This window comes from Geodermatophilus sp. SYSU D00708 (genome assembly GCF_054050115.1).
The window spans coordinates 1-53,855 of the sequence record NZ_JBJGYS010000031.1 but is presented as its reverse complement, the minus strand read 5'-3'; the positions used below and the strand labels follow the sequence as shown (position 1 = coordinate 53,855).

51 protein-coding genes are annotated in these 53,855 nt (G+C 75.8%); 24 read left to right on the top strand and 27 right to left on the bottom strand.

The genetic code is table 11. The features are described from left to right. Positions 1–469: 469 nt before the first annotated feature. The 10 genes from tyrS to ACI79D_RS20980 form a co-directional block, all read right to left on the bottom strand. On the bottom strand, positions 470–1,753 hold the full coding sequence (gene tyrS / locus ACI79D_RS21025; RefSeq protein WP_456920439.1) for a tyrosine--tRNA ligase: 1,284 nt from the start codon (positions 1,751–1,753) through the stop codon (positions 470–472). Continuing rightward, a complete protein-coding gene (locus ACI79D_RS21020) occupies positions 1,750–2,451 on the bottom strand; it encodes a DNA-3-methyladenine glycosylase (protein ID WP_456920438.1) in 702 nt (233 codons plus the stop codon). The genes tyrS and ACI79D_RS21020 overlap by 4 nt, the downstream gene beginning before the upstream one ends. Beyond that, a complete protein-coding gene (gene argH, locus ACI79D_RS21015; protein ID WP_456920437.1) occupies positions 2,415–3,851 on the bottom strand; it encodes an argininosuccinate lyase in 1,437 nt (478 codons plus the stop codon). The genes ACI79D_RS21020 and argH overlap by 37 nt, the downstream gene beginning before the upstream one ends. Next, complete coding sequence (locus tag ACI79D_RS21010; RefSeq protein WP_456920436.1) at positions 3,848–4,384, bottom strand: arginine repressor; 537 nt, start codon at positions 4,382–4,384, stop codon at positions 3,848–3,850. Before ACI79D_RS21010 ends, argH begins: the two co-directional genes overlap by 4 nt. Continuing rightward, positions 4,381–5,325 carry an ornithine carbamoyltransferase gene (argF, locus tag ACI79D_RS21005; RefSeq protein ID WP_456920434.1) on the bottom strand — a complete coding sequence of 315 codons (945 nt, stop codon included), beginning with the start codon at positions 5,323–5,325 and terminating at the stop codon, positions 4,381–4,383. The genes ACI79D_RS21010 and argF overlap by 4 nt, the downstream gene beginning before the upstream one ends. Then, positions 5,322–6,512 (bottom strand): acetylornithine transaminase, encoded by a 1,191-nt coding sequence (locus ACI79D_RS21000; protein WP_456920433.1) that lies wholly within the window; start codon positions 6,510–6,512, stop codon positions 5,322–5,324. Before ACI79D_RS21000 ends, argF begins: the two co-directional genes overlap by 4 nt. Further along, on the bottom strand, positions 6,509–7,555 hold the full coding sequence (gene argB, locus ACI79D_RS20995; RefSeq protein ID WP_456920432.1) for an acetylglutamate kinase: 1,047 nt from the start codon (positions 7,553–7,555) through the stop codon (positions 6,509–6,511). The genes ACI79D_RS21000 and argB overlap by 4 nt, the downstream gene beginning before the upstream one ends. Next, entirely contained in the window at positions 7,552–8,703 is a 1,152-nt protein-coding gene (argJ, locus tag ACI79D_RS20990; protein ID WP_456920431.1) for a bifunctional glutamate N-acetyltransferase/amino-acid acetyltransferase ArgJ, read from the bottom strand. The genes argB and argJ overlap by 4 nt, the downstream gene beginning before the upstream one ends. Further along, complete coding sequence (gene argC / locus ACI79D_RS20985) at positions 8,700–9,740, bottom strand: N-acetyl-gamma-glutamyl-phosphate reductase (protein ID WP_456920430.1); 1,041 nt, start codon at positions 9,738–9,740, stop codon at positions 8,700–8,702. Before argC ends, argJ begins: the two co-directional genes overlap by 4 nt. 116 nt (positions 9,741–9,856) lie before the next feature. Next, a complete protein-coding gene (locus ACI79D_RS20980) occupies positions 9,857–10,333 on the bottom strand; it encodes an Lrp/AsnC family transcriptional regulator (RefSeq protein WP_456920429.1) in 477 nt (158 codons plus the stop codon). Between the two features lie 116 nt (positions 10,334–10,449). Here ACI79D_RS20980 and ACI79D_RS20975 point away from each other — a divergent pair, with 116 nt between their 5' ends. Further along, the gene (locus tag ACI79D_RS20975; protein ID WP_456920428.1) at positions 10,450–11,334 is read left to right on the top strand and encodes an EamA family transporter; all 885 of its coding nucleotides are present in this window, start codon (positions 10,450–10,452) and stop codon (positions 11,332–11,334) included. On the opposite strand, the gene ACI79D_RS20970 is transcribed toward ACI79D_RS20975, so the two are convergent. From ACI79D_RS20970 to pheS, 3 genes are read right to left on the bottom strand one after another with little or no spacing between them, the layout of a single operon-like run. Next, positions 11,307–12,092 carry an SDR family NAD(P)-dependent oxidoreductase gene (locus tag ACI79D_RS20970; protein WP_456920427.1) on the bottom strand — a complete coding sequence of 262 codons (786 nt, stop codon included), beginning with the start codon at positions 12,090–12,092 and terminating at the stop codon, positions 11,307–11,309. The genes ACI79D_RS20975 and ACI79D_RS20970 overlap by 28 nt on opposite strands. A gap of 13 nt (positions 12,093–12,105) precedes the next feature. Then, positions 12,106–14,568, bottom strand: a complete 2,463-nt coding sequence (gene pheT, locus ACI79D_RS20965; protein ID WP_456920426.1) for a phenylalanine--tRNA ligase subunit beta — start codon at positions 14,566–14,568, stop codon at positions 12,106–12,108. A 31-nt stretch (positions 14,569–14,599) separates the two neighbouring features. Continuing rightward, on the bottom strand, positions 14,600–15,682 hold the full coding sequence (pheS, locus tag ACI79D_RS20960) for a phenylalanine--tRNA ligase subunit alpha (protein WP_456920425.1): 1,083 nt from the start codon (positions 15,680–15,682) through the stop codon (positions 14,600–14,602). Positions 15,683–15,930: 248 nt separating this feature from the next. Between pheS and ACI79D_RS20955 the strand changes: the two genes are divergently transcribed. After that, positions 15,931–16,770, top strand: coding sequence for an EamA family transporter (locus ACI79D_RS20955; RefSeq protein ID WP_456920424.1), 840 nt, complete (start codon positions 15,931–15,933; stop codon positions 16,768–16,770). A gap of 69 nt (positions 16,771–16,839) precedes the next feature. Then, the gene (locus ACI79D_RS20950) at positions 16,840–19,086 is read left to right on the top strand and encodes an EAL domain-containing protein (RefSeq protein WP_456920423.1); all 2,247 of its coding nucleotides are present in this window, start codon (positions 16,840–16,842) and stop codon (positions 19,084–19,086) included. A 4-nt stretch (positions 19,087–19,090) separates the two neighbouring features. On the opposite strand, the gene ACI79D_RS20945 is transcribed toward ACI79D_RS20950, so the two are convergent. The 5 genes from ACI79D_RS20945 to ACI79D_RS20925 form a co-directional block, all read right to left on the bottom strand. Next, positions 19,091–19,885, bottom strand: coding sequence for a TrmH family RNA methyltransferase (locus ACI79D_RS20945; RefSeq protein ID WP_456920422.1), 795 nt, complete (start codon positions 19,883–19,885; stop codon positions 19,091–19,093). A 136-nt stretch (positions 19,886–20,021) separates the two neighbouring features. Beyond that, on the bottom strand, positions 20,022–20,405 hold the full coding sequence (gene rplT, locus ACI79D_RS20940; RefSeq protein WP_091327155.1) for a 50S ribosomal protein L20: 384 nt from the start codon (positions 20,403–20,405) through the stop codon (positions 20,022–20,024). A gap of 34 nt (positions 20,406–20,439) precedes the next feature. Continuing rightward, positions 20,440–20,634, bottom strand: coding sequence for a 50S ribosomal protein L35 (gene rpmI / locus ACI79D_RS20935; protein WP_456912091.1), 195 nt, complete (start codon positions 20,632–20,634; stop codon positions 20,440–20,442). Between the two features lie 100 nt (positions 20,635–20,734). Then, positions 20,735–21,403, bottom strand: a complete 669-nt coding sequence (gene infC / locus ACI79D_RS20930) for a translation initiation factor IF-3 (protein WP_456920421.1) — start codon at positions 21,401–21,403, stop codon at positions 20,735–20,737. Between the two features lie 233 nt (positions 21,404–21,636). Further along, entirely contained in the window at positions 21,637–22,122 is a 486-nt protein-coding gene (locus tag ACI79D_RS20925) for a PH domain-containing protein (protein WP_456920420.1), read from the bottom strand. Positions 22,123–22,208: 86 nt separating this feature from the next. On the opposite strand from ACI79D_RS20925, the gene ACI79D_RS20920 reads away from it, so the two are divergent. The 4 genes from ACI79D_RS20920 (at position 22,209) to ACI79D_RS20905 (ending at position 26,218) form a co-directional block, all read left to right on the top strand. Further along, complete coding sequence (locus ACI79D_RS20920) at positions 22,209–22,772, top strand: uridine kinase family protein (protein ID WP_456920419.1); 564 nt, start codon at positions 22,209–22,211, stop codon at positions 22,770–22,772. Between the two features lie 64 nt (positions 22,773–22,836). Beyond that, positions 22,837–23,568, top strand: a complete 732-nt coding sequence (locus ACI79D_RS20915) for a GAF and ANTAR domain-containing protein (RefSeq protein WP_456920418.1) — start codon at positions 22,837–22,839, stop codon at positions 23,566–23,568. Then, positions 23,568–25,028 carry a PP2C family protein-serine/threonine phosphatase gene (locus ACI79D_RS20910; RefSeq protein ID WP_456920417.1) on the top strand — a complete coding sequence of 487 codons (1,461 nt, stop codon included), beginning with the start codon at positions 23,568–23,570 and terminating at the stop codon, positions 25,026–25,028. The genes ACI79D_RS20915 and ACI79D_RS20910 overlap by 1 nt, the downstream gene beginning before the upstream one ends. A 59-nt stretch (positions 25,029–25,087) precedes the next feature. Further along, positions 25,088–26,218, top strand: a complete 1,131-nt coding sequence (locus tag ACI79D_RS20905) for a uroporphyrinogen-III synthase (protein WP_456920416.1) — start codon at positions 25,088–25,090, stop codon at positions 26,216–26,218. Positions 26,219–26,354: 136 nt separating this feature from the next. Here ACI79D_RS20905 and ACI79D_RS20900 read toward each other — a convergent pair whose 3' ends face one another. Continuing rightward, the gene (locus ACI79D_RS20900; RefSeq protein ID WP_456920415.1) at positions 26,355–27,740 is read right to left on the bottom strand and encodes a nitrate/nitrite transporter; all 1,386 of its coding nucleotides are present in this window, start codon (positions 27,738–27,740) and stop codon (positions 26,355–26,357) included. A gap of 148 nt (positions 27,741–27,888) precedes the next feature. On the opposite strand from ACI79D_RS20900, the gene ACI79D_RS20895 reads away from it, so the two are divergent. Then, positions 27,889–28,686, top strand: coding sequence for a hypothetical protein (locus ACI79D_RS20895; RefSeq protein WP_456920414.1), 798 nt, complete (start codon positions 27,889–27,891; stop codon positions 28,684–28,686). Here the strand turns inward: ACI79D_RS20895 and ACI79D_RS20890 are convergent. Beyond that, entirely contained in the window at positions 28,670–30,148 is a 1,479-nt protein-coding gene (locus ACI79D_RS20890) for an aromatic amino acid ammonia-lyase (RefSeq protein WP_456920413.1), read from the bottom strand. The genes ACI79D_RS20895 and ACI79D_RS20890 overlap by 17 nt on opposite strands. A 137-nt stretch (positions 30,149–30,285) precedes the next feature. On the opposite strand from ACI79D_RS20890, the gene ACI79D_RS20885 reads away from it, so the two are divergent. Both ACI79D_RS20885 and ACI79D_RS20880 read left to right on the top strand, forming a co-directional pair. After that, complete coding sequence (locus ACI79D_RS20885; RefSeq protein WP_456920412.1) at positions 30,286–31,584, top strand: AMP-binding protein; 1,299 nt, start codon at positions 30,286–30,288, stop codon at positions 31,582–31,584. 41 nt (positions 31,585–31,625) lie between these two features. Further along, positions 31,626–32,600 carry a methyltransferase gene (locus ACI79D_RS20880; RefSeq protein ID WP_456920411.1) on the top strand — a complete coding sequence of 325 codons (975 nt, stop codon included), beginning with the start codon at positions 31,626–31,628 and terminating at the stop codon, positions 32,598–32,600. A gap of 50 nt (positions 32,601–32,650) precedes the next feature. Here ACI79D_RS20880 and ACI79D_RS20875 read toward each other — a convergent pair whose 3' ends face one another. The 3 genes from ACI79D_RS20875 to ACI79D_RS20865 are packed head-to-tail and all read right to left on the bottom strand — an operon-like array spanning position 32,651 to position 38,093. Beyond that, on the bottom strand, positions 32,651–32,977 hold the full coding sequence (locus ACI79D_RS20875) for a Rieske (2Fe-2S) protein (RefSeq protein ID WP_456920410.1): 327 nt from the start codon (positions 32,975–32,977) through the stop codon (positions 32,651–32,653). Beyond that, the gene (gene nirB, locus ACI79D_RS20870; protein ID WP_456920409.1) at positions 32,974–35,505 is read right to left on the bottom strand and encodes a nitrite reductase large subunit NirB; all 2,532 of its coding nucleotides are present in this window, start codon (positions 35,503–35,505) and stop codon (positions 32,974–32,976) included. The genes ACI79D_RS20875 and nirB overlap by 4 nt, the downstream gene beginning before the upstream one ends. After that, positions 35,505–38,093 carry a molybdopterin oxidoreductase family protein gene (locus ACI79D_RS20865; protein ID WP_456920408.1) on the bottom strand — a complete coding sequence of 863 codons (2,589 nt, stop codon included), beginning with the start codon at positions 38,091–38,093 and terminating at the stop codon, positions 35,505–35,507. Before ACI79D_RS20865 ends, nirB begins: the two co-directional genes overlap by 1 nt. A 191-nt stretch (positions 38,094–38,284) precedes the next feature. On the opposite strand from ACI79D_RS20865, the gene ACI79D_RS20860 reads away from it, so the two are divergent. From ACI79D_RS20860 to ACI79D_RS20835, 6 genes are all read left to right on the top strand, one after another. After that, positions 38,285–39,214 carry an alpha/beta hydrolase gene (locus tag ACI79D_RS20860; protein ID WP_456920407.1) on the top strand — a complete coding sequence of 310 codons (930 nt, stop codon included), beginning with the start codon at positions 38,285–38,287 and terminating at the stop codon, positions 39,212–39,214. Positions 39,215–39,276: 62 nt separating this feature from the next. Then, positions 39,277–39,918, top strand: coding sequence for a GNAT family N-acetyltransferase (locus tag ACI79D_RS20855; RefSeq protein WP_456920406.1), 642 nt, complete (start codon positions 39,277–39,279; stop codon positions 39,916–39,918). A gap of 83 nt (positions 39,919–40,001) precedes the next feature. Beyond that, positions 40,002–40,355, top strand: coding sequence for a YciI family protein (locus tag ACI79D_RS20850; protein WP_456920404.1), 354 nt, complete (start codon positions 40,002–40,004; stop codon positions 40,353–40,355). Continuing rightward, the gene (locus ACI79D_RS20845) at positions 40,280–41,572 is read left to right on the top strand and encodes an RNA polymerase sigma factor (protein ID WP_456920403.1); all 1,293 of its coding nucleotides are present in this window, start codon (positions 40,280–40,282) and stop codon (positions 41,570–41,572) included. The genes ACI79D_RS20850 and ACI79D_RS20845 overlap by 76 nt, the downstream gene beginning before the upstream one ends. Before the next feature lie 58 nt (positions 41,573–41,630). Next, positions 41,631–41,924, top strand: a complete 294-nt coding sequence (locus tag ACI79D_RS20840) for a DUF1905 domain-containing protein (protein WP_456920402.1) — start codon at positions 41,631–41,633, stop codon at positions 41,922–41,924. 136 nt (positions 41,925–42,060) lie between these two features. After that, the gene (locus ACI79D_RS20835; protein ID WP_456920401.1) at positions 42,061–42,702 is read left to right on the top strand and encodes a dihydrofolate reductase family protein; all 642 of its coding nucleotides are present in this window, start codon (positions 42,061–42,063) and stop codon (positions 42,700–42,702) included. Positions 42,703–42,741: 39 nt separating this feature from the next. On the opposite strand, the gene arfB is transcribed toward ACI79D_RS20835, so the two are convergent. Beyond that, positions 42,742–43,182, bottom strand: a complete 441-nt coding sequence (gene arfB, locus ACI79D_RS20830) for an alternative ribosome rescue aminoacyl-tRNA hydrolase ArfB (RefSeq protein WP_456920400.1) — start codon at positions 43,180–43,182, stop codon at positions 42,742–42,744. 68 nt (positions 43,183–43,250) lie between these two features. Here arfB and ACI79D_RS20825 point away from each other — a divergent pair, with 68 nt between their 5' ends. Next, positions 43,251–43,886, top strand: a complete 636-nt coding sequence (locus ACI79D_RS20825; RefSeq protein ID WP_456920399.1) for a hypothetical protein — start codon at positions 43,251–43,253, stop codon at positions 43,884–43,886. Positions 43,887–43,896: 10 nt separating this feature from the next. On the opposite strand, the gene yidD is transcribed toward ACI79D_RS20825, so the two are convergent. Beyond that, complete coding sequence (yidD, locus tag ACI79D_RS20820; RefSeq protein ID WP_456920398.1) at positions 43,897–44,376, bottom strand: membrane protein insertion efficiency factor YidD; 480 nt, start codon at positions 44,374–44,376, stop codon at positions 43,897–43,899. A gap of 32 nt (positions 44,377–44,408) precedes the next feature. On the opposite strand from yidD, the gene mmuM reads away from it, so the two are divergent. Next, positions 44,409–45,332, top strand: a complete 924-nt coding sequence (gene mmuM, locus ACI79D_RS20815; RefSeq protein WP_456920397.1) for a homocysteine S-methyltransferase — start codon at positions 44,409–44,411, stop codon at positions 45,330–45,332. A gap of 124 nt (positions 45,333–45,456) precedes the next feature. Continuing rightward, positions 45,457–45,912 (top strand): hypothetical protein, encoded by a 456-nt coding sequence (locus ACI79D_RS20810; RefSeq protein WP_456920396.1) that lies wholly within the window; start codon positions 45,457–45,459, stop codon positions 45,910–45,912. 63 nt (positions 45,913–45,975) lie between these two features. On the opposite strand, the gene ACI79D_RS20805 is transcribed toward ACI79D_RS20810, so the two are convergent. After that, positions 45,976–46,833, bottom strand: a complete 858-nt coding sequence (locus ACI79D_RS20805) for an SDR family oxidoreductase (protein ID WP_456920395.1) — start codon at positions 46,831–46,833, stop codon at positions 45,976–45,978. Positions 46,834–46,950: 117 nt separating this feature from the next. Between ACI79D_RS20805 and ACI79D_RS20800 the strand changes: the two genes are divergently transcribed. From ACI79D_RS20800 to ACI79D_RS20790, 3 genes are all read left to right on the top strand, one after another. After that, entirely contained in the window at positions 46,951–49,491 is a 2,541-nt protein-coding gene (locus ACI79D_RS20800; protein WP_456920394.1) for a DEAD/DEAH box helicase, read from the top strand. 161 nt (positions 49,492–49,652) lie between these two features. After that, a complete protein-coding gene (locus ACI79D_RS20795) occupies positions 49,653–50,432 on the top strand; it encodes a sulfite exporter TauE/SafE family protein (RefSeq protein ID WP_456920393.1) in 780 nt (259 codons plus the stop codon). 84 nt (positions 50,433–50,516) lie between these two features. After that, positions 50,517–51,284, top strand: coding sequence for a sulfite exporter TauE/SafE family protein (locus ACI79D_RS20790; RefSeq protein WP_456920392.1), 768 nt, complete (start codon positions 50,517–50,519; stop codon positions 51,282–51,284). Between the two features lie 60 nt (positions 51,285–51,344). Here ACI79D_RS20790 and ACI79D_RS20785 read toward each other — a convergent pair whose 3' ends face one another. Further along, positions 51,345–51,668, bottom strand: a complete 324-nt coding sequence (locus tag ACI79D_RS20785; protein WP_456920391.1) for a hypothetical protein — start codon at positions 51,666–51,668, stop codon at positions 51,345–51,347. Positions 51,669–52,293: 625 nt separating this feature from the next. On the opposite strand from ACI79D_RS20785, the gene sbnA reads away from it, so the two are divergent. Together sbnA and ACI79D_RS20775 are read left to right on the top strand one after the other, a co-directional pair. Beyond that, the gene (gene sbnA / locus ACI79D_RS20780; RefSeq protein ID WP_456920389.1) at positions 52,294–53,280 is read left to right on the top strand and encodes a 2,3-diaminopropionate biosynthesis protein SbnA; all 987 of its coding nucleotides are present in this window, start codon (positions 52,294–52,296) and stop codon (positions 53,278–53,280) included. A 74-nt stretch (positions 53,281–53,354) separates the two neighbouring features. Next, positions 53,355–53,855 (top strand): acyl carrier protein (locus ACI79D_RS20775; protein ID WP_456920388.1); only part of this gene is annotated, 501 nt, incomplete at its 3' end.

Genomic DNA, 53,855 nt, shown 5'->3' with positions numbered 1-53,855 from the left:
TTTGCATCCGGGCGAGAACCGAGAGTTGGCACTCTCGATATCCATCAACCCAAAGAAACCCACAAAGGGGTTGTTACTTGGCACTGACTTTCGGCACGCTGTTGAGTTCTCAAGGAGCGGACGCGCTGGACACCCGGCCTTCCGGCCCTCGTTCCAGGCGGCTTTTCCACGTTACGCCGCTCGCCGTGACTGTCAAGCCGCGGGTCTGTGACCCTGGCCGTCCCGCCGCGGGCGGCGAAGCCCTGTGCAGTCGGAGACCCTCGGGACCCAGTCCCGCGGACCGCCCGTCTGCTGAGCGATCAGCACCCGGTTCAACCGGCGGTCCGCGGGGTCTGTTCCCGCCTCCCGCTTCCGGTCTCGCCGGGCGCAGAAAGAAAGTTACGTGCGTGGGATGCGGGTGTCAAACCGATACGAGGTGACGCCTGACACCCGGCCGAGACCTGCGCGTCACACGCCGTTCACATGCAGGTCAGGCCCTGGTCCCGCGGTACACGCCGGCCACCGAGCGCTTGCCCCGGCGCAGCACGAGCCACCCCCCGGGCAGCCAGCTCTCCTCCCCCGGCACGGCGTCGGCGTCGGTCACCCGCTCGTTGTTCAGGTAGGCCCCGCCCTCCTTCACCGTGCGCCGGGCCTCGGAGAGGCTGCCGACCAGGCCGGTCTGCTGCAGGAGGTGGGCGATCGTCGGGGTCTCGCCGTCCACGGTGACCGAGCCCGCCTCGCGCAGGGCCGCGCCCAGCGTCTCGGGCCCGAGGGCGGCGAGGTCCTCGCGGCCGAACAGCGCCCGGCCGGCGGCCTCGGCCTGGCGCAGCTCGTCCGCCCCGTGCACGAGGAGGGTCAGCTCCTCGGCCAGTGCCCGCTGGGCGGTCCGGGCGGCCGGGCGCTCCACACTCTCGGCGATCAGTGCCTCGACCTCGTCGGCGGGCCGCTCGGAGTACAGCGGCAGCCAGGCGCGGGCGTCGGCGTCGTCGGCGTTGAGCCAGAACTGGAAGAAGGCGTACGGAGAGGTGAGCGTCGGGTCGAGCCAGACGGCGCCGCCCTCGGACTTGCCGAACTTCGTGCCGTCGGACTTCGTCACCAGCGGGGTCGACAGCGCGTGCACGCGCGCACCCTCGGTGCGGCGGACGAGGTCGATGCCGGCGGTGAGGTTCCCCCACTGGTCGGAGCCGCCGGTCTGCAGCGTCACCCCGTGCCGGCGGTGCAGCTCGCGGAAGTCGTTGGCCTGGAGGATCTGGTAGCTGAACTCGGTGTAGCTGATCCCCGCCTCGGAGTTGAGTCGCGCCGACACCGCCTCCTTGGCCAGCATCTGGCTGACCCGGAAGTGCTTGCCGAGGTCGCGCAGGAAGTCGATCGCCGAGACCGGCGCCGTCCACTCCAGGTTGTCGACGTAGACCGGCCCCTTGGACCCGTCGGTCTCCGCGGGGACCTCGAGGAAGGGCGCCACCTGCTCCCGGATGCGGCTCACCCACTCGGCGACCGTCTCCCGGTCGTTGAGCTGACGCTCGGCCGACGGGCGCGGGTCGCCGATCAGGCCGGTGGCCCCGCCCACCAGGACGACGGGCTGGTGCCCGGCGCGCTGCAGGGCCCGCAGCACCATGAACTGGAGCAGGTGCCCGACGTGCAGGCTGGGCGCGGTCGGGTCGAAGCCGGCGTAGTACGTGACCGGACCCTCGGCGAGGTGCGCGCGCAGCGCTTCCTCGTCGGTGCTCTGGGCGATCAGCCCACGCCGGTGCAGCTCGTCGATCACGTCGCTCACGACTGACCATCCTGCCTCGCGCCGCGCCGGCGGGGCCGACCCCCCGGACGGAACACGCTCACCGATCCGGCTCCGGACTCCCAGAACCGCCAGGGCAGCTCGGTCGCGACGCTGATGCCGACCCGCGGGCCCGCCGAGACCGCGGCGGGCGGCGCGGGCCGGGAGGGGGGCGGTCGGTGCAGCCGGACCGTGCTGTCCGGCGACAGCAGGTCGGCCGCCTTGTCCTCCGGCCCGATCGCGAGGGCCTGGGTGAGCCGGGCCGGGCCGCGGGCGAGGTCCCGGGCGGTCCGGGCGGCGGGACGGCGGGCGCGGGCGAGCTCCTCCCCCACGACGACGTCCCCCGCCCGGAGCAGCACCGCGGACCCGTGCCCCTCCGGGCCGACGACGACGTTGGCGCACCAGTGGACGCCGTAGCTGAAGTACACGTAGAGCCGGCCGGGCGGGCCGAACATGATCGCCGCCCGCGGCGTCGGCCCGCGGTGCGAGTGCGCCGCGGGGTCGGCGCCGTTGCCGGCGTAGGCCTCGACCTCGGTCAGCCGCAGGGCCACCCGTCCCTCGGGCCGGTCGGTGACCAGCCAGCAGCCCAGCAGCGTCGGGGCGACGACCTCCGGCGGCCCGAGGAGCTCCTCCGCGGTGAGCAGTGGCCCGGGGGACGGAGCGCTCAGAGCGCCGCCGCCACGGGTGAGGACGACGCCCACTCGGTGTGCTGCCGGGCGAGCTCGGCGAGCGAGGTCAGCTGCTCGGCGACCCGCTCGGGCGCCGTCCCGCCGCGGGCCTTCCGGGCGGCCAGCGCGCCGCGCACCGACAGCACCGACCGCACCTCGGGCGTCAGGCGCTCGTCGATGCCGGCCAGCTGGTCGTCGTCCAGCCCGTCGAGCTCCAGGCCGGCGCCCTCGCAGAACGCGACCATCTCGCCGCTGATCTCGTGCGCCGACCGGAACGGCACCCCCTGGCGGACCAGCCACTCGGCGACGTCGGTGGCCAGCGCGAAGCCCTGCGGCGCCGCCGCCTCGAGGACCTCGGGGCGCAGGGTCAGCGTGGCGACCATCCCGGTGACCGCCGGCAGGAGCAGGAGCAGCTGCTCCATGGAGTCGAAGACCGGCTCCTTGTCCTCCTGCAGGTCGCGGTCGTAGGCCAGCGGCAGCCCCTTGAGCGTGGTGAGCAGGCCGGTCAGGTTGCCGACGAACCGGCCGGACTTGCCGCGGGCCAGCTCGGCGATGTCGGGGTTCTTCTTCTGCGGCATGATCGACGACCCGGTCGCCCAGGCGTCGTCGAGCCGGGCCCAGCCGAACTCCGTCGACGTCCAGAGGACGACCTCCTCTCCCAGCCGGGAGAGGTGGACGCCGATCAGGGCCGCGGCGAAGCAGAACTCGGCGGCGAAGTCGCGGTCGCTGACACCGTCGATCGAGTTGTCCGAGGCGCGGTCGAAGCCGAGCTCGGCGGCGACGGCGTCCGGGTCCAGCGGCAGCGACGAGCCCGCCAGGGCGCCGGAGCCGTAGGGGCTGACCGCGGTGCGCCGGTCCCAGTCGCGCAGCCGGTCGACGTCGCGGGACAGCGCGTGGGCGTGGGCGAGCAGCTGGTGGGCGATGAGCACCGGCTGGGCGTGCTGGAGGTGCGTCATGCCCGGCGCCGCGACGTCGGCGTACCGCTCGGCGAGGCCGACCAGCGCGTACTCCAGCGAGGCCAGCTCGCCGACCAGCGCGCGGACGTGGTGGCGCAGGTACAGCCGCAGGTCGGTGGCGATCTGGTCGTTGCGGCTGCGGCCGGCGCGCAGCTTGCCGCCGAGCGGGCCGAGCTTGGCCGACAGCCCGCGCTCGAGCGCCTCGTGGACGTCCTCGTCGGACTCCAGGGCGACGAAGGTGCCCGCCTCGACCTCGTTGGACAGCTCGGTCAGGGCCCGCACCATCTGCGCGAGCTCGTCGTCGGTGAGCAGCCCCGCCCGGTGCAGCACCCGCGCGTGGGCCCGCGAGCCGGCCAGGTCGAACGGCGCCAGCTTCCAGTCGAAGTGGGTCGACCTGGACAGGGCCGCCATGGCCGGCGAGGGACCGCCGCCGAAGCGGCCGCCCCACAGCCGGGTGTCCGAGGGTGCCGAGCTCACGGGTGGTCTTCCTCCAGGTCCGACTGCAGTTCGGGGTAGACGGCGGGCGTGCGCTCGGCGAGCGCCTGCAGGCGTCCGGCGAGGGCCGCGCCGCCGTCGGGGTCGCGGGAGACGACGAGCAGAGTGTCGTCCCCCGCGATCGTGCCCAGGACGTCGGGGAGGCCGACCTTGTCCAGCGCGGAGGCCAGGAACTGCGCGGCGCCCGGCGGCGTGCGCAGCACGGCGAGGTTGGCGCTGCCCTCGGCGCTGGTGAGCAGGTCGGCCAGCAGCCGGGTCAGCCGCGCCGGTGCGGTCTGCGCCGGGCGCAGCGGGGCGTTCTCCGGCGGCAGCACGTAGGACGCCGGAGCGCCGTCGGAGCCGCGGAGCTTGACCGCGCCGAGCTCCTCCAGGTCGCGCGAGAGCGTGGCCTGGGTGACCTCGATGCCCGACTCGGCCAGCAGCCCGGCCAGCTGCGACTGCGACGTGACCGGCTGGGCCTCGATCAGGGCGCGGATGCGGGCCTGGCGGGCCGAGCGGGTCACGGCGCCGGTCATCGCGCCAGCAGCCAGGTGAGCAGCGCCTTCTGGGCGTGCAGCCGGTTCTCCGCCTCGTCCCACACGGCGCTGTGCGGCCCGTCGATCACCTCGGCGGCGATCTCCTTGCCGCGGTAGGCCGGCAGGCAGTGCAGCACGATCGCGTCGTCCGCGGCCCGGGCCAGCGCCGCCTCGTCCAGCGCGTAGGGCAGGAACGGCGCCACGCGGGCGTCGTACTCGTCCTCCTGCCCCATCGAGACCCAGGTGTCGGTGGTCAGGACGTCGGCGCCGTCGGCCGCGGCTGCGGCGTCGGGGGTCCAGAGCACCGAGCCGCCGGTCTGCGCCGCGACCTCCTCGGCGCGCTCGAGCACCTGCTTGGACGGCTGGAAGGACTCCGGCGATCCGATCCGCACGTGCATGCCGGCGGTGGCGCCGCCGAGCAGGTAGGAGTGCGCCATGTTGTTGGCGCCGTCGCCGAGGTAGGTCAGCGTCAGCCCGGCGAGGGAGTCCCGGCGCTCGGCGATGGTCTGCAGGTCGGCGAGGATCTGGCACGGGTGGTACTCGTCGGTGAGCGCGTTGACCACCGGGACCCGGCTGACCGAGGCCATCGCCTCGATGCGCTCCTGGCCGAAGGTGCGCCAGACGATGGCGGCGACCTGCCGGTCCAGCACGCGGGTGGTGTCCTCGACCGGCTCGCCCCGGCCCAGCTGGCTGGAGCCGGCGTCGATCACCAGCGGGTACCCGCCGAGCTCGGCGACGCCGACGGAGAACGACACCCGGGTGCGGGTGGAGGGCTTGTCGAACAGCACCGCCACGGCCCGCGGGACGCCGTTCGGCGCGGCCAGCGGGGTCGGTGCCTCGGCGGTGTGCCGGGTCCTCTTGAGCTCGGCGGCCAGCGCCAGGACCTCGGCCTGCTCGGCCGGCGTGAGGTCGTCGTCCTCGAGGAAGTGTCTGGGGCTCACTGGGGGGACTCCTGGAACGCGGTGTCGAGGGCTGCGGGAAGGGCCGCGACGAAGGCGTCGACCTCGGCGTCGGTGAGCACCAGGGACGGCGCCAGCCGGAGCACGTCGGGCGCGACGGCGTTGGCGAGGAACCCGGCGTCCCGCAGGGCGGCCTCCAGGGCCCCGGCGACCGGCGCGGTGAGGACGACGCCCAGCAGCGCGCCCCTGCCCCGCACGCCGGTGACCCCCGCGTGCCCCAGGCCCTCGATGCCGGCGGTGAACCGGTGCTCGATCTCCTTGGCCCGCTCCAGCAGCCCCTCGTCGCGGATGGTGTCCAGCACCGCGAGCGCGGCCGCGGCGGCGATCGGGTTGCCGCCGAAGGTGGAGCCGTGCGAGCCGGCGGTCATGAGGTCGGCCGCCGGCCCGAAGGCGAGCGTGGCCCCGAGCGGCAGCCCGCCGCCGAGCGCCTTGGCCAGGGTGATGACGTCCGGCTGGAGCCCGTCGGCCTGGGAGGCGAACCAGTGCCCGGTGCGGCCGGTGCCGGTCTGCACCTCGTCGACGGCGAACAGCGCACCGGCGTCCTGCGCGGTCTGCGCCGCCGCGGCCAGGTAGCCGGCGGGCGCGGGCAGCACGCCGCCCTCCCCGAGCATCGGCTCGAGCAGCACCATCGCCGTCCGCTCGGAGACGGTCGAGGCGAGGGCGTCGGCGTCCCCGTAGGGCACGTACCGGACCCCGCCGGGCAGCGGGGCGAACGCCGCGGCCTTCGACGGCTGCCCGGTCAGCGCCAGCGCGCCCATGGTCCGGCCGTGGAACGCGCCCTCGGCGGTGACCACCTCGGGCCGCCCGGTGAGCCGGCTGATCTTGAACGCGGCCTCGTTGGCCTCGGCGCCGGAGTTGCAGAAGAACACCCGGCCGGGCCGGCCGGCCAGCTCGAGCAGCCGCTCGGCGAGGGTCACGCCGGGCTCGTGCATGGCCAGGTTGGACACGTGCCCGAGGGTCTGCGCCTGCTTGGTGATCGCCTCGACCACCCTCGGGTGGGCGTGCCCGAGGATCGTCGTCGCGATGCCGCCGAGCAGGTCGGTGTACTCGCGGCCGTCGACGTCCCAGACGGTGGCCCCGGCGCCGCGCGCGAGCGCGACCGGCGGGGTCTTGTAGTTGCTCATCATCACGGCCGACCAGCGGGTGGCCAGCTCCTCCGTGCGGGTCATGCCGGCTCCTCCCGGTGCGCCGTGTCCAGAGCGGCAGCCGGGACGACCATGGTCCCGGTGCCCTCCGTCGTGAACATCTCCAGCAGCAGGGCGTGCGGCGAGCGGCCGTCGACGACGGTCGCCCGCTTCACCCCGCCGTTGACCGCCCGCAGGCAGGCGGTCATCTTCGGGACCATCCCGGCGTCCAGGCCGGGCAGGATCTCGGCCAGCTCGGCGGCGTCGATCTGCTGGACCAGCGAGTCCCGGTCGGGCCAGTCGGCGTAGAGCCCCTCGACGTCGGTGAGGACGACGAGCTTGACCGCGCCGAGCGCGACGGCCAGCGCGGCCGCGGCGGTGTCGGCGTTGACGTTGTGCACCACGCCGTCGGCGTCGGGGGCGACGGTGGCGACCACCGGGATGTGCCCGGACTCCAGCAGCGCCGTCACCGGCGTCGGGTCGACCGCGACGACGTCGCCGACCAGGCCGACGTCCACCGGCCGGCCGTCGACCAGCGCGTGCGTGCGGGCGGCGGTGAACAGCCCGCCGTCCTCCCCCGACAGGCCCACGGCCAGCGGGCCGTGCTGGTTGATCAGGCCGACGACCTCGGGGGTGACCTGGCCGGTCAGCACCATCCGGACCACGTCGATCGTCTCGGGCGTGGTCACCCGCAGGCCGCCGCGGAACTCGCTCTCGATCCCGAGCCGGCCGAGCATCTCGGTGATCTGCGGGCCGCCGCCGTGGACGACGACCGGGTGGATGCCGCAGGTCCGCAGGAAGACCATGTCCTCGGCGAAGGCCCGCCGGCACTCCTCGTCGACCATGGCGTGCCCGCCGTACTTCACGACGACGACGTTGCCGTGGAACTCCTTGAGCCACGGCAGGGCTCCGGTGAGGACGGCGATCTTCCGCCGGTCGCCCTCGGGGTCGTAGGTGCGCATGACCCGGCGGGTGCCGACCTTCCTCGGGGGCGTGAGCTCGTCCACGCGCACGTCGGGCGGGGTGGGGTCCTGGGCCTGCGGGTCGTGCACCGTCGTCACGTGCGGCTCCGGTTCGGGGGTGCTCATGTGGAGTAGGCCGAGTTCTCGTGGACGTAGGCGATGGACAGGTCGTTGGTCCAGATCGTCGCCTGCTCGGTACCCGCCCTCAGGTCGACGTCGATGGTGATCGCCCGGCCGGTGAGGTCGACCAGCTCCCGCGGGTCGCCGATCGCGCCGCCCCGGCAGACGGTGACGCCGTTGATGGTGACGTCGACCCGGTCGGGCTCGAACGCCGCGTCCGTGGTGCCGATCGCGGCGAGCACCCGGCCCCAGTTGGGGTCGTTGCCGAACAGCGCCGTCTTGAGCAGGTTGTTGCGCGCGCACGCCCGGCCCGCGGTCAGCGCGTCCTCGACGCTGGCGGCGTTGCGGACGGTGATCGCGATGTCCTTGGTCGAGCCCTCGGCGTCGGCCAGCAGCTGCATCGCCAGGTCGGTGGCCGCGGCGGTGAGCGCCTCGGCGACCTCCTCGGCGGACGGCGTGACCCCGCTGGCCCCCGACGCCATGACGATCACCGTGTCGTTGGTCGACAGGCAGCCGTCGGAGTCGACCCGCTCGAAGCTCACGCTGGTCGCCTGCTTGAGCGCCGTCTGCAGGGTGCTGGCGTCGACCACCGCGTCGGTGGTGAGGACGACGAGCATCGTGGCCAGGCTGGGCGCGAGCATGCCGGCGCCCTTGGCCATGCCGCCGACGGTCCAGCCGTCGCGGGCCTGCACCGTCGTCTTCGGGACGCTGTCGGTGGTCATGATCGCCAGCGCGGCGTCCTGGCCGCCGTCGGTGCTCAGCGCCTTCGCCGCGGCGGTGACCCCGGCGGTCAGTTCGTCCATCGGCAGCCGGACGCCGATCAGCCCGGTGGAGGCGACCGCGACGTCGATCGCGCCGATGCCGAGCTCCGCGGCGACGTGCTCGGCGGTGGCGTGGGTGTCGCCGAAGCCCTCGGCCCCGGTGCAGGCGTTGGCGCCGCCGGAGTTGAGGACGACCGCCTTCACCCGGTCGGTCGCGAGGACCTGCCGGCTCCACTGCACCGGCGCGGCCGGGAAGCGGTTGGTGGTGAACACCGCGGCGGCGGCGTCGTCCGGGCCGTCGTTGACGACCAGGGCGACGTCGTTCGCGCCGGTGCTCTTGAGACCGGCGGCGACCCCGGCGGCCCGGAACCCCTTCGGGGCAGTCGTCGTCACGGCGCGACCCCCACGATCGGCAGGCCGGTGGTCTCGGGCAGGCCGAGGGCGAGGTTGGCGCACTGGATCGCCGCTCCCCCGGTGCCCTTGGTCAGGTTGTCGACGGCGGCGACGACGACCAGCCGGCCGGCGTCGGCGTCGACCGCGATCTGCAGCGCGACGGTGTTCGCCCCGAGCACCTGCGCCGTCGTCGGCCACTGCCCCTCCGGGAGCAGGTGCACGAACGGCTCGTCGGCGTAGGCCTTCTCGTAGGCGGCCCGCGCGGCGGCGGCGTCCGTGCCCGGGGTCAGCGGCGCCGAGCAGGTGGCGAGGATGCCGCGGCTCATCGGCACCAGCGTCGGGGTGAAGCTGACGCTCACCGGGCCCCCGGCCGCCTGGGAGAGGTTCTGCACCATCTCCGGGGTGTGCCGGTGCACGCCGCCGACGCCGTAGGCGCTCACCGAACCCATGACCTCGCTGCCCAGCAGGTGCGGCTTGGCCGACTTGCCCGCGCCGGAGGTGCCGCTGGCGGCGACCACGACGACGTCGGGCTCGACGAGACCGGCGGCCAGCGCGGGCGCCACCGCGAGGGTGACCGAGGTCGGGTAGCAGCCGGGGACGGCGATCCGCCGGGCGCCCGCGAGCCGCTCCCGCTGGCCGGGCAGCTCGGGCAGGCCGTAGGGCCAGGACCCGGCGTGTTCGCCGCCGTACCACCGCGCCCACGCGGCCGGGTCGTTGAGCCGGTGGTCGGCGCCGCAGTCGATGACCAGGGTGTCCTCGGGCAATTGCGCGGCGATCGCCGCCGACTCCCCGTGCGGGAGGGCCAGGACGACGACGTCGTAGCCGGCCAGGTCGGCCGCGGCGCTGGGCTGCACCTCGAGGTCGGCGTAGGGCAGCAGGTGGGGCTGCAGCTCACCCAGGCGTCGGCCGGCGCTCGAATTGGCGTGCACCCCGGCCAACCGCAGGTCGGGGTGCCCGGCCAGCAGCCGGCACACCTCACCCCCCGCGTACCCGGTGGCGCCGGTGACCCCGACCGTCCACGTCTGCCCTGTGCTCACGATGCATGACCATACACGGCCATGCATGAACGTTCACCGGAGTTGTCGGCCGCCGTGGGCATGGGAGGCAGTGCCCACGTCTCGCTGCCTCCGGACGTAGGTGTTGCCTCCTGTGCCTACGGCCCGTCAGGCGAGCGGGCGGCGTCCATGGTGGCGGACCCCGGGGCGGGGGCCCGGGGCGGGACCGGGGTCGCGACGACGATGGACGTGGTGGTCTGCCCGTGCAGCAGGAACTGGTCCAGCACGCCCTCGAGGGCGGCGACCGACGGCACGTGCACGCGCAGGAGGAAGCAGTCCTCCCCGGACACCCGGTGGCACTCGGCGACCTCCGGGACCCGTGCGGCGAGCTCGGCGACCCGCGGCAACTGCCCCGGGCCGGGCCGGACCCTCACCCACGCCGCGACGGGGAGGCCCAGGGCGCCCGGGTCGACGTCCAGCCGGTAGCCCCGGATCACGCCGGTCTGCTCCAGGCGGGCGATCCGCTCGCGGACGGCGGGTGGCGACATCCCGACCTTGCGGGCGAGCTCGGCCGCGCTGCACCGGGGGTCCTTGTCGAGCAGCCGCAGGAGCTCCCGGTTGACGTCGTCGAGCACCGACCTCCCGTCCGGGAGGTCGAGGCGGATCCTGGGCGTGCGACCAGACGGCACACCGCCATCCTGGCCTTCGATCGCGCCTGGTGCCCGCCCGTCGTGCCTCCGAGGCTCGGTGCATGGTCCGACCGACGACCCTGCCCACCTCGACCCGCGTCCCGCCGCACGTGTGGTTCCTCGTCAGTGCGGTCTTCCACTACCTCGGTCCCGCCTGCGCCGTCCTGCTGTTCGCGCGGGTGGACGTGCTCGGCGTGGCCTGGCTGCGCATCGCGACCGCGGCCGTGGTCCTCGCCCTGTGGCGGCGACCGTGGCGCCGCCTGCGGCAGCTGGACCGCGCGACGCGCCGGCTGCTGGCCGCCTGGGGCGCGGTGCTGGCGGCCATGAACTGCTGCTTCTACCTGGCCGTCGATCGCCTGCCGCTGGGCACGGTGGCGGCCATCGAGTTCCTCCCCGTGGTGGCGCTCGCCGCACTGGGAGCCCGCACCGGGCGCAACCTCGCCGCCCTGGCCGGCGCAGTGGCCGGGGTCGCCCTGCTCACGGACGTGCGGCTCGGCGGCGCGGCCCTCGGCTTCGCGTTCGCCGCCGCCAACGCGGTGCTGTTCGCCGCGTACGTGGTCCTGGGGCACCGGGTGGCCCGCAGCGACCAGCTGGCCGGGGCGGACGGCCTGGCGCTGGCCATGCTCGTGGCGACGGCGGTCGCGGCGCCGGTGGGGATCGCAGACGCCGCGCCGGCGTTCGCCGACCCGGCAGCCCTGCTGGCCGCGCTCGGCGTCGGCGTCGCCTCCTCCGTGGTCCCCTACGTCTGCGACCAGCTGGCCATGGCCCGCCTGCCACGGGCGACCTACGCGCTGCTCGTCTCCCTGCTGCCGGCGACCGCGACCGTCATCGGCGTCGTCGTCCTGGCGCAGGTGCCCGACGCGCGGGAGGTGCTCGGGGTCGTGCTCGTCGTCGCCGGGGTGGCGCTGCACCGGCCCGGTCAGGCCAGCGGGTCGCCGTCCCCGTAGGGCTGGAGGCGCAGCTGGCGGGCGGCGTCGGCCGGGGTGGTCCCGCGGAGGACGGCGGGGTCGTCGACGCCCGCCCGCAGGAAGCGGCCCGACCACGCATCGAGCTCCCCGCCGGCGATCGCCGTCACCAGGTCGACCACCTGCTCCGGCGGCGTCCAGGCGGTGAACCCCCGCCACATCGGCATGGCGCGGGTCATCGGGGTGTCGACGACGCCCGGCGCGACGTCGAAGACGCGGACGTCGGACCCCTCCAGCGCGCCGGCCAGCGCCTCGGTCATCCGCATCAGTCCGGTCTTGGCCACCGAGTAGGCCGAGTACTCGGGGCGGGCGCGCACGCTCATGCCGCTGGCCAGGTCCACCACCCGGCCGCGGTTGCGCAGCACCATCCACGGCACCACGGCGCGGGAGAGCAGGAACGCGCCGCGGACGTGGCTCTCCACCACCGACCACCACTGGTCCGGGTCGGCCTCCCACAGCGGCTCCTCGGCGGCGTCGATGACCCCGGCGTTGTTGACCAGGAGGTCGACCGGGCCGAGCTCCTCCCGGACCCGCGCGACCGCCTCGTCCACCGCCGCCCGGTCGGTGACGTCGGCGGCCACGGCCAGCGTGCGCGCCCCGGTGGCCGCGGCGACCTCGTCCATGGCCGCGGCCAGCCGCTCGCCGCCCCGGGCCAGGCCGGCCACCGCGGCACCCCGCTCGGCCAGCCCCTGCACCAGGTGCCGCCCGATGCCGGAGGACGCCCCGGTGACCAGGGCCACCTGGCCGGCGAGGCTAGCCACGGAGCTGTGCGCCGGTCCGCTCGGCGGCGGCCGCGACCGCGGCGTCGCGCACCGCGGTCGCCTCCTCGCTGGTGAGCGTGCGGTCGGGCGCCCGCAGGGTCAGCGCGTAGGCCAGCGAGCGGGACCCGGCCGGCACCGGCGGGCCGGTGTAGACGTCGAACAGCCGCAGCGACTCCAGCAGCGCGCCGGCGCCCTCCCGCAGCGCGGCGTCCACCGCGGCGGCGGGCACCTCGTCGCGCACCACGAGGGCGACGTCGACCAGCACCGGCGGGAACGTGGAGATCCGCGGCCCGACGGGGACCTGCGCGGCAGGCAGCGCGTCGACGTCGAGCTCCATCGCCGAGGTGCGCGCCGGCAGGTCCAGCGCCGCGCACACCCGCGGGTGCAGCTCGCCGGCGTGCCCCACGACCCGGTCGCCGACCAGCAGCTCGGCGCAGCGCCCGGGGTGCCACGGCGCCCGCTCTCCCGCGCGCACGGTCAGCTCGACGCCGGCAGCGGCGGCCACCCGGCGCGCGGCCTCCACCGCGTCGGCCCAGACCGCCGGGCGGCCGGGCCCCCACCAGCCGCGCGGCTCGCGGTTGCCGGCCAGCGCCACGCCGACGTGCCACGGCTGCTCCGGCACCGCGCCCAGCAGCGCGGCGAGGGTCTCGTCGTCCGGACGCCGGTCGACGCCGGGCAGCGGCGCGGGCGTGCGGACCCCGCCGGGGAACACCGCGCCGTGCTCGAACAGCGCGACGTCGCGCTGCCCGCGGGAGAGGTTGCGGGCCAGCGCGGCCAGCAGCCCGGGCAGCAGCGTGGTGCGCAGCGCCGGCTCCTCCTCCGACAGGGGGTTGCGGACCAGCACGACCTCGCGGCGCGGGTCGTCCTCGGGCAGGCCGAGGGCGTCGAGCACGGCGGTCCCGACGAACGGGTAGGACGGCGCCTCGACGTAGCCGGCCTCGGCGAGGGTGCGGCCGATCGCGCGGCGCCGGCGCTGGGTCTCGGTGAGCCCGCGGCCGGGCGGCGCGGTGGGCAGCACCGACGGGACGTCGTCGTAGCCGGCCAGCCGCACGACCTCCTCGACCAGGTCGGCCGGGTCGGTGAGGTCGGGGCGCCAGGACGGCGGGGTGACCGCGAGCGGCCCGGCGTCCCCGTCGACGGAGCAGCCGACCTTGGCCAGCAGCTCCACGACCTGGGCCGGCGGGTAGGGCACGCCGGCGACCCGGCCGGGCAGCCCGGGGTCCAGGGTGATGGTCGGGCGCGGGCCGCGGGTGTCGACGTCGACCGGCGTGCCGACGACCTTCGCGCCGCCGTACTCGCCGAGCAGCGCCGCGGCGCGGGCCAGGGCGACCATGGTCATCTCCGGGTCGACGCCGCGCTCGAAGCGCTTGGCCGCCTCGCTGGGCAGCCGGTGCCGGCGGGCGGTGCGGGCCACGCCGGTCGGCTCCCAGTGGGCCGCCTCCAGCAGCACGTCGGTCGTGGTGTCGCCGATCTCGGTGGACGCCCCGCCCATGACCGCGGCCAGGCCGATCGGCCCGGAGTCGTCGGTGATCAGCAGGTCGTCGGGGTCCAGCGCGCGGTCGGCGCCGTCGAGGGTGGTCAGCCGCTCCCCCGCCCGCGCGCGGCGCACCACGATCGGGCCGCGCACCCGCTCCCGGTCGAACGCGTGCATCGGCTGGCCCAGCTCGAGCATCACGTAGTTGGTGACGTCGACGGCCAGCGAGATGCTGCGGACGCCGGACTGCGCCAGCCGGCGGCGCATCCACCACGGGCTCGGCGCGGTCGGGTCCAGGCCCTCGAGGGCGATCATGGAGAACCGGTCGCAGCGGTCGGCGTCCTCGACGGCGACCTGCCACGCCGGCTCGCCCGACCAGGCCGGCGGGGTGACCGCCCCCGGGTCGCGCCAGTCGACGCCCAGGCCGGTACCCATCTCGCGGGCGATGCCGCGCATCGACAGGCAGTAGCCGCGGTCGGGGGTGACGGCCAGCTCGATGACGACGTCGTCCAGCCCGACGACCGGGCCGGCCGGGGTGCCGGGCGCGGGGGCGTCGTCCCCGAGCACCAGGATCCCGGCGTGGTCCTCGCCGATGCCCAGCTCGCGGACCGAGCAGATCATCCCGTCGGAGATGCGGTCGTAGGTCGTGCGTGCGGCGATCGCGAACCCGCCGGGCAGGACGGCGCCGGGCAGCGCGACGACGACGGCGTCCCCGGCGGCGAAGTTGGTGGCGCCGCAGACGATGCCCCGCGGCTCCCCCTCGCCGGTGTCGACCCGGCAGAAGCGGATCGGCTTCTTGAAGCCGGTCAGCTCCTCGACCTCCAGCACCCGCCCGACGACCAGCGGGCCGCTGACCTCCTCGGGCCGGTGGACGGCCTCCACCTCGAGGCCGAGCCGCACGAAGGCGGTGTCGAGGTCCTCGACCGGGATCCCCCCGGGGAGGTCGACGTGCTCGGCCAGCCAGCCGATGGGGACCCTCACTGCTGCTCCGTCCTGATCTGGTCGGTCGTGCTCACTGCTCGGCCCCGAACGCCGTGGTGAACCGGATGTCGCCCTCGACCATGTCGCGCATGTCGGTGATCCCCGACCGGAACATCAGGCCGCGCTCGATGCCCAGGCCGAAGGCGAAGCCGCTGTACTCGTCCGGGTCGACGCCGCAGGCCACCAGCACCCGGGGGTTGACCATGCCGCAGCCGCCCCACTCCACCCAGCGCGGGCCGTCGCGGTGCTCGGGGAACCACACGTCGAACTCCGCCGACGGCTCGGTGAACGGGAAGTACGACGGCCGCCAGCGGGTGACCGCGTCCGCGCCGAACAGCGTGCGCGCCAGCTGGTCGAGGGTGCCGCGCAGGTGGGCCATGGTCAGCCCGCGGTCGACGGCCAGGCCCTCGATCTGGTGGAACACCGGGGTGTGCGTCGCGTCGAGCTCGTCGGTGCGGTAGACGCGGCCGGGCGCGACCACGTAGATCGGCGGGGTGCGCGAGAGCATCGTGCGGGCCTGCACCGGGCTGGTGTGCGTCCGCAGCACCAGGCCGGAGTCCTCGTCCTGGTCCCGCCCGCCCGCGATGAAGAAGGTGTCCATCATCGTGCGCGCCGGGTGGTCGCGGCCGATGTTGAGCGCGTCGAAGTTCAGCCACTCGGCCTCGACCTCGGGGCCGTCGGCGACCTCGTAGCCCATCCCGACGAAGACGTCGGCGATCCGCTCGGTGAGCGTGGTCAGCGGGTGCCGGGCGCCGCGGGGGGTGCGGTCCCAGGGCAGGGTCACGTCGACCCGCTCCTCGGCCAGCACCCGGGCGTCGCGCTCGGCCTCGAGCTCGGCGAGGCGGTCGGCGTAGGCCTCGGTCACGGCGACGCGGGCGGCGTTCACCCGCTTGCCGGCGTCCGACCGCGCCGCCGGGGGCAGCGCGCCCAGCTCGCGGCGGGCCAGCAGCACCGGCGCCCGGTCGCCGAGGTGGGCCGGCCGGACGGCGGCGAGCGCCTCCAGGTCACCGGCCTCGGCGAACGCCTTCCGGGCCTCGGCGACGGCGGTCTCGAGGGCCTCGGCGGAGAGGGCGGCGACCTGCTTGGGGTCGTAGGGGTCGTTGGCGCCAGACACGGGAGGCCATTCTGCCCGCCGGTGCCGGGGCCCCGCGCACGGGTTTGCCCGGACCGTCCCGTCCGGCGAGATCGGCGATCTCGCGCGGGAGGGCGCGCACGCGCGGGCGACATCGGTGATCTCGCCGCAGAGGTGCCAGATCCCGCAGCGTGTCTGCCGACCTGCCGGGAGGGCCGGGGGAAACCCGGACCCGGGTGCTAGAACCGGGAGGCGGGTGCGCACCGGGCGTGCCGGGGCGGAGGTCTGCTGTGGCGGTGCTGCTGGCGCTGGCCAGCGCGGTGGTCTACGGGATGGCCGACTTCTGCGGGGGTCTGGCCTCCCGGCGGGCGACCGCGTTCGCCGTCGTCGCGCTGTCGCAGGCCGCCGGGCTGACCGCGCTGCTGGTCCTGCTGCCCTGGCTCGGTGGGGACCCGACGCTGCCCGACCTGGCGTGGGGGGCGGCCGCGGGCGTGGCCGGAGCGGCCGGGCTGGTCCTGTTCTACCGGGCGCTGGCCGGCGGCGTGATGAGCGTCGTCGCCCCGGTGACGGCGGTGTCGGCGGCCGCGCTGCCGGTGATCGGCGGGCTGCTGCTCGGCGAGCGGATGCCGTGGTGGGCCGGCGTCGGCATCGGGCTGGCGCTGGTCGCCGTCGTCCTCGTGGCCGCCGAGGAGGGCCTGGGGTCGCTGCGCCGCGCCCGTCCCGCCAGCCTGGTGCCGGCGCTGGCCGCCGGCGCGGGGTTCGGCGTGTTCTTCGTGCTGCTCGACCGCACGGACGAGGCGGCCGCGCTCAGCCCGCTGGTGGCCGCCCGGGTGGTCTCGGTGGCGCTGGTCGTCGTCGTGGCGTTGCCGGCCGGCCGGTCGCTGCGCACGCCCCGGACCGCGCTGCCGATCGTGCTGCTGGCCGGCGTCGCCGACATGGCGGCCAACGCGCTGTTCCTGCTCGCCACGCAGCAGGGGCAGCTGGCCATCACCGGCGTGCTGGCCTCGCTGTACCCGGTGAGCACCGTCGTCCTGGCCCAGGTGGTGCTCCGGGAACGGCTGGCCGGCACCCAGGTCGCCGGGCTCGCGGCGGCCGGCGCCGCGGTCGTGCTCATCGCGCTGCCCGCCTGACCTCCTCCGATGGGATGAGCGACGCCGTTCCGGCTCATCATCGGGACCGCGGTGTCCGATGACGTGCGCGTGGGAACCTCCTCGACCGCACTCGACGACGTGCTGCGGCGCGGCGCCGTCCGCAGCGTCTTCCAGCCGATCGTCGACCTCGACTCCGGTCGGATCGTCGCCTACGAGGCCCTCGCCCGCGGCCCGGAGGGACCGCTGGAGCGGCCCGACGCGCTGTTCGCCGCCGCCCGCGCGGCCGGCCGGCTGGCCGAGCTCGACGCGGCCTGCCGCTCCGCGGCCCTGGAGGGCGCGCTGGCGCAGGGGCTGACCGCGCCGCTCACCCTCTTCGTCAACGTCGAGCCCGAGGTGCTCGACCGCGCGCCGATGGAGGAGCTGCTCGGCATCGCCTCGGGGGCGCCCGGCGGGCTGCGGGTGGTCCTGGAGATCACCGAGCGCGCGCTGGCTGCCCGGCCCGCGGAGCTGCTGCGCACCGTCGAGCGGGTGCGGCAGGTGGGCTGGGGCGTCGCGGTGGACGACGTGGGCGCCGAGCCGATGTCGCTGGCGTTCATGCCGCTGCTGCGCCCCGACGTGGTCAAGCTCGACCTGCGGCTGGTGCAGGAGCGGCCGAGCCCGGTGATCGCCGAGATCATGAACGCGGTCAACGCGCACGCCGAGCGCACCGGCGCGGTCGTGCTCGCCGAGGGCATCGAGGACGCCGAGCAGCTGGCGATGGCCCGGGCCCTCGGCGCCACCCTCGGCCAGGGCTGGCTGTTCGGGCGCCCCGGCCCCGGCCCGGTCCCCGGCGCGGCGACGGCGGCGCTGGCCCTGCCCTCGCAGCGGGCGGACTCCGTCACCGAGGACGCCGCCGTCTCCCCCTTCGCCTGCCTGCCCGACGACGTGCGGCTGCGGCAGGCCCCCAAGGCGCTGCTCATCGAGCTGTCCAAGCAGCTGGAGCGGGAGGCGCTGCGCCTGGGCCCCGCGTCGGTGGTGGCCGCGACCTTCCAGGAGGCCCGGCACTTCACGCCGTCGACCGCCCAGCGCTACCGCGACCTGGTCGAGCGCACCGGGTTCGTCTGCGCCCTCGGCGAGGACCTGCCCGTCGAGCCCCTGCCGGGGCTGCGCGGTGCCGCGCTCGACCCGGCCGACCCGGTCCGCGGCGAGTGGGACGTCGCCGTCCTCGGCCCGCACTTCGCCGCGGCGCTGCTCGCCCGCGACCTGGGCGACGACGGCCCCGACGAGGAGCGGCGGTTCGTCTACGCCCTCACCTACGACCGCGACACCGTCGTCCGGGCCGCCGCCGCGCTGCTGGCCCGGGTGGCGCCCCGGGCGGGAGCGGCACCGTGGCCGGCCGCGCCGGCCCCCGCGGCGCCGTCCGCCGTCCCGGTCGGCCCGGCCAGGGCCGACGCGCTGCTGCACCGGGCGCTGGAGGTGACCCCCAGCGGGATCGCGATCGTCGACGTCTCGCTGCCCGACCAGCCGCTGGTCTACGTCAACCCGGCCTTCGAGCGGCTCGCCGGTCTCCCGCGGGAGCAGGTGCTCGGCCGCAACTGCCGCTTCCTGCAGGGGCCGGACACCGACCCGGTCGCGGTCGCCGAGGTGCGCCGGGCGATCGCCGCGGGCGAGGAGTGCCGGGTGACCGTGCTCAACCACCGCGGGCCCGAACGGACGCCGTGGTGGAACGAACTGCACCTCACCCCGATCCCCGGTCCGGACGGCGGGGTCGCGCGGTACATCGGCGTCCAGGTCGACGTCACCGCCCGGGTCGAGGCGGAGCGGGCGCTGGCCCGGGAGCGCGACCGCGCCTCCGGCTACCGCGCCCGGCTCGAGGCGCTGGCCGGCACCGACCCGCTGACCGGGCTGCCCGACCGGCGGCGGCTGGCCGAGGAGGTGGAGACGGCGATCTGGAGCGCCCGCGCGGGCGAGGACGCGCTGGCCCTGCTGCTGGTCGACGTCGACGGCGTGATCGCGGCCAACCACGCGTGGGGTCACGGCACCGGCGACGACCTGCTGTGCAGCGTCGCCGAGCGGGTGCGGGCCGTGCTGCGCCGCCGCGACCTGGTCGGCCGGCTCGGCGGGCACGAGTTGGTGGTGGCGCTGCGCGAGCTGGACCCGCGGACCGCCGGCGTCGAAGCGCACCGGATCGCCGGTGAGCTGCTCGAGGCGCTGCGCGGGCCGGTCCGGCTCGACGGCACGGAGCTGCCGGCCGGGGTACGGGTCGGGGTGAGCGTCTTCCCCGAGGACGGCGCGGACTTCGCCGAGCTGCTCCGGACCGCCGCCCTGCGCCGCTACGAGCGCCCGGCAGCCCCGTCGGGAGCCGCCGAGCGGTGATCCCTCAGCGCTGGGCGAGCTGGGTCGTGTAGAGGCAGATCGCCGCGGCGGCGGCCAGGTTGAGGCTCTCGGCCCGGCCGCGCATCGGGATCCGCACCCGCGCGTCGGCCAGCGCGGCCAGCTCTCCCGGCACGCCGCGGGCCTCGTTGCCGAACAGCCACACGACCGGGCCGGCCAGGCGGCCGTCGGCGGCGACCTCGTCCAGGGCGGCCTCTCCCCCGCCGTCCGCGGCGAGCACGGTCGCCCCGGTGGCCTGCAGCCGCGGCAGCAGCTCCGGCAGCGACGCCCGCCGGACGACGTCGACGTGGAAGAGGCTGCCGGCGCTGGCGCGCACCGCCTTGCCGCCGTAGGGGTCGGCCGAGCCCGCGCCGAAGACCACCGCCCCGGCGCCGCACGCGTCGGCGGTGCGCAGCACGGTGCCGGCGTTGCCCGGGTCGGCCAGCTCGGCCAGGGCGACGGTGAGGGACGGCGGGGCGGCTCCCACGGCGTCGGCCGGCACGTCGCGCAGCGCGCAGACCGCGACCAGGCCCTGCGGGGTGACCGTCTCCGACAGCGACGCGGCGGCCTTCTCGGTCACCGGCCGCACGGGCACCGGCGTCCCGGCCAGCAGGTCGGCGTGCGCGGCCGCGGCCGCCGCGGTGGCGAACACCTCGCGCACCCCGCCCGGGTCGGCGAGGGCCTCGGCGACGGCCTGACGGCCCTCGGCCAGGAACAGGCCGGCGGCGTCCCGGCCGGCGCGCCGGGTGAGCTTGCGCGCGGCTGCGACCCGCGCGGACCGCTCGGTCAGCGGCTCGGTCATCGCCGTCCCCCTCGTCGTCCCTGCCAGATCATCGGCTCCACGCAGACCGACGCCGTCGGCGCCGGTCGCGGGGACCGGCACCGACGGCGTCGGGAGGTTGCTGGTACTGCCCTCCTGCGGGAGCAGGAGGTCCTGCTCAGGCGGCCTGACCGCCGGCCGGGGCGGCGGCCACGGCGGCGCGGGCCGTCTCCACCAGGGCGGCGAAGGCGGCGGGCTCGTTGACGGCCAGCTCGGCCAGCACGCGGCGGTCGAGCTCGATGCCGGCCAGCTTCAGGCCCTGCATGAACCGGTTGTAGGTCATGTCGTTCTGGCGGGCCGCGGCGTTGATGCGGGTGATCCACAGCTTGCGGAAGTCACCCTTGCGCACCTTGCGGTCGCGGTAGTTGTAGGTGGCCGAGTGGAGGATCTGCTCCTTGGCCTTGCGGTACAGGCGCGAACGCTGACCGCGGTAGCCGCTGGCCGCCTCGAGGGTCGTCCGGCGCTTCTTCTGGGCGTTGACCGCCCGCTTGACGCGTGCCACGGAAGGGCTCCTGTCTTCTCGTTACGGCAGGGGCTCAGATGCCCAGCAGCTTCTTCATGTTCTTGTGGTCGGCCGGGGACAGGACCTGGTCCTGGTCCAGCCGGCGCTTGCGGCGCGAGGACTTGTGCTCGAACTTGTGCTGGTTGTTGGCCTGCTCACGCATGAGCTTCCCGCTGCCCGTCACGCGAATCCGCTTCGCGGTGCCCTTGTGGGTCTTCTGCTTCGGCATGTCCTCGGTCCTCGTTCGTGTGTGTCGGCGCCGCGCGGCAGCGTGCAGCTGCCGCGACGGCGCCGGCCGTCTCGGTGGTGCGGTCCTGCGCTGCGACCGCTCAGGCCTGCGGGGTCTGCCCCTCGGCCGCCTGCTTCTCCGCCTTCGCGCTGCGGCGGGAGGCATCGGTCGCTGCCTGGTTCCGGTGCGGGGCGATCACCATGACCATGTTGCGGCCGTCCTGCTTGGGGTTGGACTCGACGACGCCGAGCTCGGCGACGTCGGCGGCCAGCCGCTGCAGCAGCCGGTAGCCCATCTCCGGACGGGACTGCTCCCGGCCGCGGAACATCACGGTGATCTTGACCTTGTCGCCGCTCCGGAGGAAGCGCTCGACGTGGCCCTTCTTGGTCTCGTAGTCGTGCGGGTCGATCTTGAGGCGCAGCCGCATCTCCTTGATGACGGTGAGCGCCTGGTTCCGCCGGGCCTCGCGGGCCTTCTGGGCGGACTCGTACTTGAACTTCCCGTAGTCCATCAGCTTGGCGACCGGCGGCCGGGCCATGGGCGCGACCTCGACGAGGTCGAGCTCGGCGTCCTGGGCCAGGCGCAGCGCCTCGCCGATCGGCACGATGCCGACCTGCTCACCCTCGGGGCCGACCAGGCGGACCTCGGGGACGCGGATACGGTCGTTGATGCGGGGCTCGGTGATGGCCTCTCCTCTGCTCTTGCCCGGTGAGGAGTCGCGCCCGCCGGATGCCGGAGAAGACGAAGGCCCCGTGAGCGTCGTGCTCACGGGGCCCACTCTCCGGGGTGCGCGAGCTCGCAGGCTCGCGCGCGCCGCGGTCGACCGGCCGGGGGCCGGTCCACCGCGATCCGGGGACCTGGGCGTCTGGGGCGACGCCAGGTGGGAGCGGGCTCCTCTTGATCAGCGGCCCGGGGCGGGGCCGCTGGTGGTTCGCGCGCCTCGGTGTAGCGGGGAGGCACGTACATGCTACAGCGTCGACCGTGTCCTGGTCATTCCCGGGGTCACTCGTCGTAGAGCAGGGGCGGCGGGGCCGGCTGCTGGGCCTTGGCGGCGGCCAGCAGCGCGCGCAGTCCCTCGACGGCGGCGGCGGCCCGCTCCCCGTCGGCCCCCTGCAGCGCCAGGACGGAGAACTCGTCGTCGTTGGTCAGCAGCACGGTCGCCCACTTGAAGCGGGTATCGAACCGGATCGCCCGGATCGCCGTCCACGGCACCGCGCGCTCCCCGAACAGGTTGCGCACCCGGATGCCTTCGGCGTCGGCGTCCACCCGCGGGCGGCCCAGCGCGAGGATCCCGGCCCCGGCGACCAGCCCCAGGCCGACGACGGCGACCTGGTCGGCGGTGCCGTAGGTGATCACCCCGGAGACCTGGGACTCGAGGGTCAGCCCGACGTAGGTCATGACGGCGACGACCACGAGCGCGACGGCGGCGCACAGCAGCCGCCAGCGGCGTGGGACGGCGGAGACAGGCGGGGGCGCGGACGGCGGCACGCCCCCATGGTCGCAGGCCGGGCCGGCGGGGCCGACGGTCCGGCGTGCGCCGGGCCGGCCACGCGCCGGCTGGCAGAGTGCCCGTCGTGGAGGACGCCGCCGCGGTGCTGGCCGGCCGGGTGCGCGCAGCGGCGCCGCGGCTGGGCGGCACCCGGCTGGTCTGCGTGGACGGGCCGGCCGGCTCGGGCAAGACGACGCTGGCCGGCCGGCTGGCGACGCTGCTGGACGCGCCCGTGGTGCACATGGACGACCTGTACGCCGGCTGGACCCTGACCGGGGCCTTCGCCCGGCTGGCCGCCGGCGTGCTGCGCCCGCTCGCCGCCGGGCGGCCGGGCGGCTACCACCGGTACGACTGGGCGACCGGCCGCTTCACCCGCTCCCCCACCCCGGTGCCGCCGGCCGACGTCCTCGTGGTCGAGGGCTGCGGCAGCTGCCCGCGTGCGGTGGACCCGTGGACCGTGCTGCGGATCTGGGTCGAGGCCCCGCCGGGGGTCCGCCTGGCGCGCGGGCTGGCCCGCGACGGCCCCGCGCTCGAGTCCGAGTGGCGACGCTGGCAGCGCATCGAGGCGGCCGCGTTCGCCGCAGAGAGGACGAGGGAGCGGGCCGACGTCCGCGTCGACGGGACCACGGGACCGGCGTCCGGCGGTTAACCTGTTCCGGTCGTCGCCGTTCCGTCCAGCACCGGCGGGCTGCGACCGAACGAACGGGGTACCCGTGTCCCAGGACCCTTCCCGGGCCCTCCCGCTCGCCGACGAGCTCTCGGGCGTCTTCGCTCGCATGTCGGGCCTCCTCCTCTCCGAGGAGACCGTGGCCACCGCGCTCGGCCTGGTCAGCTCGCTGGCCCAGGACACCGTGCCGGGCGCGGTCGGCGCCGGTGTCTCGGTCATGGACGAGCGCGGCCGGCGCAGTTCCGGTTCGACCGACGAGCTGGTCGCACGGGCCGACACCCTGCAGTACGAGCTGGGTGAGGGCCCCTGCCTGGCCGCCCACGCAGCGCGCCAGCTGGTCCGCGTGGACGACCTCGCGGCCGACCGGCGCTGGCCGCGGTGGGCCGACGCGGTGGCCCCGCTGGGGCTGCGCTCGGCGATGAGCGCGCCGATGGTGGCGGGGAGTGCCTCGCTGGGAGCGCTCAAGGTCTACGCCGACCGGCCGTGGGTGTTCGACGACCACAGCGCCCGGCGGCTGAGCATGTTCTCGGCCCAGGCGGCGATCCTGGTCGCGAACGTGCAGACCCACCAGCGGGCGCAGCGGCTGAGCGAGGGCCTGTGGAACGCCATCGGCTCGCGGGACCTCGTCAGCACGGCCAAGGGGGTGCTGATGGCCCGGCACGGCGTGACCGAGGAGGTCGCCTTCGGCATGCTGCTGGCCCGCTCCGGCGAGGAGTCCGGGACGCTGCCGGAGGTGGCCCGCACGGTCGTCGACTCCGCCGTCCGCCGACGGCGCTGATGGGCGGCCCCGAGGCGGCCTCGCCGGACGAGCGGCACCACGCGCTGCGCTCGGCCGTCGAACTGGCCGACCTGACCCTGGAGGAGCTCTGGACCCGGTACTTCGCGCTGGGCGGCACCGCCGACCTGTTCGACCTGGAGGGGCACCTCGAGGGGCTGACGACGCTGCCGGAGAACCAGTACAACGTGCTGGCGCACACGGTGAACGAGCGTCTGGACGAGCTGTTCACCCAGCGGCGGATCCCCTACAGCACGCCCGTGCGCCGGCGGCGCCCGGCCAGCGGACCGTTCGCCGCGCTGCTGCACCTGGTCGAGGCGGCCCACGCCGTCCCGCCGGACCGCATCGGCGAGCTCGCCGCGCAGGCCGGCGGAGCGATGGAGGTGGCGGTCACGGTGCACGTGGCCGACCACGAGCAGCGCCGGCTGTGGCCGCTGACGCCGCCGGGGACGCCGCGCGGGGAGTCCCTGTCCATCGACGCGACACTGCCCGGGCGGGTCTTCCGGACCGGTCGCGCGCTGCCGTCGGACGGGCAGGGGACGCCGCGGCTGTGGGTGCCCATCGTGGACGGCGCCGACCGGCTGGGCGTGCTGGAGGTGGGGGTGGGCTCGGAGGCCGAGCTCTACGACCCGGCCCTGCGCGAGGAGTGCCGGTGGCTGGCCGAGATGGTGGGCCACCTGATCGCCGGCATGAGCCAGTACGGCGACGCCCTGGAGGCGGTGCGGCGCACCCGCCCGCGCACGGCGTCGGCCGAGCTGCTGTGGCAGCAGCTGCCGCCCCTGACCGCCGCGAGCGACGCCTTCGTCCTCGCCGGCCTGCTGGAGCCTGCCTACGACACCGGCGGGGACGCGTTCGACTACTCCCTCTCGGTGCAGACCGTCTCGCTGGCGATCTTCGACGCCATGGGTCACGGACTGGCCGCCGCGTTGCTGGCCGCCGCCGCGCTGTCGGCCTACCGGAGCACCCGGCGGGACGGGCGGGGCATCTACGACCAGGCCCGCGCCATCGACGAGGTCATCGCCACGTGCTTCCCCGGGAGCGCCTTCGCCACCGGCGTGCTGGCCGAGCTCGACGTCCCCTCCGGCCGACTGCGCTACGTCAATGCCGGCCACCCGCCGCCGCTGCTGCTGCGCGAGGGCAAGGTGGTCAAGGCCCTGTCCGGCGGACGGCGGCTGCCCTTCGGACTCGGCACCGGTGAGCTCGCCGTCGCCGAGGTGGCCCTGCAGCCCGGCGACTGGCTGGCCCTGCACACCGACGGGGTCACCGAGGCGCGCGACGCGGCGGGCCGGTGGTTCGGCGAGCAGCGGCTGGTCGAGTTCCTCACCCGCGAGGTCGCCGCGGGCCAGTCCCCGCCGGAGACCGCGCGGCGGCTGGTGCACGCCCTCCTCGACCACCAGGGCGGGCTGCTGCAGGACGACGCCAGCGTCCTGCTCGCCCGCTGGCTGCGGAACGCCTTCGAGTGAGGGCCGTCGCGCCGAGCACCCGTCACACGCCCGCAACGACGACCCCGCACCATGGGGTCGTGACCGACAGCCAGCTCGCCCCCGAGCCCGCGGCCGAGCCGCTGCCCCTGGCGGGCTACACCGTGGCGGTGACCGCCGCCCGGCGCCGGGAGGAGCTGGGCGCGCTGCTCGAGCGGCGTGGCGCACGGGTCCTCTACGCCCCGGCGATCCGGATCGTGCCGCTGGCCGACGACGCCGAGCTGGTCGCCGCCACCCGCGCGGTGCTGGAGCGGCCGGTGGACCTCGTGGTGGCCACGACCGGCGTGGGCTTCCGCGGCTGGCTCGAGGCCGCCGACGCCTGGGACCTGCCGCTGGTGGAGCACCTGCGCCCGAGCCGGGTGCTGGCCCGCGGCCCCAAGGCGCGCGGGGCCATCCGCGGCGGCGGGCTGGTCGACGCGTGGTCGCCGGCGTCGGAGTCGTCGGCGGAGGTCCTCGAGCACCTGCTGTCGGGCGCCGAGGGGCCGCTGGAGGGCCGCCGGATCGCCGTCCAGCTGCACGGCGACCCGCTGCCGGAGTTCGTCGAGGCGCTGCGCGGCAGCGGCGCGGAGGTGCTGACCGTGCCGGTCTACCGGTGGGTGCTGCCCGAGGACGTCGCGCCGGTGCGCCGGCTGGTGGGCACGATCGTGGCCCGCGGCGTCGACGCGGTCACCTTCACCAGCGCGCCGGCCGCGGCCAGCCTGCTGTCGGTCGCCGACGAGCTGGGCCAGCGGGCCGAGCTGGTGGCTGCGCTGACCGGGGGCGTCCTGCCGGTCGCGGTCGGCCCGGTGACCGCCGGGCCGCTGGACGCCGCCGGGATCGCGTCCGTGCAGCCGGAGCGCTCGCGGCTGGGCGCGCTGGCCCGCGAGGTGGTGGCCCGGCTGCCCGAGCGCGATCCGGTGCTGCGGGTCGGCGAGCACGACGTCCAGGTGCGCGGCTCCGCTGCCGTCGTCGACGGCCGGCTGGTGGAGCTCGCCCCGGGCCCGATGGCGGTGCTGCGCGCGCTGGCGGCCCGCCCGGGCACGGTGCTGTCCCGGCCGGAGCTGGTGCAGGTGCTGCCCGGCGGTGGGGACGGGCACGCGGTGGAGATGGCGGTGACCCGGCTGCGCGCCGCGCTCGGCGCCCCGCTGGTCGAGACCGTCGTCAAGCGCGGCTACCGCCTCAAGACCCTGTGATCTGTCGGCCTCCGGCCGACCACCGCGGCCAGGTGCCGGGCCCAGTCGCGCTGAGCACCACCGCGGCTCCCCCTCGGGAGACCCTGCGGGCCCCCGCTCGGGGGCCCGCAGGGTCGATTCCACTCCGCTGCCGTCGTCACACGCCGCGCATCGCCGCCCGGGGCCGCAGGTAGACCACCCACGTCACGACGAGGCAGGCCACGTAGAAGGCGATGAACGCCAGGTAGGCGCCGTCGCCGCTGCCGGTGCTGAGGAACGACTGGCGGAACGCCAGGTTGACCAGCACCCCGCCGAAGGCGCCGACCGCGCCGGCGATGCCGATGAGCGCGCCCGACATCCGCAGCGCGTGCCGGTCGGCGGCCGCGCTGCCCCCGCCGGCGGCCACCCGCTGCTGGGCCTGGGTGCGGAAGATGGCCGGGATCATCTTGTAGGTCGAGCCGTTGCCGACCCCGCTGAGCACGAACAGCGCCACGAAGCCGACGACGAACAGCGGCAGGGACCCCAGCTGGCTGGCCGTCCACACGATCGCGGCGCCGACCGCCATCGCGAGGAAGGTCCAGAAGGTGATCCGCGCGCCGCCGAAGCGGTCGGCCAGCGACCCGCCGAGCGGCCGGATCAGCGAGCCCAGCAGCGGGCCGAGCCAGGTGAGGGACGCCGCGGCCAGCGGAGTGGCGAAGTCGTCGGTGAACTGGTTCTGCAGCACCTGGCCGAAGGCGAACCCGAAGCCGATGAACGACCCGAACGTGCCGATGTAGAGGAACGCCATGATCCAGGTGTGCGGCTCCCGGGCCGCCTCGCGCATCGCCCGCGGCTGGTTGCGCGCCGTCGTCAGGTTGTCCATGAGCAGCGCCGCGCCGACCGCGGCCACCACGATCAGCGGGACGTAGACCAGCAGCACCACCCGCGGGTGCTCGGCCCCGGCCGTCGCCAGCACCAGCAGCCCCACGAGCTGGATCACCGGGACGCCGAGGTTGCCGCCGCCGGCGTTGAGGCCCAGCGCCCAGCCCTTGAGCCGGTCGGGGTAGAAGGCGTTGATGTTGGCCATGGAGCTGGCGAAGTTGCCCCCGCCGACGCCGGCCAGGCAGCTGACGACCAGCAGCGTCGAGTAGTCCACGCCGGGCTCGAGCACGACCGCGGTGGCGAGGGTGGGGACCAGCAGCAGCGAGGCGCTGACGATCGTCCAGTTGCGGCCGCCGAACTTCGCGACGGCGAAGGTGTAGGGCAGCCGGACGATCGAGCCCAGCGCCGTCGGCAGCGTCGTCAGCAGGAACTTGCCGGCCGGGTCGATGCCGTAGACCGACTCCGGCAGGAACAGCACCAGCACCGACCACAGGCTCCAGATCGAGAAGCCGACGTGCTCGGAGAAGACGGAGAAGAACAGGTTGCGCCGGGCGACCCGCTTGCCGGTGGACTCCCAGAAGGCGGGGTCCTCGGGGCACCAGTCGTCGATCCAGCGCCCGGTCCGGGGCGGGACGGCGACCGGCGCGGTCGTCTGCGGGGCGGTGCGCGGAGGAGCGGCCATGTCCCGGAACGGTGGCGGGCCGGCGTTCCCCGCCGGTTGCTCCCGCACTGAACTCGTGTTCCGTTGTGCTCACCGTCGCTGACCCCCTGTGGTGAGGCCGCCGCGGGCGAGGGTGCACGGACCGCGGCGGACCGGAGAAGATCACCGCGTGACTGCGACCGAGGACTCCCCCGCGACCGGCCGCGCGCTGCTGGAGGCCGGTGCGGCGGTCGCCGGCTCGATGAGCCGGGCTGCGGCGGCCGTGGTGTTCGCCGGCGCCGGGCCCGCCCCCGCGGTGCGCCTCGACGAGCGGCTGGCCGCCTGCCTGCGCACGGCCGCGGACGAGGCCGCCGGGATCGCCGTCCCGCGCGAGCGTGCCCGCGCCGGCGCCGTGCTCGCCTTCGCCGTCGAGCACGGCGCGACGCTGTCCCGCGGCGGCCGGCGGGTGCGCGACGACGGTTTCTTCACCCCCCGCCCCGGGGGCCGGTCGGCGGCCGACGAGGTCACCGAGGCCGTCGTCGCGGCGGCGCGGGCCGCGGCCGACGAGCGGCGGGTGCGGCACCTGGGCTACCTGCTGGCCGAGGTCGCCGCCTCCCCCGACCTGGACGCCGCGCTGGTCGACCGCGCGCTGCGGCTGGCCGCCGGGCTGACCTGGCGGCAGCTGGTGCTGCTCGCCGGCGTCGGCCGCCGCGACCGGCTGCCGCTGCCGATGACCCCGCTGGCCGACGACCCCCGGTCCTGGACGGCGTGGGGCGCCCGCGAGGACGTCGCCGACCTGCAGCGCGCCGGCCTGGTCGACCCGCCGCCCCCGCAGCCCCGTCCCGGCGGCGCCGCGCTGCCCCGGCTGCGGCCGGCCGACCTGCGGCTGACCCGCCGCGGCGTGCTGGCCCACCGGCTGCTGGCCCTGGGGTTCGTCCGCGACGACGAGGTGGCCGCGGCGCTGGGCGCGCTCACTCCCCCGGGCTGACCCGCGCGGGGAACCGCTCCCGCACCGCCCGGTGCACGGCGTCCGGGTGGGGCTCGGCGGCGGCGGTCGCCGTCCGGACCAGCTCCAGCGCGGCGCGCGGGCCGGCGCCCAGCGCCCGTCCGTCCGGCGCCGCGGCGAGGACGTCGGCGGCCAGCAGCAGCTCCACGGCGAGGACGTCCTCCAGCAGGCCCAGCGCGGCGTCGGCCTTGCGGGCGCTGAGCGGGGCGCCGGTGGCGTGGTCCTCCACCCCGTTGTCCAGCGGCGGGACGTCGAGGGTCGCCGGCGCGGCCAGCTGCGTCAGCTCGGCCACGACCGCGGCCGCCGGAGGGCGCAGCGCCAGGCCGTGGGCGGCCGACGGCGGCGGCCCGGCCAGCTGCCGGAAGAACGCCTCCCACAAGTGCGACATGCGGCGGTCGCTGAGCTGCCCGACCGCGGCGACGGCGATCCGCAGCGCGTCGCAGGCGATGGCCAGCACCATCGGGTGGAAGTTGCCGTTGCTGACCAGGGTGCGGTCCGCGACCGACACCAGCGGGTTGTCCGCCGCCGCGGCCAGCTCGGTCTCCACCGCGGCGCGGGTGGCGGCGACGTTCTCGCGCAGCGCGCCGTGGACCTGGGGCACCACCCGGAACGACAGCGCGTCCTGCACCGAGGCGGGGCCGCCCGGCGCGAGCAGCGCGCTGCCGGCCAGCAGCTCCCGCAGGTGGTCGGCGGCCGCGACCTGACCGGGCACCGGCTTGGCCCGGCCGACGGCGGGGTGGACGACCGAGGGGTTGGCGCGCACGGCCTCCATCGACAGCGCGGCGGCGACGTCGGCGGCCGCGGCGGCCCGCGCCGCCCGGGCGACCGCCAGCGCCGCCTGCCCCACCGACACCCCGTTGGCCGAGATGAGGGCCAGCCCGTCCTTGCCGCTGAGCACCAGCGGCTCGATGCCGGCCCGGCGCAGGGCCTCCCCACCCGGGAGGACCTCCCCGCGGTACTCGGCCCGGCCCCGGCCGATGGCCACCTGCGCCATCCCGGCCATCTGCCCGATGTCGGCCGCGCCCACCGAGCCGGTCTCGGCGACGACCGGGTGGACGCCGGCGTTGAGCAGCGCCGCCAGCGTCTCGGCGGCCGCCACCGACGCGCCCGACCCGCCCCGCGCGATACCGGCCAGCCGCACCGCGAGCGCGGCCCGCACCACCGGCACCGGCAGCGGCGGGCCGATCCCGCCGGCGTGGGAGAGGACGAGGAACTGCTGCTCCCCGCGGATCTCCCCCTCGGTCAGCCGGGTGTCGCGCAGGTGCCCGACCTGGGTGGTCAGCCCGTAGACGGCGGCGTTCCCGGCCAGGGCCTCGTCCACGACCGCGCGGGCCGCGGCGACGGCGTCCCGCGCCCCGGTGCCGAGCTCCACCCGGGCGCCGTCCACGACGGCGAGCAGGTCGTCGACCGACAGGGGCGCGGTGCCGATCGTCACGGTCGCCATGGCGGGCCTCCGGCTCGGAGCGGGAGGACGACGGTAGGCCCGTCGTCCCCGCTCCACGACGGGCTCAGGCCCCTGGCGGATCGGCGCGGCCGCGCGGACCGTCGGGTGCGCACACCGCTCGACCACCGGGAGGGGTCGTGGACGACGCGGCGCTCGACGCACGGGACGGGTGGACCCGGGCCCGGGTCCTCGACCCGCAGCGCCGGCGGCTGCGGGCGCTGCTGGCGCACGCGGCGGCCCGGTCGCCCTACTACCGGGAGGTGCTCGGCCCCGCCGCGGCCGACCGCCCGCTGGCCGACCTCCCGGTGCTGACCAAGGCCACCCTGATGGCGGAGTTCGACGCGATCGTCTGCGATCGGCGGCTGCGCCGGGCCGACCTCGAGGCCCACCTGGCCGGCGAGGACCCCGGGACGTCCTACCTCGGGGTGTTCCGCGTGGCCACGACGTCGGGCACCACGGGCCGGCGCGCCATCGTCGTGTTCACCGAGTCCGAGGCGGCGACGTGGCGGGCGGTCACCGAGCGGGCCGGGCGCCGCGCCGGGATGCGCCCGGGGCAGCGGGTGGCCGCCGTCGGCAGCCCGAGCCCGGCGCACCTCACCCGGCAGGTCCTCGCCCCACCCGGGGCCCCGGCGTCGCTGACCGCCGCCACCCCGCTCCCCCGGCTGGTCGCCGGGCTGGACGCGCTGCAGCCCGAGGTCCTCATCTGCCCGGCCGGACTGGGCGGCCTGCTCGTCGACGAGCAACTGGCCGGGCGCCTGCACGTCGCCCCGCGGTCGGTGGCCTTCGGGTCGGAGGCGCTGACCCCCGAGCTGCGCCGCCGGGTCCGCGCGGCGTGGGGCGTCGAGCCGGTCGGCATGTACGCGGCGACGGAGGCGCCGGTGATCGCCTCCAGCACCCCCGAGCACCCGGAGCTGGAGGTCGCCGAGGACGTCGTCGTGGTCGAGGTGGTCGACGAGGACCACCGGCCGGTCCCGCCGGGCGAACCAGGCGCGACGGTGCTCGTGACCAACCTGGTGGACCGCGCCCAGCCGCTGGTCCGCTACGAGCTCACCGACGCGGTCACCGAGTCCCCGCGGCCCAACCCGGCCGGCCGCCCCTGGCGCTGCCTGGCCTCGGTCGACGGCCGCACCGCGGACATCCTGCACCTGCCCGGCCCGGACGGCGCCCGCGTGCCGGTCCACCCGTCGGTGCTCGGCTCGGCGGTGGCGCACTTCCCCGAGGTCGGCCAGTACGCGTTCGTGTCCGACGCGGGCGGGCTGCACGCCGAGGTCGTCCTGGCCCCCGGCGCGGCCGCCGACGTGCCCGAGCGGCTGCGCGCGGCGCTGGTCGCGGCGGTGACGTCGACCGGCGCGCTGCCCCTCCCGGTCGACGTCCGGCCGGTGCCCGCGCTGACCCGCGACCCGGGGACGAAGTTCCGCCTGGTCCGCACGGGCTGAGGGCCGTTGTCGGGCTCCCGGGCCGGTGCCACCATGCCGGTGTGCCCGGCTCCGCAGCCGCCCGGCTGGCCCGGCTGGCCGACGGCTACCTGGTCACCCAGCTGCTGCACGTCTGCGTCGCTCTCGGCGTGCCCGACGCCCTGGCCGCCGGTCCGCGCAGCGCCGCGGAGCTCGCGGAGGAGCTGGGCGCCGTCCCCGGCCCGCTGTCCCGCGTGCTGCGCGGGCTGGCCGCCGAGGACGTGCTCGACGAGCTCCCCGACGGCCGGTTCGCCCTCACCCCGGTCGGCGAGTGCCTGCGGGCCGGCGTGCCGGGCTCCCAGCGCGGGGCGGTGACCGCCCGCGCCGAGCTGTACTACCGGGCGGCTGCCGGGCTGCTCCAGGCGGTCCGCGCGGGCGGCACCCCGTTCGACGTCGTCCACGGCCGGCCGTTCTTCGACGAGCTGGCGGCCGCGCCCGAGCGGCTGGCGGCGTTCCGGGCGTCGATGGCCGACCGCTCGGCGCGAGAGGCCGGCGCGGTCGTGGCCGCCTACGACCTGACCCCGTTCCGCTCCGTGGTGGACGTCGGCGGCGGCAGCGGCACGCTGCTGCGCGCGGTCCGCGACGCGGTGCCGACCGCGCGACTCACGCTGTTCGACCAGGCCGGCGTCGTGGCCGGCTCGGACCTGCCCGCGGTCGCCGGTGACTTCTTCACCGAGGTCCCCGCCGGCGCCGACGTCTACCTGCTGTCCCGGGTGCTGCACGACTGGGACGACGCCGACGCGGGGCGCGTCCTGCGGACCGTCCGGACGGCGATGCGGCCGGACTCGGTGCTGCTGGTCGTCGAGGCCGTCCTCCCGGAGCGCGCCGTCGACGACCCGGCGGCGGTGCGTATGGACCTGCACATGCTCGTGCTGCTGCACGGCCGCGAGCGCACCGCCGACGAGTACGCCGCGCTCCTCGACGCGACCGGTCTGCGCCTCACCCGCGACGTCCCGACGCCCGCCGGGGTGCACGTGCTGGAGGCGCGCGCCTGCTGACCCCCCGAGGGGCAGGAATGGCCATTTCTGCCCCTCGGGGGGGGCGCCCGCTACACCTCCACGACGAGGTCGCCGTCCACCTCGCGCACCGGGTAGACCCGGATCGCGGCGGCGCCGGAGGTCGCGGCGCCGTCGGTCCACCGGTAGGCGTAGAGGTGCAGCGGGCAGACCAGCACGTCGACGTCGGTCTGCCCGTCGGCCAGCGGCCCGCCGGCGTGCGGGCAGGCGGCCTGGGTGGCGTGCAGCGAGCCGTCCCGCAGCCGGAAGACGGCGACCTGGACGCCCCCGGCGACGAACGCCCGGCCCTCCCCCGGCGGCACCTCCTCGACGCGGCCCACGGTGTACGCGGTCGTCGTCCGCAGCTCGGTGAGGCTCATCGGACCGGCACCTCCGGCAGCGGGACGAGCGGGAGCGACGAGCGGAACTGGCCGGGAGTGGCCGGCTCCCTCGCGTCCTGGCCCCACGGATCGGTGTAGGCGTCGATCGAGCGCTGCATGCCGGCGTCGAGGTCGGCGCAGATGCCCTCGCTGTCCTCGAGCAGCACCGCCCTGATCCGCTCCAGCCCGACGCGGGGCACGAAGTCGTAGGTGCGCTCCAGCCAGTTGGCGTTCTCCCGGTAGTACTGCATGAACCGGCCGGCCAGCTCGATCACGGCCGACGGCGAGTCGACGGTGGCCAGCAGGTCGCCCTTGCGGACCGTGGCCCCGGCGGCGCCGCCGACGTAGACCTCCCACCTCCCGTTGCCGATCGCCACCACGCCGACGTCCTTGACGTAGGCCTCGGCGCAGTTGCGGGGGCAGCCGACGACGGCGAGCTTCATCTTCGCCGGGCTCTCGATGCCCTGGAAGCGGGTCTCCAGGTCGATGCCGAGCTGGGTGGAGTCGCCCAGGCCGAAACGGCAGAAGTCGCTGCCGACGCAGGTCTTCACGGTGCGGAAGCTCTTGCCGTAGGCGTAGCCGGACGGCATGCCGAGGTCGTTCCAGACGGCCGGCAGGTCCTCCTTGCGGACGCCGAGCAGGTCGATCCGCTGGCCGCCGGTCACCTTGACCATCGGCACCTCGTACTTCTCGGCGACGTCGGCGATGCGGCGCAACTGGGCCGGCGTGGTCACCCCGCCCTTCATCTGCGGGACGACGGAGAAGGTGCCGTCGCGCTGGATGTTGGCGTGCACCCGGTCGTTGATGAACTCGCCGTCCTTCTCCGGGACGAAGTCCACGCCCCAGACGGTCTTGAGCAGCGAGGTCAGGCCCATCTTCGACTTCGCGTCGTCCTTCCCGCCGGGCGCCAGCGCGGCGAAGACGGCGGAGACGCTGCGCAGGTCCTGCTCCCGGACGGCGGCCACGAGGTCGGGCTTGGCCAGCGGGATGCCGGGGACGTACCAGGACGCCGACGGGTCCTCGGCGAGGTCGCCCTCGGCGGCCCACTCGACGACCTGCTCGACCAGCGACTTGCAGGAGCCGCAGCCCTTGCCGGCGCGGGTGCGGTCCATGACGCCGGACAGCGAGCTGCAGCCGTCGGCGACCACGTCGCAGATGGCCTGCTTGGAGACGCCGTTGCAGTTGCACACCTGGGAGTCGCCGGGCATCTCGGCGACGCCCACCTCCTCGGCGCCGTCGGAGAGGTCGACCAGCAGCCGGATCCGCTCCTCCGGCAGCGGCGCGCCCCGGTCGAAGGCCTGGGTCAGGTAGGCGACCTTGCGGGTGTCGCCGAGCAGGGTGGCGCCGATCAGCCGGTCGTCCCGGATGACCACCGACAGGTGCACGCCGCGCCTGGGCTCGGAGATGACGAGGAACTCGTCGTCCTCGCGCTGCGGGGTGTTGACGCCCATCGTGGCGACGTCGACGCCGGCCACCTTGAGCTTGGTCGCCGTCCGGCTGCCGTGGTACTCGGCGTCCGGCCTGGTCCCGGTGAGGACGTCGGCGAGCACCGTGGCGTGTTCCCAGGCGGGGGCGACCAGGCCGTAGACGGTGCCGCGGTGCTGCGCGCACTCGCCGATCGCGTACACGTCGGGCTCGTCGGTGCGCAGCTGGTCGTCGACGACGACGCCGCGCTCGACCTCGAGGCCGGAGCGCAGCGCCAGGTCGGTGTGCGGCCGGACGCCGGCGGCGACGACGAGCAGGTCGCAGTCGATCCGCCGCCCGTCCTTGAGCACGACGCCCTCGACGTGCAGGTCGCCGAGGACCTCGGTGGCCAGCACGTCGAGGTGCACGGCGATGCCGAGCGACTCCACGCTCTTCTTCAGGATGGCGCCGGCCTCGGCGTCCAGCTGGGCGTTCATCAGCCACGGCGCGGCATGCACCAGGTCGACCTGCAGGCCGTGGCCCTGCAGCGCGCGGGCGGCCTCCAGGCCGAGCAGCCCGCCGCCCATGACCACCGCCCGCCGGCACCGGCCGGTGGCCTCGAGCATGGCGCGGGTCTCGTCGATGGTGCGGAAGCCGTACACGCCGGGCAGCAGGCCGCCGTCGTCGCGGCGCACGCCGGTCATCGGCGGGATGAACGAGTAGCTGCCGGTGGCCAGCACCAGGTGGTCGTAGGGGGTCACCGAGCCGTCGGAGGCGTGCACCGCCTTGGCCGCGGTGTCGATCCGCTCCGCCCGGACGCCGGCCCGCAGGGTCACCCCGTTGTCGGCGTACCAGTCGTGGCTGTTGAGGACGATGTCGTCCTCGTGCGACTCCCCGGCCAGGACCGGGGACAGCATGATCCGGTTGTAGTTGCCGTGCGGCTCGTCGCCGAGGACGGTGATCCGGAACTGCTCGCCGCCGCCGCGCTCGAGCACCTCCTCGACGAACCGGGCGCCGGCCATGCCGTTGCCGACGACGACCAGCGAGGCGCGCTCGTCGAGGTCGTCGACGTCCAGCCGGAACGAGGTCAGGCCCTGCGGGCGTCCGCCCAGGACGGCGGTCATCAGACCTCCACCAGCCCGAGGTCGACGACCAGCTCGCCGGTCACGCCGATCGGCCCGGCCGCGTGCAGCTCGACCAGCGTGCCGCCGGGCAGGTCCTCGACCACCCGCAGGGGCACGTGCACGTCGCCCTTCGCGCCGATCGGGAACCAGCGCATCGGCACGCCGTCGCGCATGAGCAGCACGTACACCAGGTGCTCGGTGGAGTTGCCGCCGCGGAAGTACAGCGCCTGCGCGCTGCACCCACCGGGAACGGTGTAGCGCAGCGCGGGATCGATCGGGCCGGGCTTGTCCAGACCCTCCCCGATGATCGGGTATACGCCTTGCAGGAAGCGTGGGGTGCTCTTCACGCCTGGGGTCCTCCTCCGGGACGGGGGGCGGGGCTCGGGGGTGGCAGCGGATTCATGAGGGCGGGGCCGGGGCTGGCCGGCCGGGTCGGGGGCCGGCAGCCGCTCGACCGGTCCGGCGACGCGGGTGACGGCGACCGCGCAGACCTTGAAGGCGGGCATCCGACTGGTCGGGTCCAGCGCGTCGGCGTCGGTGAGCGCGTTGGCCGACGAGGCGCCGCCCCAGTGGAAGGGGGCGAAGACGACGTCGGGCCGGATGTCGTCGGTCAGGTGCGCGGAGAAGCGGGCCCGGCCGCGGCGGGTGGCCAGCTCGACGACGTCGTCCGGGCCGATGCCGTGCCGGCGGGCCAGGTCGGGGTGCAGCTCGGCGCGCGGCAGCGGGGCGAGCAGCGACAGGCTGTGCGAGCGGCGGGTCTGGGTGCCCGACTGGTAGTGCGCCAGCACCCGGCCGGTGGTGAGGACGTACGGGTACTCGCGGTCCGGGCGCTCGGAGGCCTCGACGTGCTCCACCCGCACGAACCGGGCCCGGCCGTCGGGGGTGGCGAACCGCTCGGTGAACAGCCGCGGCGTGCCGGGGTGCTCGGGTGACGGGCAGGGCCAGAAGACGCCCTGCTCCTCGTCGATCCGCCGGTAGCTGATGCCGGAGTAGTCGGCCGCTCCCCCGGCGCTGGCCCGGCCGAGCTCGGCGAAGACGGTCTCGGGGTCGGCGCTGAACCGCGCGCCGGCCCCGAGCCGCGCGGCCAGGTCGGCCAGCAGCCGGAGGTCGTCGCGGACACCCTCGGGCGGGTCCAGCGCCCGCCGGCGCCGGAGAACTCGGCCCTCGAGGTTGGTCATCGTGCCGTCCTCCTCGGCCCACATGGCGCTGGGCAGGACGACGTCGGCGAGCTCGGCGGTCTCGGAGAGGAAGAAGTCGCCGACCGCGAGGAAGTCCAGGTCGCGCAGCCGGCTGATGACCCGGCGGGCGTCGGGCGCGGAGACGGCGACGTTGGAGGCGAGCACCAGCAGCGTGCGCACCCCGCCGTCGGTGCCGAGGGCGTCGAGCAGCTCGAAGGCCGACGGGCCCGGCTGGGGCAGGTCGTCGGGGTCGACGCCCCACACGGCGGCGACGTGCGCGCGGGCGGCCGGGTCGGCGAGCTTCCGGTAGCCGGGCAGCTGGTCGGCCTTCTGCCCGTGCTCGCGGCCGCCCTGCCCGTTGCCCTGGCCGGTGACGGTGGCCCAGCCGCTGCCCTCGCGGCCGGGCAGGCCGAGGGCGAGGGCGAGGTTGATCCAGGCCGAGGCGGTGTCGGTGCCGCTGCGGTGCTGCTCGGCGCCGCGGGCGGTCAGCACGATCGCCCGCCCGGCCCGGGCCAGGGCGAACACGGTGCGCCGCTGGTCGGGCACCGGGACGCCGGTCAGCCGCTCCACCCGGTCGGGCCAGTAGGCGGCCACCCCTTCCCGGACCTGCTCGAACCCGGTGGTCCGGGCGGCGACGTAGGCCTCGTCGACCAGCCCCTCGGCGATCGCGACGTGCAGCAGCCCGTTGGCCAGCGCCAGGTCGGTGCCGGGGAGCGGCTGCAGGTGCAGGGCGGCGTTGCGGGCGGTCGCCGTCCGTCGTGGGTCGACGACGACGTGCTGGGCTCCGCGGGCCCGGCCCTCGTCGAAGTACTGCATGGCCGGCGGCATGGTGTCGGCCGGGTTGGAGCCGACCAGGACGACGACGTCGGCCGCGGCGACGTCCGACAGCGGGAACGGCATGCCGCGGTCCAGGCCGAACGCGCGGTTGGCCGCGCCGGCCGCCGAGGACATGCAGAACCGGCCGTTGTAGTCGATCGCCGAGGTGCGCAGCGCGACCCGGGCGAACTTGCCGAACTGGTAGGCCTGCTCGTTGGTCAGCCCGCCGCCGCCGAAGCAGCCGACGGCGTCCCGCTCGTACCGGGCCTGGGTGCGCTCGATCGCGGTCACGAGCCGGTCCAGGGCCTCGTCCCAGGTCGCCTCGACCAGCGGGCTGGTGCGGTCCCCGGGCACCGCGCGGACCAGCGGCCGGGTCAGCCGCTCCGGGTGGTCGAGCAGTTCCGGGGCCGACCAGCCCTTGGAGCACAGGCCTCCGCGGTTGGTCGGGAAGTCGGCCGGCTGCAGGGTCGCCGGGCGGTCGCCGGCGGTCATGGTGACCCCGCACTGCAGCGAGCAGTAGGGGCAGTGCGTCCGGGTGGTGCGGGTGCGCGGGCCGACCCCGGCGAGGACTCCGGGCAGGGCGGTCGCGGTCACGGCACCGAGGTTGCGGGGCGCCGGTTTCCCGACCGCGGCGTCGGCGTCAAGCCTGGGTTCCGACGACCTCACCGCCGTCGCAGGCAGGCTGTGCGGTCGGCGCTACCGGGGACCCGCAGGTGTGACCTAGGTTACGGAACGCGCCGTGGCCGGTCGGCCGCGGTCTCCCGCCGCCGACGTCAGGAGAGACCATGCCCCTGGACCCCCAAGCCCACGCCCTGCTCGCCGCCATGGAGGCGCAGGGCGCGCCGGACATCTCCCAGCTGTCGGTCTCGCAGGCGCGCGACATGGCCAACTCCTTCCGGGAGATGCAGGGCGACCTGGTCCAGGTGGCCGCCGTGGGCGACCGCACCGTCCCCGGACCGGACGGCTCCCTGCCGGTCCGCATCTACCGCCCCGAGGGGTCCCCGCGGGGCGCGATCGTCTACTTCCACGGCGGCGGGTGGGTGATCGGCAACATCGAGGTCGTCGACGCCCCCAGCCGCGCGCTCGCCGACGCGACCGGGTGCGTCGTGGTCTCGGCGCAGTACCGGCTGGCGCCCGAGTCGGCCTACCCGGCGGCCGTCGAGGACTGCTACGCCGTCACCTCGTGGGTCGCCGAGCACCTGGCGGAACTGGGCACCGAACCGGCGGGGCTGGTCGTCGCCGGGGACAGCGCCGGCGGCAACCTCGCCGCCGCCGTGGCCCTGATGGCCCGCGACCGCCAGGGCCCGGAGATCACCTTCCAGGCGCTGGTCTACCCGGCGACCGACCTCGCCGGCATGGAGACCGACTCCTACCGGGAGAACGGCGAGGGGTACCTGCTCACGGCTGCCTCGATGCGCTGGTTCCGCGACCACTACGTCCCGGACGAGGCCCGCCGCTCCGAGCCCTACTGCTCCCCGGCCCGCGCCGAGGACCTCTCCGGGCTCCCCCCGGCGTTCATCGCCACGATGGAGTTCGACCCGCTGCGCGACGACGGGGAGGCCTACGCCGAGCGGCTGAAGGAGGCGGGCGTCCCGGTGACCGTCCAGCGCTACGACGGGCAGATCCACGGGCTGTTCTGGCTGGGCGGCATGTGCGACCGCTACAGCGCGCTGGTCGACGACCTCGCCCGCGAGGTGAAGGCGGCCCTGGGCTGACCACCCGGGCGGGGCCGGGCACCGCCCCGGCCCCGCCCGGGCGCGGGTGGTGGGATGGCGGGGTGAGTGACCCCGCGACGACCGTCCGCCTCGGGACCCCGTCGGTGCGGCCGGCCGAGCAGCGCGACGTGCCCCGGATCGCCGCGACGCTGACCGTCGCCCTCGCCGACTCCCGCTGGACCCGCTGGGCGCTGCCGGACGACGGCCGCGTGCAGCGGCTGACCCGCCTGCACGAGCTCGACGCCGGCCACCGGTCGGTCGCCACGGGCACCGGCTGGGTCACCGAGGACGTCACCGCGGTGGCCACCTGGGAGGCGCCCCCGGGTGCACCGGGCACCGTCCCGCTGCCCGACGACGTCCGGACGGCGCTGGCGCGCGAGCTCCCCTACCTCGCCGGGTCGCGCTGGACCGCCGTCGCGCGTACCCGCGAGCTGGTCGACGCGGCCCGGCCGGCCGAGCCGCACTGGTGGCTGGCCCACCTGGGCACCCGGCCGAGCAGCCGCCGGCAGGGCATGGCCGGCGCGCTGCTGCGTCCGGTGCTCGACCGCTGCGACGCCGAGGGGCTCCCCGCCGCGACCGCGGTCTACACGTGGGCCGCGGCCCGCTTCCTCCGCCGCGCCGGGTTCGAGGTGCAGCAGGCGCTGCACACCGCCGACGAGGAGCTGCCGCTGTGGTTCCTGGTGCGCAGGCCCGCGACCGGGTGAGTGTCGATCCGGGGCCGGTCCGTTCGTACAGGGGGTGAGCGGCCGGTACGGTGCCGGCCGCCGTCAGCGACGGGAGGCCCGCGATGCCGCAGTACCTGCTCTCCATCTACCAGCCCGACGGGGACCCGCCCCCGCCCGAGGTGCTCGAGCCGATCATGCGGGACCTCGGCGAAGTCAACCGCGAGATGCGGGAGGCCGGCGCCTGGGTCTTCGCCGGCGGGCTGCACCCGCCGGAGACGGCCACCGTCGCCCGCCTCTCCGGGGACGACGTCCTGCTGACCGACGGCCCCTACCTCGAGGGCAAGGAGCACATCGGCGGGTTCACCGTCATCGAGGTGCCCGACCTCGACGCCGCCCTGGTGTGGGGCCGCAAGCTCGCCCGGGCCATCACCCTGCCGATCGAGGTGCGGCCGCTCCAGGGTGGGCCGAGCTGCTGACCGACCCGACCACCGCGGACGTCGAGCGCGTCTTCCGCGAGTGCTACGGCCGCGCGGTCGCCGTCCTGACCCGCCTCCTCGGCGACATCGACGCCGCCGAGGAGGCGGTGCAGGACGCCTTCACCGCCGCGGTCGCGCGCTGGCCGGCCGAGGGGGTGCCACCGAGCCCGGCGGGCTGGATCGTCACCACCGCCCGCAACCGGGCGATCGACCGGATGCGCCGGGAGTCGACCCGCGACGCCCGGCACCGCGCCGCGGCCCTGCTGGCCGACCCGGACCCGCCGCCCGAGGAGGGCGCCGTGCGCGACGACCGCCTGCGCATGCTGTTCACCTGCTGCCACCCCGCGCTGGCCCCGGCGGCCCGGGTGGCGCTGACCCTGCGGCTGGTGGGCGGCCTGACCACCGCCGAGATCGCCCGCGCCTTCCTCGTGCCGGAGGCCACCATGGCGCAGCGGCTGGTGCGGGCGAAGGCGAAGATCCGGGCGGCCGGCATCCCCTACCGGGTGCCGACCGAGGCCGACCTGCCCGACCGGCTGCGCGGCGTGCTCGCCGTCGTCCACCTGATCGCCACGGAGGGCTACACGGCCACCGCCGGCGAGCGGCTGGACCGCCCGGACCTCACCGCCGAGGCGATCCGGCTGGCCCGGGAGCTGGCCGGGCTGATGCCCGACGAGCCGGAGGTCCTCGGGCTGCTGGCGCTGGTGCTGCTGGTCGCGTCCCGCCGCCCCGCCCGGGTCGGACCGGACGGCGGGCTGGTGCCGCTGCCCGAGCAGGACCGCCGGCTGTGGGACCCCGCCCTCGTCGCCGAGGGGCAGGAGCTGGTGCGGCGGTGCCTGCGGCGCAACGCCCCCGGGCCGTACCAGGTACAGGCTGCCATCCAGGCCGTGCACAGCGACGCCCGCAGCGCCGCCGACACCGACTGGCGGCAGGTGCTGGCGCTCTACGACCAGCTCGCCGTCCTGGCGCCGAGCCCGGTGGTGGCGCTCAACCGGGCGGTCGCCGTCGCCGAGGTCGAGGGGCCGGCCGCGGGACTGGCCCTGGTGGAGCGGCTCTCCCTGCCGGGGCACCTGCTGCCCGCCGTCCGGGCCGACCTGCTGCGGCGGCTGGGCCGGGACGAGGAGGCGGCCGCGGCCTATTCCGAGGCGATCGACCTGGCCGGCAACGCCGCCGAGCGGGCCTTCCTGGAACGGCGGCGGGCCGCGCCGGCGCAGCGATGAGTTGCGCGTCGCGTCCCGGTCTGCCCCTCGACCACCCAGTCCCCGAGGAGGACCCCGCATGGCCGCAGGACAGGGCACACCCCAGCCGCTCGACGTCACCTTCACCGCGCCGATCGAGAAGGACGGCGCGTTCCCGACCTACCTGACCGTGCCCGGCTCTGCGGAGCTGTTGGGCACGCGGCGGGCGGTCAAGGTGTCCGGCACCACCGACGGGCACCCGTTCGCCGCCACGCTGATGCCGTCCGGGACCGGCCCGCACTGGCTGCCGCTGCGGGCGGCCATCTGCCGGGCGATCGGCAAGGACCGCGCGGGCGACGAGGTGACGGTGCGCCTGGAACAGCGGTGGTCCTGACGCGGTCGAGGCCCCGGGCGCTGCGCGCTGATCGGCTGCGACTCCCGGACGAAGCCGAACCGCACGGGACCGATGAGTGCCGAGGTCGGCGGCGGTCTCCACCGGAGGGAAGCAGCCGAGCCGACGGAGCGAGCAGATGACACGGACCCGCATCCACAACCTCTCCATGTCGCTGGACGGGTTCGCCACCGGTGAGGGCCAGGCGCTCGACACCCCCTTCGGCCACGCCGGCGAACGGCTGCACGAGTGGATGATCGCCACCCGTTTCGGCGCCCCGATCGTGGGACGCGAGGGCGGCACCGTCGGCGTCGACAACGCGATGGCCCAGCAGCACGAGCCGGGCATCGGCGCCGAGATCATGGGCGCGGGCAAGTTCGGTCCCCCGGGCTGGCAGGACGACCCCGAGTGGCGAGGGTGGTGGGGGCCGAACCCGCCGTTCCACACGCCGACCTTCGTGCTCACCCACCGGCCGAGGTCGCCGATCGAGATGGCCGGCGGGACGACGTTCCACTTCCTCGACGCCTCCCCCGCCAAGGCCCTCGACGTCGCGCGCGAGGCGGCAGCCGGCCGGGACGTGCGCATCGGCGGCGGCCCCACCGTCGCCCGCGACTTCATCGCGGCGGGGCTCGTCGACCACGTCCACCTGGTCCAGGTACCGATCGTGCTCGGGCGCGGGGTGCGGCTGTGGGACGGCCTCGAAGCCCTCGAGGCGGACTACGACATCGAGGCGGTCTCGACACCCAGCGGCGTCACCCACCTCACGTTCACGAGGTCGTGACGACGCCACCGCGCGGCCGGGATCCGTCGCCGACGGGTCCTAGTCCCACTGGCGGCGGGAGCGCTTGAGCTCGCCGCGCTGCTTCTTGGCCTGGATCCGCCGCTCCTGGGAGCCCTTCGTCGGCTTCGTCCGCCGGCGCGCCGGCGGGGGCGCTGCCAGCGCCGCCCGCAGGACGGCGGCCAGCCGCTCCCGGGCCGCCTGCCGGTTCCGCAGCTGCTGGCGGTGCTCGCTGGCCACCACGGTCAGGACGCCGTCCACCAGCCGGTCCCCGAGGCGTGCGGCGAGCCGCTGCCGCTGCGCGTCGCCCAGCCCGGGCAGCGCCAGCGGGGCCACCGACAGCTCCACCCGCGAGTCGGCGGTGTTCACGCCCTGGCCGCCGGGGCCCGAGGACCGGGAGAACCGCCAGCCCAGCGCGGCCGCGGGCACCACCACGGAACCGGTGACCGGCAGGTCACCGGAGACGTCGTCGGCGTCGGGCACGCGCACAGTCTGGCCGCTCGCACGCCGCCGACCGGTGGGCGGGGCCGTCGCGTGCCACCCTCGGTGCCGTGACCGTCGGCCGGCACAGGACCGCGCCGTCCCGCCCCGGCACGGTGGCCGTGGTCGCCGGCGTGCTCACCCTCGCCGCCGCCGTCGTCGGCACCGCCCCCTGGCCGCTGCCCGCACAGACCCCGGGCTGGCATGTGGCCGACGTCCCGCCGTCCCTGCTGGTGCTGGTCCTGGGGACGGCGGGGGTCTGCCTGGCGGCGGCCGGGGCCGTGGCCCGCCCCGCGACGCTGCCGGGCCGCCTCGTCCCGGCGCTGTGGTGGCTGGTGGTGCTCGTCGCCGCGTTCGCCCTCGGGTGGAACGCCCTGCACTCCGCGGCCCTGTCCGACCTGGTCGTGGGCGCGGTGCTCCCGGTGCTGGACTGGCTGTTCACCTTCCTGCCGGCGGCGGTCGTCGGGCTGACCACCCGGCGCGCGGGCGTCCGGGCGCAGCTGCGCGCCATGCTGGGCACCGCCGTCGTCACCGTGCCGCTGTTCACCCTGGGCTGGGCGCTGCTGGACTCCTCCCCCGGGGTCATCGGTGTGCTGGAGGCACTCCACGGCGGCACCCTGCTCGGCGCCCTGCCGGTGCTCCTCGCGGTCGCGGGAGCCCGGGCGCTCACCGCGGAGGCCGACGACGGGCCGGCCGTCCCCGGGTGAGCCGGGACGCTCAGCCGGCGGCCGGCACCGGGTCGGGACCACCGGCGGCACCGGGGCGGCAGCGCAGCAGCCGGCGCAGCGTCAGCCAGGTGCCGCGCCGGGCGCCGTGCCCCTCGAGCGCCTGGACGGCGTAGGCCGAGCAGGTCGGCTCGAACCGGCACACCGGGGGGCGCCGCGGGCTGACCTCGCGCTGGTAGACCCGCACCGCGGCCACCAGCCGGTCGCGCACCCGGGTCCCCCGGCGCCCGGTGCCGGCCGCGTGCACGTGCCGCACCGTCGTCGGCACGAGGAACAGGCCGTCGACCCCGCACCCGATCGCGTTGGCCAGGCAGCAGCCGGTGTTCAGCAGCAGCAGGTCGCGCAGGCACGAGTCGTCGCGCTGGTGGCCGCCGCGGTACCCCCGCCCGTAGCCGGGGTGCCCGCCCCGGCCGCGGTACCCGCGCGGCGGGCGGCGCCGCGGACCCCAGTTGCTGCTCCAGATGAAGACCATGGGTGCGCTTGTACCGCGGGAGGATCGACGACATGCCTGACCGCCCGCTCGCCGACGCCCTCGCCGCCGGGCCGGTGGTGCTCGACGGCGGGCTGGCCACCCAGCTGGAGGCCCAGGGGCACGACCTGTCGTCCGCGCTGTGGTCGGCCCGGCTGCTGCGCGACGACCCCGGGGCCGTGGTGGCCGCGCACGCCGCCTTCGCCGCGGCCGGCGCCCGGGTGGCGACCACGGCCAGTTACCAGGCCTCGGTCGAGGGGCTCGCCGCGGCCGGGGTGGCCGCCGCCGAGGCGCGCCGGCTGATCGGCTCCTCGGTGGAGCTGGCCCGCCGCGGAGCGCCGGAGAGCTGGGTGGCCGGATCGGTCGGGCCGTACGGGGCGGTGCTCGCCGACGGCTCGGAGTACACCGGCGCCTACTGCGCGCGGGTGTCGGTGGCCGAGCTGCGGGCCTTCCACCGGCCCCGGATGGAGCTGCTCGCCGAGGCCGGTGCCGACGTCCTCGCCTGCGAGACCGTGCCCGCCGCCGCCGAGGCGGAGGCGCTGGTCGCGGAGGCCGACGCGCTGGGCGTCCCGGTGTGGCTGTCGCTCACCACCACGGTGGACGGCGACGGCGTCGTCCGCACCCGGCGCGGCGAGCGGGCCGAGGCGGTGTTCGCGCTGGCCGCGGGTGTGGCCGCGGTCGTCGCGGTCGGGGTCAACTGCACCGCGCCGTCGGCCGTCGCGCCCGCGCTGGCCGCCGCCGCGGCGGCCGGCAAGCCCCTGGTGGCCTACCCCAACAGCGGCGAGGGCTGGGACGCCGCCGCCCGCCGCTGGACCGGCGCGCCAGGGATCGACGCCGCGGACGTCCCGGCGTGGGTGGTCGCCGGTGCCCGCCTGCTCGGCGGCTGCTGCCGGGTGCGCCCCGCGGACGTCGCCCGGCTCGTCGCGGCGCTGCCCCCGGACGGGACCGACCGCCGCTGAGCCGGACGGCGACAACTGCCGCCAGGTTTTGCCTCTCGCTTACCTCCGGCTGGGTATCCCCTTGCTGGTGGCTCCATAGCGTGGGGACCACAGCGGACAACGGGCCAGTGACGGGACGGTTGCCATGGACGTGCGCATGGCGGTGTGTGAACGGATCGTCCAGGACGCCGTGCTGCGGGCGCTGTTGCTGAACACGCCCGAGCCCGGGCGGTCCCGCGCCGGGGAGGGCGCCCGCGCCTGCTCCCTCGTCCTCGACTGGGCCGGCGAGGACCCCACCGCCGTCCAGTGGCTGACCGCCACCGTCGAGCTGCCCCGCTCCCCGTCCGCCGACCGGCTCTACCTCGACGTCGTCCTGCAGCGGCTGCAGTGCGTGGTGACCGCCCCCGGCGCCCCGTTCACCACCCGGTGCGTCGCCACGTCCCCCCTGCTCGCCGACAGCCGCGCGGGCACCGTCGCGCGGGTCGGCACCTACGAGTTCGCCGCCGTGCCGCGCCGGGCGGGCGCCCAGCTGGTGCCCGGCCGTCGCGAGCGGCCGCCCCTCGCGACGGCCTTCCCGGGCGCCTCCCCAAACCTGAACTGAGGTGGCCCCCCTGCAGGGGCCCGCCGCGAGCTCGCGAGTGGCGGGGAGCAGGGGGGTCCTTTCTCAGAGGATCGGCTTGCCGCCGGTCACCGCGACGCGGGCGCCGGAGACGTAGGACGCCTCGTCGCTGGCCAGCAGCACGTACACCGGCGCGAGCTCGGCGGGCTGGCCGGGGCGGCCGATCGGCACCTGCTGGCCGAAGCTCTCCACCTTCTCCTCGGGCATGGTCGCCGGGATCAGCGGCGTCCAGATCGGGCCCGGGGCGACGCTGTTGGCGCGGATGCCCTTCTCGGCGTACATCTGCGCGAGCGACGCGGTGAAGTTCGCGATCCCGGCCTTGGTCATCGCGTAGGCGATCAGGTGCGGGCTCGGGTTGTCGGAGTTCACCGACGAGGAGTTGATGATCGACGCCCCCGGCTGCATGTGCGGGATGGCGTCCTTGCAGAGGGTGAACATCGCCGAGAGGTTCAGCGCGACGGTGTGGTCCCACTCGTCGTCGGAGATCTCCTCCAGCGTCGGGTGGCTCATCTGGAACGCCGCGTTGTTGACCAGCACGTCGATCTTCCCGAACGCCTCGAGGGCCTTGGGGATGATCGTCTTGGCGTGCGCCCGGTCGGCGAGGTCGCCGGGGACCAGCACGCACTTCCGGCCGGCCTCCTCGACGTACTTCTTGGTGTCCTCGGCGTCCTCGTGCTCGTTCAGGTAGGAGATGAGGACGTCGGCGCCCTCACGGGCGAAGGCGATCGCGACCGCGCGGCCGATGCCGCTGTCGCCACCGGTGATGACCGCCGCCTTGCCCGTCAGCCGGCCGGAGCCGCGGTAGCTCTCCTCCCCGTGGTCGGGCTTGGGGGTCATCTCCCCCAGCGTGCCGGGCACGTCCTGCTGCTGGGCGGGCTGGGATTCCGGGCGGGGCTCGGACACGGGTCCTCCATACGGGGTTCTGCGAGGGGTACCGCCCCCGCCTACCCCCGTCGTCCGCCGCGGAACCGGAGCGTCCCTGCGGGAAGGGATGCGGCGTCGGGCACGCTGTCCTCCACGATGACCGCGTCCCCCCTCCTCGACGACCCCGCCGACCTCTCCGTCCTGCGCGCGCAGGGCGCCGACCCCGACGAGCTGTTCGCCTCCTTCGCCGCGTGGGCGGAGGCCAACGGCACAGTGCTGTACCCGCACCAGGAGGAGGCGCTGATCGAGCTGGTCAGCGGCGCCAACGTCGTCCTAGCCACGCCCACCGGGTCGGGCAAGTCGCTGGTGGCCACCGGCGCGCAGTACGCCGCGCTGGCCGCGGGCCGGCGCAGCTACTACACCGCCCCGATCAAGGCCCTGGTGAGCGAGAAGTTCTTCGCGCTGTGCGGCGTCTTCGGCGCGGCCAACGTCGGCATGCTCACCGGCGACGCGGCGGTGAACCGGGACGCGCCGGTCATCGCCTGCACCGCCGAGGTGCTGGCCAACATCGCGCTGCGCGAGGGCGCCGACGCCGACGTGGGCCTGGTCGTCATGGACGAGTTCCACTTCTACGGCGACCCCGACCGCGGCTGGGCCTGGCAGGTGCCGCTGCTGGAGCTGCCGAGGGCGCAGTTCCTGCTGATGAGCGCCACCCTCGGCGACACCACCTGGCTGCGCGAAGACCTCACCCGCCGCACCGGCCGCCCCACCGCGCTGGTGGCCGGCGCCGAGCGCCCGGTGCCGCTGCACCACTACTACGCGACCACGCCGATGCACGAGACCATCCAGGAGCTCCTGGACACCCGGCAGGCGCCGGTCTACGTCGTCCACTTCACCCAGGCCGCGGCGCTGGAGCGGGCGCAGGCGCTGATGAGCGTGAACGTGTGCACCAAGGAGGAGAAGGCGGCGATCGCCGACATGATCGGCGGATTCCGCTTCACCTCCGCCTTCGGGACGACGCTGTCGCGGCTGGTCCGCCACGGCATCGGCGTCCACCACGCCGGGATGCTGCCCAAGTACCGGCGGCTGGTGGAACAGCTGGCCCAGGCCGGGCTGCTCAAGGTCATTTGCGGCACCGACACCCTCGGCGTCGGCATCAACGTGCCGATCCGCACCGTCGTGTTCTCCGCGCTGTCGAAGTACGACGGCAGCCGCACCCGGCTGCTCAGCGCCCGCGAGTTCCACCAGATCGCCGGGCGGGCCGGGCGCGCCGGCTTCGACACCGCGGGCACCGTCGTGGTGCAGGCGCCCGAGCACGAGGTGGAGAACCTCAAGCAGTTCGCCAAGGTCGCCGACGACCCGAAGAAGCGCCGCAAGCTGGTCCGCCGCAAGGCGCCCGAGGGCATGGTGCCGTGGAGCGAGGCGACGATGAACCGCCTCATCGGGGCCGACCCCGAGCCGCTGACCAGCAACATGCGGGTGACGACGGCGATGGTCCTCGATGTCGTCGACCGCCCCGGCGACCCGTTCGTCGCGATGCGGCGGCTGCTCACCGAGAACCACGAGCCGCGCAAGCGCCAGCTGCGGCACGTCCGCGAGGCGATCGGCATCGGCCGCTCCCTGCTGCAGGCGGGGATCGTCGAGCGACTGCCCCAGCCCGACGGCGACGGCCGCCGCTACCGGCTCACGGTCGACCTGCCGCAGGACTTCGCGCTCTACCAGCCGCTGTCGACCTTCGCGCTGGCCGCGATCGAGCTGCTCGACCCGGCGAGCGACACCTACGCGCTCGACGTGGTCAGCGTCATCGAGGCCACCCTCGACGACCCGCGGCAGATCCTGGCCGCGCAGCTGAACAAGGCACGCGGCGAGGCCGTCGCACAGATGAAGGCCGAGGGGATCGAGTACGAGGAGCGGATGGAGCTGCTCGAGGAGATCTCCCACCCCAAGCCGCTGGCGGAGCTGCTCGAGCACGCGCTGGAGGTCTACACCCGGTCCAACCCGTGGGCGGCCGACGCGCAGCTGTCGCCGAAGTCCGTCGTCCGGGAGATGTGGGAGCGGGCGTTCACCTTCCGGGAGCTGGTCAACACCTACGGGCTGACCCGCGCCGAGGGGGCGGTGCTGCGGTACCTCTCCGACGCGTTCAAGGCGCTGCGCTCCGGCGTCCCGGCGTCCGCCCGCACCGAGGAGGTCACCGACCTCGTCGAGTGGCTCGGCGAGCTGGTGCGGCAGGTCGACTCGTCGCTGCTGGACGAGTGGGAGGCGCTCACGTCCCCGGACCAGCCGCTCGACGAGCCGGTCGCCGTCCCCGCCCGGCCGCGGCCGCTGACCGGCAACGAGCGGGCGTTCACCGCGATGGTGCGCAACGCGCTGTTCCGGCGGGTGGAGCTGTGGGCCCGCCGGCGCTGGTACGACCTGGGCGAGCTCGACTCCGGCTCCGGCTGGGACGCCGACCGGTGGGGTGAGGTGGTGCAGGCCTACTTCGCCGAGCACGACGAGGTGAACACCGGCGCCGACGCCCGCGGGCCGGGGCTGCTGGTGTGGGACAGGAGCGAGCCGGGCGTCTGGCGGGTGCGGCAGATCGTCGACGACCCGGCCGGCGACCACGACTGGGGCCTCGACGTCGAGGTCGACCTCGAGGCCTCCGACGAGGAGGGCGCCGTGGTCCTGCGCCTGGTCGGCGCCGGCCGCAAGGACTGAGTCACTGCGGTCCTCCGGACCGCACCGCGGCCAGGTCCCGTCCCCGGCCGGCGTCGAGCCGCTGCCCGTGTCCCGGCCGGGACCCTCCGGGCCCCGCGACCGGTCCACCCCGGCTGCGTGCCGTCCCCCTGTGGTCGTGCGAGGCTTCGGACGATGCGGACATGACGGCGTGGGAGATGGTCGCCGTCGCGGCGGCCGGGATGGCGGCCGGGAGCATCAACGCCGTCGTCGGGTCCGGCACGCTGGTGACCTTCCCGGTGCTACTGGCCGTGGGGCTGCCCCCGGTGACCGCGACGGTGAGCAACTCCCTGGGCCTGGTGGCCGGCAACGTCACCGGCGCGGTCGGCTACCGCCGCGAGCTCGCCGGCCAGCGCCGGCTGTTGCTGCGGCTGCTACCGGGGTCGGTGCTGGGCGCGCTCACCGGCGCCTTCCTCCTGTTGCACCTGCCGGCGGAGGCCTTCGAGGCGGTGGTGCCCGTGCTGGTCGGGCTCGCCGTGGTGCTGGTCGCCGTCCAGCCGCTGCTGCAGCGGGCGCTGGCCCGCCGGCGTGCCGGCGGCGAGCCGCCGGAGCGGATCGGGCGCGGACGGATGGCCGCCCTGTTCGCCGGCGCCTACGCCACCGGCAGCTACGGCGGCTACTTCGCGGCCAGCCAGGGCGTGCTGCAGATCGGCATCTTCGGGCTGCTCCTGCACGAGTCGCTGCAGCGGCTCAACGCGCTGAAGAACGTGCTGACCCTCGCCGTGAACGCGGTGGCCGCCGGCGCCTACGTCGTCGTCGCCACCGACCGCCTGGACTGGCGGGCCGCGGGTCTGGTCGCCGCGGGGTCGCTGCTGGGCGGGCACTTCGGTGCGCGGTTCGGCCGGCGGCTGCCCTCGGCGGTCCTGCGGGCGGCGATCGTGCTGCTCGGCTGCACCGCGATCGGGGTGCTGCTGTCCCGGTGACCGCCCGGTCCCGCTATGACGCAGGTCACCCGTCACCCTGGGGACCATGACGGCGGCCACACGCATCGACGGGGACGACGCCGGGTGAACCCGCTGGAGTTCGCCTTCCTCGTCCTGGCCGGGATCGGCGCCGGCCTCACCGGGAGCATCGCCGGGCTCGCCTCCCTGATCAGCTACCCCGCGCTGCTGGCGACCGGGCTCCCGCCGGTGACGGCCAACGTGACCAACACCGTCTCCCTGGTGCTCAACAGCGTCGGCTCGGTCAGCGCCTCCCGGCCGGAGCTGCGCGGGCAGGGCCGCCGGCTGCTGCGGCTGTCGGCCAGCGCCCTCCTCGGCGGCGCGGCCGGTGCGGCGCTGCTGCTGCTCACCCCGTCGGACGCCTTCGAGCGCATCGTGCCGTGGCTGATCGCCGGGGCCTCGATCGGGCTCTTCGTGCAGCGGCCGCCCCGGGAGCTGGCCGCCGAGGGGGCGGCGCACCACCCCACCCACGAGGACCCGTGGTGGCTGCCGCTGGGCACCTTCGCGATCGCCGTCTACGGCGGCTACTTCGGCGCCGCGGCCGGCGTGATGATGCTGGCGATGTTCCTGCTGTCCACCGGCGAGGGCCTGCCGCGGGGCAACGCCCTGAAGAACACGGTGCTGGGGATGGCCAACACCGTGGCCGCGATCGGGTTCATCGTCCTGGCGCCGGTGGCGTGGTCGGCGGGGATCCCGCTGGCGATCGGGCTGTTCCTCGGCGGCCGGATCGGGCCGCGGGTGGTCCGCCGGGCGCCGCAGGCGGCGCTGCGGCGGATCATCGCGCTGGCCGGCATCGGGCTGGCGATCCACCTGGCGGTGCAGGCCTACACCTGAGCGCCGGCGGCCGGGCCGCGCCGACCCGGCCGCGGGCGACCTCTCCCCGAGGATCCGGGGTCAGGTGGCGACGAATGCGGCGAGGAACATTACGAACGCGCTGGCCAGCAGGAGCAGCCGGGCCGGCGTGAGGCCGTTGACGAGGTTGGCCGTCGCCTCCACCCACGCCGGACGGATGCCCGCCTCCCGGGCGCCGCGGCGCACCAGCCGCACCTCGTCGGCGAGCAGCGCCCCGGAGGCGCCGAGCATGCCCAGGCCGACGACGAGGAAGACCAGCGCCATCCGCTCGTCGAACGCGTCCGCCGCGCTCGCCAGGAAGAGCACCGCCACCACGCCCGCCAGCAGGCCGACCAGCGCGCCGGCGGCCGGCGCCCAGGGCCCCATCCGGGTCAGCGGGCTGGAGCGGCGCGGCCCCACCCGCGGCGGTCCGGGGACCGGCCCCGTCGGCTGCGGGCCCGCGGCGTCCTCCGGAGTGCGCGCGGGGACCGCCGGCGCGGGCGGCGGACCCGGCGGCGGCGTGGCTGCGCCGGGTGGCGGCGGGGTGCCGGGGACGGGTCCGGTGGCCTGTAGCCCGGACGGCGCGGAGCCGGCGGGGACCGGTCCGGACGGCGGCGCCGCGGTGGCACCGGCGGGCGGGACGCTCGGGAACTGGGCGGTCGTCGGGTTCGGGGTGCGTGGGGCCTCGGTCATCGCCGTCCACGCTAGGGGCGACCGCCGACGGATCCCGGGAGGTCGCGCGGGTGTCGACACGTCGACACCGGATCGGGCGTGCGGCCCCGGCCGGGGTGGTGGTCCCGGGACCTCCGTCCCGGGCCCCCGGTACGGAGGTCCCGGGCCCCCGGTACTAGTGCCAAGGTCGTATGGAGACCGCTCGGGTCCGTGCTGGAGGCTCGTGCCCACGTCGGCGTCCCGACGAGGAGGAACGGCAACGGGGCCGCTCCCCCGGGGAAGCGCGGAGTCCGTGTCGATCCACGACTCCCGGTCCCCGCTCTGAGGCGAGGAGTCCGTGGTGACCATCATCTCCAGCCCCCAGGCCTTCAACGAGGACGACCTCTACGTCGACCTGGAGCCGATCTTCGAGCAGCCGCTGTTCCTCAAGTGCGAGGGCTTCAACTTCGCCGGCTCGATCAAGGTCAAGGCGGCGACCGAGATGGTCGAGAGCGCCGAGCGGGACGGCGTGCTGACCCCCGACTCGATCATCGTCGAGTCCTCGTCGGGCAACCTCGGCGTCGCGCTGAGCATGATCGCGGCGAGCAAGGGCTACCGCTTCCTGTGCGTCACGGACTCGCGGTGCAACCTGCAGACCAGGCTGCTCATGGAGGCCCTGGGCGCCGACGTGCACGTGATCTCCGAGCCCCACCCCACCAGCGGCTTCCTGGGTGCCCGGATGGACCACGTGCGGGCGCTGTGCGCCGCCGACCCGCGGTACGTGTGGCTGAACCAGTACACGAACACCGGCAACTGGCGGGCCCACTACCGCACCACGGCGCCGGCCATCGCCCGGTCGTTCCCGCGACTGGACGTGGTGTTCGTCGGCGCCGGCACCACCGGCACGCTGATGGGCTGCGCCCGCTTCTTCCGCGAGTGGCGCCGGCCGGTCCGCGTGGTCGCCGTGGACGCCGTCGGCTCGGTCACCTTCGGCGGGGCCCCGGGCCGCCGGATGCTCCCCGGCCTGGGCATGAGCGTCCCGCCGCCGCTGCTCGACGCGAGCTACGTCGACGAGGTCGTGATGGTCGAGGAGGCCGACGCCATCCGCTCCTGCCACCGGCTGGCCCGCCGCGGCTTCCTCTTCGGTGGGTCCACCGGGACCGTGGTCAGCGGCGCGGTGCGCTGGCTGGCCGAGCACGACGCCCGCCACCTCACCGCCGTCGCCATCGCCCCCGACCTGGGTGAGCGGTACCTCGAGACGGTCTACCAGTCCAACTGGCTGCACGCCCTGTACGGCGAGGACGTGCTCACCGAGACCCAGGTGACCGCGGGCGTGCAGTCCGCCTGATCCCCCATGCCGGCGCGGGACGCGAGTGCGCCCCGCGCCGGCGCGCACCGCCGAGCAGAGGCCGAGGAGCCCCCGTGCTGAGAGAACCCGTCGAGGTCCTGCCCGCCGTCCCTGCCGTCCCCGTCCCGTCGCCGGGCGGGGACGGCGTCCCGGGAACGGCGGCCCCGGTCGAGCGCGTCCTGACCGCGCTGCTCGCCGACGTCGTCGGCCGGCCCGTGACCCCGGCCAGCCACTTCTTCGACGACCTGGGCGCCGACTCGATGGTCATGGCGCAGTTCTGCGCCCGCGCCCGCAAGCGCGAGGACCTGCCCTCGCCGTCCATCAAGGACGTCTACCGGCACCCCACCATCCACGCCCTGACCCTCGCCCTCGCGCCCCCACCGCCGGCGGACCCGGTCGAGGAACGACTCGTCGGCGTCCTCGCCGAGGTCGTGGGCCGGCCGGTCAGCCCGGCCAGCCACTTCTTCGACGACCTGGGCGCCGACTCGATGGTCATGGCGCAGTTCTGCGCCCGCGCCCGCAAGCGCGAGGACCTGCCCTCGCCGTCCATCAAGGACGTCTACCGGCACCCCACC

Bases quoted from the DNA above. Each gene is read 5' to 3' on its own strand.
- ACI79D_RS21010 (WP_456920436.1), bottom strand. From the start codon at position 4,384: ATGACCGGCGCCGTGACCCGCTCGGCCCGCCAGGCCCGCATCCGCGCC.
- ACI79D_RS21000 (WP_456920433.1), bottom strand. From the start codon at position 6,512: ATGACCCGCACGGAGGAGCTGGCCACCCGCTGGTCGGCCGTGATGATG.
- argB (WP_456920432.1), bottom strand. From the start codon at position 7,555: ATGAGCACCCCCGAACCGGAGCCGCACGTGACGACGGTGCACGACCCG.
- ACI79D_RS20975 (WP_456920428.1), top strand. From the start codon at position 10,450: ATGGTCCGACCGACGACCCTGCCCACCTCGACCCGCGTCCCGCCGCAC.
- ACI79D_RS20945 (WP_456920422.1), bottom strand. From the start codon at position 19,885: ATGACCGAGCCGCTGACCGAGCGGTCCGCGCGGGTCGCAGCCGCGCGC.
- rpmI (WP_456912091.1), bottom strand. From the start codon at position 20,634: ATGCCGAAGCAGAAGACCCACAAGGGCACCGCGAAGCGGATTCGCGTG.
- ACI79D_RS20910 (WP_456920417.1), top strand. From the start codon at position 23,568: ATGGGCGGCCCCGAGGCGGCCTCGCCGGACGAGCGGCACCACGCGCTG.
- ACI79D_RS20900 (WP_456920415.1), bottom strand. From the start codon at position 27,740: ATGGCCGCTCCTCCGCGCACCGCCCCGCAGACGACCGCGCCGGTCGCC.
- ACI79D_RS20890 (WP_456920413.1), bottom strand. From the start codon at position 30,148: ATGGCGACCGTGACGATCGGCACCGCGCCCCTGTCGGTCGACGACCTG.
- ACI79D_RS20875 (WP_456920410.1), bottom strand. From the start codon at position 32,977: ATGAGCCTCACCGAGCTGCGGACGACGACCGCGTACACCGTGGGCCGC.
- nirB (WP_456920409.1), bottom strand. From the start codon at position 35,505: ATGACCGCCGTCCTGGGCGGACGCCCGCAGGGCCTGACCTCGTTCCGG.
- ACI79D_RS20860 (WP_456920407.1), top strand. From the start codon at position 38,285: ATGCCCCTGGACCCCCAAGCCCACGCCCTGCTCGCCGCCATGGAGGCG.
- ACI79D_RS20850 (WP_456920404.1), top strand. From the start codon at position 40,002: ATGCCGCAGTACCTGCTCTCCATCTACCAGCCCGACGGGGACCCGCCC.
- ACI79D_RS20840 (WP_456920402.1), top strand. From the start codon at position 41,631: ATGGCCGCAGGACAGGGCACACCCCAGCCGCTCGACGTCACCTTCACC.
- ACI79D_RS20835 (WP_456920401.1), top strand. From the start codon at position 42,061: ATGACACGGACCCGCATCCACAACCTCTCCATGTCGCTGGACGGGTTC.
- yidD (WP_456920398.1), bottom strand. From the start codon at position 44,376: ATGGTCTTCATCTGGAGCAGCAACTGGGGTCCGCGGCGCCGCCCGCCG.
- mmuM (WP_456920397.1), top strand. From the start codon at position 44,409: ATGCCTGACCGCCCGCTCGCCGACGCCCTCGCCGCCGGGCCGGTGGTG.
- ACI79D_RS20810 (WP_456920396.1), top strand. From the start codon at position 45,457: ATGGACGTGCGCATGGCGGTGTGTGAACGGATCGTCCAGGACGCCGTG.
- ACI79D_RS20800 (WP_456920394.1), top strand. From the start codon at position 46,951: ATGACCGCGTCCCCCCTCCTCGACGACCCCGCCGACCTCTCCGTCCTG.
- ACI79D_RS20795 (WP_456920393.1), top strand. From the start codon at position 49,653: ATGACGGCGTGGGAGATGGTCGCCGTCGCGGCGGCCGGGATGGCGGCC.
- ACI79D_RS20785 (WP_456920391.1), bottom strand. From the start codon at position 51,668: ATGGGGCCCTGGGCGCCGGCCGCCGGCGCGCTGGTCGGCCTGCTGGCG.